This is a genomic window from Truepera sp. (genome assembly GCA_032027045.1).
GTDB lineage: Bacteria > Deinococcota > Deinococci > Deinococcales > Trueperaceae > JAAYYF01.
In genome coordinates this window covers 1,324,769-1,382,439 of record JAVSMU010000001.1, presented here as the reverse complement: position 1 = coordinate 1,382,439, position 57,671 = coordinate 1,324,769, and the positions used below count along the sequence as shown (strand labels likewise).

Below are 57,671 nucleotides of genomic sequence, written 5' to 3'. Positions count from 1 at the left end.
CTGGAGAATCCGAGGGCCTTGAACATCCGCTGCTGCACGTCGAGGCGGTGGATGCGCAGGCTGCCACCACCCACCTCTGAGCCGTTCAGCACGAGGTCGTAGGCGTGGGCCTTCACGCTGCCCGGGTCGGACTCGAGGCGCTCCAGGTCGGCTTCCTGCGGCCTGGTGAACGGGTGGTGCATGTAAGTCCACTCGCCCGTCTCCGCCTCGCGTTCGAGAAGCGGGAAGTCGACCACCCAGAGGAAGGCGAACCCCTCATCCACGTCCAAGTCGAGCGTTTTGGGTAGGCGCTGGCGCACGGCTCCGAGGGCGGTGCAGCTCAGCTTCCACTCGCCCGACACGAGAAGCAGCGTGTCGCCCTCGGTGGCGGCGATGGCGCCAAGGCCCTCTACCTCCGCTGCCGAGAGGAACTTGGCCACCGGCCCCGAGAAGCCGTCCGTGCCGCGCTTGAGCCAGGCCAGGCCCTTGGCCCCGAAGCGTTTGGCGTGCTCCTCGAGTTCGGCGAGCACCTTGCGCGTGAGGGGCGCCGCGTGCCTGGCAGGAACGAGTAGCGCCTTTATCGCGCCTCCAGGCTGGGCGCCCGCCGCGAAGCCGCGGAAGGAACTGCCGGCGAGGACCTGCGTGACGTCGGCCAGCTCGAGGCCGAAGCGCACGTCGGGCTTGTCGGAGCCGTAGCGGTCCATGGCGTCTTGGTAAGTGAGGCGCGGGAAGGGTGTGACGATCTCGGCGCCCGTCGCGGCCCGCACCACGTGGGCCATGAGCTCCTCGTTGAGCTCCAGCACGTCGTCCTCATCCACGAACGACATCTCCAGGTCGAGCTGGGTGAAGTCTGGTTGCCTGTCAGCGCGCAGGTCCTCGTCGCGGAAGCAGCGCGCCACCTGGAAGTAGCGGTCCACCCCTGCCATCATGAGCATCTGCTTGAACAGTTGCGGTGACTGGGGTAGCGCGTAGAAGGAACCGGGCCTCTGCCGGGCGGGCACCACGAAGTCGCGGGCGCCCTCGGGGGTGGAGAGGGTGAGTAGCGGAGTCTCGACCTGCACGAAACCGCGCCGGTCGAGGAACTCCCAGATGGCCTTGGTGACGCGGTGGCGCAGGAGCAGGGGCGCCAGGGCCGCAGGGCGGCGCAAGTCGAGGTAGCGGTATTTGAGCCGCAACTCCTCGTTGACCTCGCCACCGGCGCCGTCGATGACGAAGGGCGGCGTGAGGGCGGGGGAGAGCACGACCAGGCTCTTCGCCACCACTTCCACGTCGCCGGTGCTAACCCGAGCGTTGCGCTGCGAGTCGGGGCGCGGGCGGACGACGCCCGTCACCTCGACCACGAACTCGCTCCGCACGTCCTGCACGGCGGCGAACGCGGCGGCGTCCTCCGGTTCGAAGGCTATCTGGGTGATGCCGTAACGATCGCGAAGATCGATGAACACGAGGCCACCGAGGTCGCGGCGGCGGTTCACCCATCCCTGGAGGGTCACGTCGCTGCCGGCATCGGTGGCGCGGAGGTCACCGCAGGTGTGGCTTCTCTTCATGCTCGGGTGCCTTTCAGAGGTTCTCGAGGCGTTCGGTCAGGGCGGCGCGCAGCGCCTCGTCGGCGACTTCCGACTGCTCGCCGCTGGCCAGGTCCTTGAGTTGCCAAGTGCCGCGGGTGCGTTCTTCGGCGCCGCGCAGGGCGGCGAACCGGGCCCCGCTGCGGTCGGCGTCACGCAGGCCCTTGCCCGGGTTGCGCCGTTGGTAGGCGAACTCGACCCGGAGCGCCTCGCGCCGCAGGCGGGTCGCCAGGTCGGCTCCCTCGCCGACGGCCTCGTCGTCGAGGGGGATCACGAACAGCGCGGGCCGCTCAGGAGTTTCCGCCTGCGCCGCTTCTTCCTGCGCGAGCGCGTCGAGCACGCGTTCCACCCCGAACGCCCAGCCCGTGGCGGGTATCGGCGGGCCGCCCAGCAGTTCTATCAGGCCGTCGTAGCGGCCGCCGCCTCCCAGCGCGGATTGCGCCCCGATGCCCTCGTAATGCACTTCGAAGGCGGTGCGGCGGTAGTAGTCGAGGCCGCGGACGATGGCCGGGTCGAGGTCGAACGGTACGTCCCAGCTGCGCAAGTAGTGCTCCACCTCCGCCAGGTGCCCACGCGCGGCGGGGCCAAGGCGCTCGAGCGGTCGCTGGAGGTCAGCGATCAGCGCCTGGTCGCCCTGGTCCTTGCTGTCGAGGACACGTAGCGGGTTGAGGCGCAGCCGTTCTTGGCTGACGGGCGAGAGTCGCTCGGCGTGGGGCGCCAGCTCCTCGCGAAGGTAGGCGTTGTAGGCGGCGCGGTCGTCCGGGTCACCCACGGAGCCGAGGCGGATCCGGTGGCGCGTGAGGCCGCACGCCTGCAGGGTCCGGTAGAGGAGTTCGATGGCCTCGGCGTCGGCGAGCGCTGAGTCGCTGCCCACCAACTCGTAGTCCACCTGATGGAACTGCCTGTAGCGGCCGCGCTGCACGTTCTCGGCGCGGAACAGGGGACCCTCGGCCCAGAGCTTCACGGGCTGGGGGAGCGTGTGCATGCCGTGTTCGATGAAAGAACGCATGAGTCCGGCGGTGAACTCGGGCCTCAGCGTCAGGCTGCGCCCGCCACGGTCCTCGAAGGTGTACATCTCCTTCTGGACCATGAGGTCCGCCGACTCACCGACGGACTTCTCGAACACCTCGGTGAACTCGAATATCGGTGGGGTGATCTTGCCGGCGCCGGCGCCGCCCAGGACCTGCTCGGCGGCGGCGGTGATGGCGTGCCAGGCGGCCTGGTCGCGCGGGAGGATGTCTTGCGTGCCTTTCACGGCTTGGAGCTTCATCGCCCAGGAGTCTACACCTGGGCCCGCTAACGGCAGAAACGTGCCGGGCCGCCTAGGTGGGCGGCCCGGCTGCGTCATCGCGGGTGACAAAAGATCTGCTGCGAGAGCGTGCCTGGTTCAGGGCAGGTTCGTATCGTGGTTCAGGGCACGTGCGTGCAGCGCTTCAGGGCAGGTTGGTCGGAAGGCCGTTGCTCTTCACCCCACCGGCGAACACGAACACCCAACCGTTGCCGCCCGTTTCCGGCGCAACGAACTCGATGCGGGTGGGGGTCCAGCTGAGGACCTTGGCCTTCTGGCCTCCACTGCCCTCGGCGTTGGCGCCGACGATCACGTAGTTGACGGCCTCGCCACCTGTGCGACCGTCCCCGAAGTAGCGGCCCTGCAGGACGACGGTGTCGCCCTTGGTGGCCGGCACCGACACGGAGATGAGGGTCACGGGCACGTTGGTGGCCACGGATGGCGCGGGCGCACAGGCGGCCAGTAAGACCGCGATAAGACCAATGGCAATGAAAGCGAGACGCTTCACTTATGTCCTCCTACTGATTGAGCCTAATGATGCCCGGCCCCGTCGTCAATGGATTGTTTCATACGGATACGATGGCGAGCGTGACTAGTCATTTCTTCGCCTACCTCGCCAGACTCAAGTTCATCCACCGTTGGGGCCTCATGCGCAACACGCGCGCGGAGAACACGCAGGAGCACTCGTTGCAGGTCGCCATGATCGCGCACGCGCTGGCGCTCATCCATAACCGGTTCTTCGGTGGTGCCTTCGATCCAGATCGCACGGCGTTGCTGGCGGTGTTCCACGACGCGGAGGAGGTCATCACGGGAGACGTGCCGACGCCCATCAAGTACTTCAGTCCCAGCATCAAGGAGGCACTCGGCGGCATCGAGACCGTGGCGCGCCAGCGCCTGGTGGGTATGCTGCCGCCCGAGCTTCGGGCCGACTACACGCCGCTGTTCTTCCCGGCCACCGAAGACGCGGCAAGCTGGCGGCTCGTTAAGCACGCCGACAAGATCTCCGCGTACCTCAAGTGCCTCGAGGAAGCCAAGGCCGGGAACGAGGAGTTCGAGCGGGCGGAGCAGGCCATCCACCGCGAGCTCCAGGGACTGGAGGATCCGGCCGTGCGGTACTTCCTGGATGAGTTCGTGCCGTCGTTCAGCCTCACCCTGGACGAACTGAACTGATGGCCCCGCTCTCTCCCAGTTAGCTTGTGGTTTGCCGCACTAGCAATTCGCTAGTGCGATTGTGAAGCCAGGTACGCGACCACCTCACCTTTAGGACGAGACCATGTCTGAGACCGATACCCGCCAAGAACTGCTAGCCGAGCTCACGGAACTGGTCCACGGACGGCACTTCGACGCGCTTCACAACCGGCTCAGGCCGTTCGAGCCGCCCGACCTTGCCGAGGTGTTGGAGAGCCTGCCTTACGAGGTGGAGGCCATCGTGTTCAGGCTGCTCGACAAGGAGCGGGCGCTGGACACCTTCGAGTACCTGGGCCTCGCCTCGCAAGAGCGCCTGATAAGGAACCTTGGCGACCGCGAAGTGGCGGGGATCCTCAACGAGATGTCGGCCGACGACCGCACGGCGCTGCTCGAGGAACTCCCGGGCGAGGTGACCCGCCGGCTCATGAACCTGCTCACGCCCGAAGAGCGCGACGTGGCCACGAGACTCCTCAACTACCCGGAGGACTCCATCGGGCGCCTCATGACGCCCGATTACGTGGCGGTCAAGCGGCACTGGACGGTGGCCGAGGCCCTCGAGCACGTGCGCGTGTACGGGAGCGACTCGGAGACGTTGAACGTGGTCTACGTGACTGGTCCTGGAGGGGTGCTGATCGACGACCTGCGCATGCGTGAGATGCTGCTGGTGGACCCCGGCACGCGCATCGCCGACATGATCGACGAGACGTTCGTCGCCCTGCACGCCTCCGACGACCAGGAGACCGCCGTGGCCGTGTTCCGCAAGCACGACCGCTCGGCGTTGCCCGTAGTCGACTCCAAGGGGGTGATCGTCGGCATCGTGACCGTCGACGACGTCTTCGACGTGGCCGAGGAGGAGGCAACGGAGGACATCCAGATGCTCGGTGGGGTGGAGGCCCTCGACGAGCCGTACCTGAGCATCTCGCTGGGCAAGGTCATCCGCAAGCGGGCCTTCTGGCTCGTGCTGCTGTTCCTCGGCCAGACCCTTACCGCGACGGCCATGGGTTTCTTCGAGGCCGAGATCGCCAGCGCCGTGGTGCTGGCGCTGTTCCTGCCGCTCATCATCTCCAGTGGCGGCAACTCCGGGTCGCAGGCGGCCGCACTCGTGACGCGCGCCATGGCCCTCGGCGAGGTGGGCGTGCGCGACTGGTGGCAGATCATGCGCCGCGAACTCGGCGCCGGCCTCGTGCTGGGGCTGATGCTCGGCGCCCTCGGGTTCATCCGCGTCGCAATCTGGGGCCTGGTCTTCGACGCCTACGGCGGCAACTGGTTGCTCATCGGCCTGACCATCTTCATGTCGCTCGTCGGTGTCGTGCTGTGGGGCTCTCTCACTGGTTCGCTGCTGCCCATCGCGCTCAAGCGACTCGGCGCCGACCCGGCGGCCTCGTCCACGCCGTTCGTGGCCACCATCGTCGACGTGACCGGCATCGTCATCTTCTTCGCGCTGGCCAAGCTGGTGCTAACGGGAACGTTACTGTAGACCGCCTTCGAATCGAAAGCCGTGGCGGACATACTGCCCGCATCCCCTCGTATCCTCAACCCACAACTTACGATGTCCGCGGCTGCTGATCGCAATGCTTTAGAATCGTCACTGGAGCCCATCGGCATCGTATATCCGTGTGGTTGACAGGCTCCCGCGGGGCGAACTAGACTGCCCCTCGTTCGTCAGTGCCGCCGCCGGCTTCGGAAGTCGTCACACCTTCGAAACGAAAGCGCGGAACGCCTGGGTTGCTTGTCCGGGCTCCGGCCACTGAGTGAACAAGCCAACGCCAGCAGCAGCGCTAGCTGGATCACGGCCGATGGAGGAGACCATGCAACTCATCGACACGCCCCAGGGACGCCTGACCGTAGACCCTTCCAGCCTCATGCTCGGCGAGATCCTCGTGACCGACGAGGGCGCGGAGTTGGAGGTCGTCGGACTCGATCCCTTGAGGCTCGAGCCGGCGCCCGAGGAAGCCGAGGACTGGGGCGAGTGACCGACAACGTGGCGGTCGTCTACGACCGCCTGCGGGAGGAGGAACGCCTGCTGTTCGAGGCGTTCGAGCGCTTGGGCGTGCCGCACACCCCCGTGTATGCCTCGTCGCTCGCCGTCGAACTCGGAGCTCCTTCGCCCGCCCTCGTGCTCGAACGGTGCGTCTCGCAGTGGCGGGGCCTCAGCCTGGCACGGGCCTTCCAGGCCGCCGGCAGCACCGTCTTCAACCGCCCCGAGGTCATCGAGACGTGCGGCGACAAGCTCGCGACCAGTGCCGCCCTCGTGCGAGCGGGCGTGCCCACGCCGCGCACGAGCGTCGCGGTGGACCGCCAGGCGGCCCTCGACGAGGCCGACCGGCTTGGTTACCCCGTCGTGATTAAGCCGCTGGTGGGAAGCTGGGGCAGGTTGGTTGCCCGCCTCGAGTCGCGAGCGGCGGCCGAAGCGCTCCTCGAGTACAAGGAAGTGCTTGGCGGCCCGGAGCACAAGGTCCACTACCTGCAGGAGTACGTCGACAAGCCGGGCCGCGACATCCGCGCGTTCGTCGTAGGAGACGAGGTCATCGCGGCCATCTACCGCACCTCCGACAGCTGGATCACGAACACGGCCAGGGGCGCCGTGGCAAGCAACTGCCCGTTGACGAGCGAGCTGGTCGCCACCACGCTGGCGGCCGCGCAGGCCGTGGGCGGCGGCATCCTCGCCGTCGACCTGGTCGAGTCGAGCCGCGGCCTGCTGGTCGTCGAGGTCAACCACACCATGGAGTTCCGCAACTCCATCACGACTACGGGAGTAGATATCCCGGGCCTGATCGTGAAGCACGTGGCGTCACGGTTGGAGCTGGTGGCGTGACCTCCGCCCCGGTGGGGCTGAGCATCCTGGGGGCATCGGGGTACGCCGGCGGCGAGTTCTTGCGCCTGGCGCTCGGGCATCCGGGGTTGAGGGTAGACCAGGTGACGAGCCGGGAGCACGCTGGGCATCCCGTCCACCTCGTCCACCCGAACCTACGGGGCGTCACCGACCTGCGCTTCACCAAACCTTCCGACCTGGAAGCTACCGACGTGCTCGTCGCCGCGTTACCTCACGGCAAGCTGGCGCTCCAGATAGACGAGCTTGCGCCGGTGGCGCCGTACCTCGTGGACCTTTCCGAGGACTTCCGGCTCAAGCAGCCGGAGGCGTACGAGGCCTTTCACGACGCCCCGCATCCGCGGCCCGACCTGCTCGGCACCTTCGTCTATGCCAACCCCGAACTCAACCGCGAGCAACTGCGCGGCGCCACGCGGCTCGCCGGGGCCGGTTGCATCGCCACGGCCTCCGTTCTGGCCTTGCACCCGGTGCTGAGCTTGCTCGACCCGGGGCGTGACGTCATCGTCGACGCCAAGATCGGCAGCAGCGCCGCGGGAAGCGCGGCCTCCACTGCAACGCACCACCCGGAGCGCTCCGGCGCGCTTCGCACCTACGCGGCCACGCGGCACCGCCACCAGGCCGAGATCGCCGAGGCGCTCCCCGGGGCGCCGACAATCCACCTCACGGCCACGGCGGTGGAGCGCGTGCGGGGGGTCCTCGTCACGGCCCATACCTTCGTGAGAGAGGGCGTGGTCGAGGCGGACGTGTTGGCCGCGTTCCGCGCCGCTTACGACGCCGAGCCGTTCGTGAGGCTGGTGCGCGCCCGCCGCGGCATCCACCGCGTGCCGGACCCGAAGATCCTCGACGGCAGCAACTACTGCGACGTGGGCTTCGAGCTCGACGAGGGGGCGCGGCGCCTGGTGGTGCTGGCGGCCCTCGACAACCTGGTCAAGGGCACGGCCGGTCACGCGCTGCAGTCCCTCAACCTCGCACTGGGCTTTCCGGAGGCCGCCGGCCTTTCGTTCACCGGTCTGCACCCGTGAGCAAGACGGTGGTGGTCAAGGTGGGCGGTTCCGACGGGATCGACTTGGAGGCGGTCTGCGACGACGTTGCCGCCTTGTGGCGCGAGAACGTGCGCGTGTTACTGGTGCACGGCGGCAGCGCCGAAACGAACCGGGTATCGGCGCGGTTGGGCTTGCCGCCGAAGTTCGTGACGAGTCCGACCGGGCACCAGAGCCGCTTCACGGACCGGGCCACGCTCGAGGTCTTCGAGATGGTCTACTGCGGCAAGATCAACAAGGGCATAGTGGAGATGTTGCAGGTGCGGGGCGTCAACGCCGTCGGGCTCTCCGGCATCGACGGGCGGCTGTTCGAGGGCACGCTCAAGAGCACCGTCAGGTCGGTCGAGGATGGGCGCGTGCTCGTCTTGCGTGGCGACCACACCGGCACGGTCGAGCGCGTCAACGTCGCCTTGCTGCGGCTGCTGCTGGACGCCGGCTACCTGCCCGTGCTCACGCCTCCGGCCATCAGCTTCAAGGGGGTCGCCATGAACGTGGACGGCGACCGCGCCGCCGCCGCCGTGGCCGTCGCCCTGCAAGCGGAGGCGCTGCTGCTCCTCTCCAACGTGCCCGGCCTGCTGAGGGATTACCCGGACGAGTCCACGCTGGTGGAGTTCGTGCCCGCGGACGAGGGCGACGATGCCATGGCCTGCGCCGAAGGCCGCATGAAGAAGAAAGTGATGGGCGCCGTGGCCGCCGTTCAGGGCGGGGTGGGGCGCGTCGTGTTGGGGGACGCCCGGGTGCCGCGGGCCGTGCGCCGCGCGTTGGCCGGGCAGGGGACGGTGGTGGCGTGAAGGCCGCTACCGCCGCGCTGATGGAGCGCGAGGCTCGCCACGCCTCGACCCTCTACTCGCCCATGGCGGCCTTCGTGAGGGGGGAGGGCGCGTACCTCTACGACGCCGACGGCCGCGATTACCTCGACTTCATGGCCGGGATAGGGATCGCCAGCGTCGGGCATGGCAACCGGCGGCTCGCGGCCGCCATCGCCAGGCAGGCCGAGCGGCTGATCGTCTGCCCGCAGAGCCAGGCGAACGACGTGCGGGCCGAGTTCCTCGAGCGCCTCTTCCGGGTCGTCGGCGCGCCGCTCGAGCGTGCCTTCTTGTCCAACTCCGGCAGCGAGGCGAACGAGGCGGCCATCAAGTGGGCGCGCGCTGCCACCCAACGCACCCGGGTCGTCGCAGCCAAGCGCGGCTTCGCTGGGCGGACCCTCGGCTCCCTGGCCCTTACCTGGGAGGCGGGCTACCGCCGCCCCTTCGAGCCGCTCCCTGGGGAGGCAGAGTTCGTGACCTTCGGCGACTTGGAGGCGCTGGAGTCGGCCATCGACGGCTCCACGGCGGCGTTCTTCGTGGAACCGATCCAGGGGGAGGGCGGCGTCCACGTGGCACCCCCGGGCTACCTCGAGCGGGCCCGCGACCTCACGCGGACACACGGCGCGCTGCTCGTGTTCGACGAGGTGCAGTGCGGCGTGGGCCGAACCGGCACGTTCTTGGCCGCCCAAGGCATGGGGGTGGTCCCCGACCTGGTCACTCTGGCCAAGGGGCTGGCCGGCGGGGTGCCGATCGGGGCCACGCTGATGACGGACACCGTGGCTCGCGCCATGCCTCGGGGTGGGCACGGCTCCACCTTCGGCGGCAACCCGCTCGCATGCGCTGCCGCGTTGACGGTGCTGGACGAGATCGAGGAGCGCGACCTCCTGCGCAACGCGACCGCGATGGGCGAGCGGCTGATGGCGGGCCTGCTGGCGTTGAACAGCCCGAGGGTGCGAGACGTGCGCGGCCGCGGCCTCATGGTCGGCATGGAGCTGCGCGAGCGGGTAGGGCCGGTGGTGGCGGGGCTGCGGGAACGCGGACTGTTGACTGTGGCCGCCGGCGCCACCGTGGTGAGGTTCCTGCCGCCCCTCGTCGTGAGCGCCGCCGAGGTCGACCGCGCCGTCGAGTTGGTGGCAGAGGAGCTGGCCGCGTGAGCACTACCCGGTCGCGGCCAGGGGTGGCGAAAGGCGGTCACGTGTCCGCGGGCCTTGAGCCGGGCCGCGGCCTCACGGACCACGAGGCGGTGAGGCTGCTCACCGGGGTGGTGGCCAACCCCAGCCCCTCGGGCCACGAGCGGGGCGTGGCGGAGCTCCTGGTGGCGGCCGCCCGCGGCTGGGCCCGCGACGCGTTCGTCGACCCCGTCGGCAACGCGGTGGCCGTGTGGGGTAAGGGGCCTCTCAACGTGACCTTCTTGGGGCACATGGACACGGTGCCCGGCGAGATCCCGGTGCGAGTGGAGGACGGCGTGCTTCACGGCCGCGGGTCCGTGGACGCCAAGGGCAGCCTGTGCGCCGCGCTCGTGGCGGCCACGCGCCTGCCCGTGGGCGTGTGGGAGCGCTTGAGTTTCACGTTCATCGGGGCGGTCGAGGAGGAAGCACCCAGCAGCCGCGGCGCGCACTACGCCACAGCCGCCTACCAGGTGCCCGACCTCGTGATCGTGGGCGAGCCGAGCGGCTGGGAGCGATACACGCTCGGTTACAAGGGGCGGCTCGGGGTTACGTACACGGCAGTGCGCAGGGGCGCGCATTCCTCGCGGGAGGAAACCACGGCCGCCGAGGCCGCCGTGGACGCGTTCACTGGTCTGCGCGACTGGGTGAACCGCGACAACCTTGGCGTGGAGAGGCTGTTCGAGCGTCTGCAGGTGTCGCTCATAGCCATGGAGTCGGGCGGCGACGGTCTCGAGGAGTGGTGCCGCGCCCGCGTCAGCCTGAGGCTGCCGCCTCGCTGGAGCGGAGCAGCGTTGGCAGGCGCCATCGCCGGGCTGCCCCTGCCCAGCGGTGTCACCGTGGACCTCACGGCACCGCTCGACGCCTACCGGTCGGATAGCGGCAGCGAACTCGCCCGGGCCTTCCGAGTCGCCATCCGCAGCGTCGGCGGCAGCCCTCGGCCGAGCCTCAAGACCGGCACTTCAGACATGAACGTGGTGGCGCCCCACTGGAACGCTCCCATGGTGGCCTACGGACCGGGTGATTCGAACCTCGACCACACGCCTGAGGAGCGCCTGGTGTTGCGGGAGTACCTGCTCGCGGTAGACGTGCTGGAGCGAGTGATGCTGGAGTTGGCGGGGCAGGCAGGTCCGCCGAAAGTCGCGGCGCAGTAGGGCGAGGGGCCGGGACGTGGATTACTTGCGCCCCCGCACCCATGGTCCGAAATGATGCAGGTCATTGCGGCGCTCCCGAGGTGGGCCTACCGTGCTGCATGACAAACGAGCTTGCCGCCACCTTCCACCAACACTATTCAGAATCCGCCCACTTCCGTGCCGAGGGCTTCACCGCCACACCTTTCGGCCGGGGCGCTCACCTGCAAGGCATGGTCGTGGCCTTCGAGGCCGGCCAGTTCATCCCCGTGCACGCCCCGGGGGTCGACATCGCGCTGGTGGTGCTGGAGGGGGAGGGAGTGCTGGCCACCGAGAGCGGCGACAAGGCACTGAAACCGGGCGCCATCGCCTTCATGGCCGCCGGGCACACGCGGGGCGTCAAGGCGACTACGCGCCTGATCACCTTTCAGGTGGTGAGCCCGCCACCCACCGATGCCGACCACAAGGGGGTGCGAGAAGGGCTGGAGAGAGGCGGCTGGCGGTAACGGGCGTGAGGAACCGGTTCGTGCATCCACCGCGAGAACGGACGTAAAATCGACCCACCATGGCCGACCGAACAGCTTTAGTGACGGGCGGGGCGAGCGGCATAGGCGCTGCGTGTGCCGAGAGGCTGGTGGCGGACGGCCTGAGCGTCGTGATCGCCGACCGGAACGAGGCCGCTGCCGCGGAAGTGGCCGGCAGGCTCGGCTGCCGTCACGTCGTTGCCGACCTGGCGACGCGCGCCGGTTGCGCCGCCGCGGTTGCCGGCACGGTCGAGGCAGCCGGCGCGTTGGACGTGGCGGTGATCAACGCCGGGTATCAGCACATCGACTCCCTTGCCGACTTTCCGGAGGACCGCTGGGACGACATGCTCGCCCTCATGCTCACGGGCCCTTTCCTGCTTACCAAGTACGCCTGGGAGGCGCTCAAACGCAGCGGCAACGGCCGCCTGGTGTACATGGGCAGCGCGCACAGCCTGACGGCCAGCCCCTTCAAGGGAGCGTACGTTTCCGCCAAGCACGGCGTGGTCGGCCTTGCCCGCGTGGCGGCATTGGAGGGCGGCCAGCACGGCATAACCGCCAACGTCGTTGCGCCGGCATACGTGCGCACGCCCCTGGTGGAGGCACAGATTCTCGATCAGGCACGCACCCGCAACATCGCGCCCCAAGAGGTCGAGGCCAAGGTCTTCCTGGAGAACGTGGCGGTCAAGCGGCTGTTGGAACCCGAGGACGTTGCGGGCCTCGTGAGCTACCTGGTATCGGAAGCCGCGTGGGGTGTGACGGGGAGCGTTCATAGTATCGATCTGGGGTGGACGGCGCGGTAGATTCCTGAGAGCAGAGTGGGGCGCGACGAGAAGCTCGCGCCCCGAGGTTTGGACTGGAGTGCCGGTTGTCAACCGATAACGCCATCAGGACCAGCGCCATACCCGCCACGGTCTTCACCGTGATAGCGGCGATCAGCTTCTCGCACTTCCTGAACGACCTCATGCAGTCGTTGCTGCCTGCCATCTACCCGATGTTGAAAGACGACTTCGGGCTCAGCTTCGGGCAGATCGGCCTCCTGACGCTCACCTTCCAGTCCACCGCGTCGTTGCTCCAGCCAGTAGTCGGTATCGTCGCCGACCGCCGCGCATTGCCCTACTCCATGGCCATCGGCATGGGCTCGACCCTGACGGGCCTGCTGTTGCTCGCCGTGGCCACCAACTTCGCGCTGCTCGTCACGGCGGCGGCACTGGTGGGCCTGGGCTCCGCCGTCTTTCACCCGGAAGCCTCACGGGTCGCGAGGATGGCCGCCGGCATGCGGCCGGGCTTGGCCCAATCAGTGTTCCAGGTCGGCGGTAACTTCGGTTCCGCACTGGGCCCGCTGTTGGCGGCGTTCATCGTCCTGCCGTTCGGGCAACGCAGCATCGGCCTGTTCTCGCTGGTGGCCGTGCTGGCCATGTTCGTACTGTTCAGGGTGGGTAACTGGTACCGCGGGCACCTCGCGAACCTCCTGAACCGCAGCCGGGCGGTCCTCGCCGGCGCCAGCCGCGGCCGCATCCGGGCATCCGTCCTGATCCTAGTGATTCTGACCTTCTCCAAAGCCGTATACGGGGCCGCCCTCGGCAGCTATTACACCTTCTTCCTCATCGAGCGCTTCGACGTCACGATCCGCGACTCTCAGTTACTGCTCTTCGTCTACATGGCGGCGGTGGTCGTGGGCACCGTTATCGGCGGGCCGCTCGGTGACCGCTACGGGCGCAAGCTGGTCTTGTGGGGCAGCGTGCTCGGCGCTTTGCCGTTCACCCTGCTGCTGCCATGGGTGAACCTCCCTTGGACGATCGTTCTCAGCGTCATCATCGGCGTCATCATGGCGTCGGCTTTCCCCGCTATCGTGGTCTATGCCCAAGACTTGTTGCCGGGCGGCGTCGGCATGGTCTCGGGCCTGCTTTACGGCTTGGCCTTCGGCGCAGCCGGGATCGCAGCAGCGTTACTAGGGGGGCTTGCCGATACCCACGGCATAGAACTCGTGTACCGGGTCTGCGCCTGGTTGCCGATCCTCGGCCTGTTCGTCGTGTTCCTGCCGGATGCCAGGGTACGGGCGGGTTAGCGGAACCGGGGCGAAGTACCGGTCCGCCTCGGACGCGGTCGTCCACCGCCGGTCAAGTGCGGCCAGCGCAGAACGGTGGTCATCGAACTTCAGCCGGCTCAGCCGACGTTGTACGCGACCGCGGCCCCGACGAGCGCCTTGAACGCCTCGGCGTTCAACTCCTCACCTTGCCGGATGTCGATGGCGCGGCGCGTGCCACCGCCGAGGCTGGAGTTGAAGAGCCGTTGTGGGTCGGCCAGCGCTGCCCCGTGCGCGAACGTCAGCTTGATCTTGTCCTTGTAGACCTCGCCGGTACATACGAGGCCGTCGTGCGACCAGACCGCCACCCCCAAGGGGTTGCTCGGTTTGACCCACTTGACGTCCTCCGTGATGGCAGCGTCGGCCTCGTGGATCAGGCGCCGGACCGTGGCCAACGCATCCCCTCGCCAATCGGCCAGGGCCTGGATCCGCTCGTCGATCAGTCGGGAAGCATCCATCAATGTCACGTACCTCCGGTAGAGATGGCCGATTGTAGTTCGCTTCGGCCTGCAATGGCTCTCGGGTACGCTTGACGGCATCGAGATCTCGGACGCGGCACAGCTGATCGGGGGTGGCGTGACCGGTAGGCATGGCACGTGGGCCGACCTGGGTGCCGGTTCCGGCACGTTCACACGTGCACTGGCCCGGCTACTTGGGGCAGGCGGAGTTGTCTTCGCCGTCGACAGGGTCGCCGCCGAGCTACCGGCGGCCGTGGGTGCGTCGCCGGCGGCAGGGGCTCGGATCGTTCCCATCGTTGCCGATTTCACGCGGCCGCTGCCGTTCTCGGACCTCGACGGGGTCATCATGGCCAACTCGCTGCACTTCGTGGACTCTGGCGACCAGGAGCGAGTGGTCGGGCAGGTAGCCCGCTGGCTGCGCCCCGGTGGCTCGTTCCTGCTCGTGGAGTACGACGAAACCAAGGGCACGCCGTGGGTGCCGTTCCCGGTACCGCCGGGCCGCTTCTCGCAGATAGCGCGAAAGGCCGGCCTGGGCGAGCCGCGGGCTCTGGGGAGGCGCCCGTCCCGCTACGGCCGTAAAGACATATACGCTGCAGTTGCTTTGAAGGGCGAGTGAAAAGTGCGCACCCGAGAGGGTTCCTCGGGTGCGCACGAGCGTAGGGCCGAAACTCGACCGATGGCGGAACCGAAACTCGTACTGGTCCCGCCGATCGGACCTCCCACTAACCCTTGTAGGTGATGACCCGCCCCCACAGCTTGTCGGTACCCCAGATGCCGCGCCGCAGCGTCTCGAGCTGCACGATCTGGCTGTGGTCGACGAACAGGTTGACCTCCGGGCCGTAGTTCTGCACGTACCAGGCGAAGACCTGCGGGTCGGCGGCCTCGAACATCACCTTCTCGAGGCCCAGGCGGTTGATGACCTTGGCCACCACGTCGGTGCGCCACCGGGTGACGTTCTCGGTGATGCCCTCCGACTCGATCATGATGAGGTAGGCGCCCGCGTCGATGAAGCGCTCGGCTTGGCTGATGGCCCATTCGGGGTCCTGGAGGTTCTCCTCCATCTGTTCTTCCGGCGTGTCACCGCCGGCGCCGAACAGGACGCCCACCTCCGGCTTGGCCTTGAGCCCGGCCTTCTGTACCTTCTCGACCAGGCGCAGCCAGTCGTCGGTCGGCAGCGTTATGAAGCCGGTGGAGAGTTCGATGATGTCGAAGCCCACCTTCTTGCACGCCTTGATGTACGCGTCCACCGCGTCGTTCCCCTGGGTTAGCACGTACTCCATGAAGCCGCCTGTCGAGACCATGACGTCATGGTCATGGGCGGTCTTGACGACGTCCGCGAGGGCCTGGTCGGGGTAGAGGGTGAACGACCCGCCCGCGAACTTGAGCGAGTCGACGTAGGGGTGCATGGTCTCCAGCACGTCGGCCAGGTAGCGCTTGCCCATGGGGCTGTAGTACGCCCCGCGGATCTCGGTGAGGCCGGTGGTGCGTGGCTTGCCGGAGCGCTCGTTCATGTTGAGGAATGCGAAGTTGCTGTTCATACTGGTCTCCTCGTTCTTCCGTTCGTCCTCAGCGGGCGGCGGCAGGCTCTGCCGGCCGCTCGTTACGGTTGGTGATGGCGCCGACTCTCGCGAGAAGCTTCATCAGGTCGGGAAGCGGCACGTTCTCGAGGTCGAAGACTGCCGCCGCGATGGCGTCACGCAGCTCCTGGCCGGCGTGGGGCGCGCTCAGGTAGTCGAACTTGTTGCGCACGGTGTCCCAACTCATCGGGTTGGTGGTGAAGCCCTCGTAGTCGTGCTTGTCGACCACGAAGTGGCGCCCATCCGTGAGGTGGATCGTTACCTTACAGGCGTGTTCGGCGGGGAAGCGCTTGCTCATTTCATCAGTCGCCCGCACCTTCACGCGGTGGAGGAGCTGCTGCACGTCGTCGGCGACGATGCGTTCGGGCGCGTACTGCGGTGGCAGCACCTGATCGTCGAGCAGCGCCGCTGCCACCATGTACTGCAGGCTGTGGTCAGCCTCTTCCTTGTTGCGAACGATGGTCTTGTCGCCCTCCTCGCCGCCGCCGATGATGTTGAAGGCGACGTCGAAGATGTCGATGTCAATGCGCTCGACCTGATCGGCCGTGAAGCCGTGCTTCTCCTTGAGCTCCAGGGCGCCCTCGATGGCCGCCTGGGAGTGGATCTCGGCGTTGTACTTCTTGATGATGGTGCGCGTCACCATCTCGAGGTCTTCCTTGGACCAATCGATCTCGAACGGCCCACTGATGGAGTCCATGAAGCCCTTGTTGCCCTCGAACACCTCGGCGGGGCCGGTGATGCCGTGGGCCGCCAGGAAGGCCGCGTGAGTGGCGCCGAACGCGGTGTGCGGGTACGCCAGGCCCTTCCAGTTCGACAGCGCCCCGGTGCGCGTTACGCGCAGGGCGTTGAGGGCGGTGCCGGCTATGGCGATGGCGTTGGCCGTCCTGGCGTCGTCCAACCCGAGCGCCTTGGCCACGCCCGCTGCCGCGGCGTAGGAACCCTGGACAGTATGGTCGAAGCCCTTGTCGCGCACCGGCGCCACTTCGGACAAGCGGGTCTGCACCTGATACGCGACGGCCAGGGCCGTCAGGAACTGCTTGCTGCTCGCGCCCGCGTACTCGGCGGCCGCCAGCACCGGCGCGACGTTGTCGCTCGGGTGGCACGTTTCACCCGGCGCCAGGAAGCTGTCGTTGAAGTCGAGGTAGCGCACCAGGGCGCCGTTATAGAGCGCGGCCCGGTCGGGGGCGGTCTTGCCGCCGCCGATGAGTGTGCTGAGCGGTTTGCCACCGAACTCGTCGATCATCTCGGCGATGGCGCGCACCGGCGGTCCATCCAGTGCACCGATCGCACATGCGAGGCTATCTAGGACACGGATTTTTAGTTGTGCAACGGCTTGAGGCGAAAGCATGTGGTAATTCGCCTTACCGACGAAGGTTGCTAGCTGCTGAACTTGAGTCATATAAACCTCCTCAAGACCATCGTAGGAGCGGTCTACAGGAATTGCATGCTCAGCTTTCACGTTGGTATAGGACCCCTCGGCCTGCTCGGCCGGCAACGCGATCTCGCGCTAGTCCGCACGACCTAAGCGCGATAATGCTATCCAGCGAATGCAACCGACCCGGTCGTGGCGGGCCATCCTGTCGTCCGCTTGCCGGACTCGCTCATCACGCTGACCTACCTGGTTGGGCAGGGACTGATCGTGTTAGGGGTAAGCCGATGGCTGAAGGCCGCCGCTTGACTCGTCGCCCAAGCGCTCGACACCCGCACCGTCACGGGTCGATCTGACGGGCGGTGCCACAATGTTCCTCATGAACCCGGCATCCATGTGGGAGAGCGCCGAGGTCGTCGAGCGCTTCGCTGCACGGCCGCCCGACCGTAGACTGCTGGCCCTGTTCGCGGGCGAGGGGCCTTACGCCGACGTCCTTAGGGAGTGGGCCCCGCCGGCCTCGCCACGCGTTCTGGACATCGGTTGCGCCGGCGGCCGCAACACAGTGTGGCTAGCGCGCTGGGGCGCCGACGTCTGGGCCGTCGACGCGTCAGCGGCCATGGTGGCGAAGACGCGCGAACTCTTGAGCGAGGTGCTAGGCACGCAGGAGGCCACACGGCGCGTCCGCGTCGGCGAGATGCGTGACCTGCGCCCTGAAGCGGACGCCAGTTTCGACCTGGTCCTGGCACTAGGCGTGTTCCAGGACGCACAGGATTCCGCGGAGTGGCATGCCACGCTGGCCGAAGCGGCTCGCGTGCTCCGGGTCGGCGGCCTCTGCCTGGTAGCCAACTTCGGGCCCGGTTCCCAGCCCGCCGGCCGTCCGCTGACGCCCGTGCCGGGAGAGCGTGACGTGTGGCAGGGTTACGGCTCCGAGGACCGCCGCATGACGCTGCCCAAACCCGAAGATCTGGACGCGGACTTCGCGCGCCACGGCCTGAAGACGCTTCTCCCGACCGAACGTGTGCACGTGAAGACGGCGCGCGGCTACCACTTCACGTTGAACGCCCTTTACTTGCGCGAGTGAGCGTGAATCCTAATCGGGTCGTTAGTATCTGGCTCTTGCGAGAACAGGCGCGAGTTTCCCGTCGACGAGTAAGAAAGCGAGTTGGGCTAAGAACGGTAAAGGACAACCTCGTGGTGAGCTCACGTGGAACGAGGTGGAGACGCTGCTCAAGGGACTTGGGTACAGCGAAATCAAGCGCGGCAAGACAGGGGGCTCGAGGTGGCGATTCATGCACGAGGCCGCCGGGATGATCAGCCGTCACAAGCCACATCCTGGCAATGAGCTGAAGGCCTACCAAGTCGAACTTGTACTCGACACGCTTACGAGGGAGGGATTGATATGAGGAACATGATGGAGCACAAAGGCTATCTCGGGTCGGTGCAATACAGCGCCGAAGATCACCTGTTCTACGGGAAGATCGAACATGTGCGCAGCCTGATCACGTTTGAAGGTACGGATGTTGCGACGCTCGAGGGAGCCTTCGAGGAAGCTGTAGACGATTACCTCGCCACTTGCCGAGAACTTGGGACGATGCCCGACGAGCCCTTCAAGGGTACGTTCAACGTTCGCGTTGGCCAAGAGCATCATCGACGCGCGTCGGTCTACCCCATGACCCACGACAAGTCGCTGAACCAGGTCGTCAACGAGGCGCTCGACGAGTACCTCGAACTTTCGTGGTCAGATGCTGCCGCCAGCGTCAACTCGACGTGGGCGCGTTGTTCCTGCCCGGCTTGACCCTATCCTCGGTCTTGCGTTTCTTAAGGCAGTTCGGAACGTCCGAAGCCGCGTTTGACGATTACGCTCTAGGGAATGCCGTTGACGACGTGGCCAACGAGGCTCGAGAAGATATCGCCGCACATCTGGCAGGTGCGGTTGTCGCGGTTCACCGCCGTGCACGTGTGGCTCGTGGCTGACGCGGGCGGACTCACCCTGGTCGACAGCGGGTTCTGGTTCATGGCCCACGACCTGCTAACGGCCGTCGAGGCGGTTGAGGCGGGCCCTTTGCAGCGCGTCCTGCTGACGCACGGGCACCCGGATCATGCCGGCGGCGCACCGCTGATCGCGCGTGAGTGGCACGTGCCCGTATACGCGCACCGCCTCGAGCTGCCTTTCCTGGAAGGGGAGCGCGCCTACCCGCGCATAAGCCGCCTATTTCAGCCTTCCCACAAGGGACTCGCGCGGGCGTTGCTCGAGCGCGCGGATGGGACACTCGAACCTCTCGGCGGCCTGACGCCGTGGCTGGCGCCCGGGCACACACCCGGTCACGTCGTGTACCAGCACGAGCAGGACGGCGTGTTGCTCGCAGGAGACCTGTTCAAAGCGCGGAAGGGCGAACTTCATCACCTGGGGCACTTGTACTCCGTCGACCGTGGCCAGGCGGCGCGTAGCGAACGGATCCTGGAGCGCCTCGAACCGTCGCGCGTGGAGACGAGCCATGGCGGCAGCGCGTTGCTGGACGGGCGCTCCGAGTTTACGGTGCAAGAGTGACGTATAATGATGCGTCACATTGACGGAAGGGAGGCGGGCGACGATCATGACGAGCATCACAAGCGGGCAACGAAGCGCGGCGGCGAAGCGGGCGACCACCGTCTTCGCCGAGCGGCCGTTCGAGTTCTCGGAGAGCGTCCGCGAGCGCCTGGGCGCCACCAACGAGCAGATGGCCGAGTACATCGGCGTCAGCTTCCGCACCTACCAGCGCCGGGCCCAAAGGGGCAGGCTCGAGGACGCTGAGTCGGCCAAGGTCGAGATGCTCGACTCCCTGCTCGACCTGGGCGAACGCGTGCTCGGCAGCGAAGCCAAGGCGCGCGAGTGGCTCACCTCGCCCGTTCTCTCGCTGGGCGGCGAGCGTCCCATCGACCTGCTCGAGACCGTCAAGGGCTACGAGCGAGTCAAGAACAAGCTGCTGCAGATCGAGTACGGAACCTACTAGCTTGCGGGCGTGGCGGATTTACCCGCATAGTGCCCCTTACGCCCGGGCGCCGGGCTTCGATCCGCTCGACGGGGCGGGCGGCCGGGTTGCCGCCAACCGCTGGAACGAACCGGGCCACCCCGTGCTATACGCGGCGGCCAACGCCAGCCTGGCCGCGCTCGAGACGATTGCCCACTTGGTTCAGCCCAGCGACTTCGGCGAGCGCACGCTTATCGAGATCGATCTGCCGGACGACGTCGAGACGGTGTCGGCGGAACAGCTCCTGCGGCTTCGCGAAGACGCCCCCGGTGACGACCCCGAGCTTCTCACGCGTGAGTACGGCACGGCGTGGTTACGCGAGAAACGGAGCCTGGCGTTACTCGCGCCCAGCTTCGTGATGCCTTATGACTTGAACGTGCTGATAAACCCGCTACATCCGAAGGCCGAACGCCTCGAGGTCATCAGGCAGGAGCGGGTGCGGCTGGATGCCAGGTTGACGGGTGGGCGTCAGCCATAGGTGTTACAGCCGTCAGGGCCGGCTTGGGCCGGCGGTGTTCGAGAAGGCACGTACCTTGAGGCGCGTGAACCCGTCAGGCTCCTGGGAGCACCGACTGCGGCCATGGGGCGACTGTCGCATCATCAGACAACTTGTCGGCGGGAACCGAAACGGCTCCTTACTGGTCGAGCGCGACGGTGAGAAGCTAGTAGCCAAACGGGGCCCCCGTAGCAGCGAAGCGATCAACTGGCTTGGAGCGGTGCAGGGTGTCGCCCGGAGGATGGGCTTCGTGGTGCCAGGCTTCGTGCCTAGCAGGAGTGGTGAGTTGCTAGCGGGCGGGCTGACGTTGCCCTCTTGGATGAGGTGCCACTCTCGGGCCTGGACGGCCGCGTGAAGCGAATCCGGGTCGAGAGGGCACGTTTGGCGTGGGAAGTGGCGGTGTCGTGGTGGATCGAGCCGGGGTACGCGCAGCGGTTGGCCGACGAATTGCGCTTCGGGTAAGCGTCCGAGCACGTGTTCGGACGCGGCCAACCGCATGCCATTAGCGAGTTGGGTGCGGCTCCGGTAGAAGCTGCAACCAGCGATGGTGCTAAACCTGATTTAACTCAGGTTTAAGGGCTCTCGCCTTATCTGTAGGGCAGGAGGCGACCATGCGCACGACCCCTGGTAGGACGCTCATATTGCTAGCCATCCTGGCGTTGCCGCTTGCTGCGGCGGCACAACATCCGCTCGTCGGTGCATGGCAGGAGACGGAGATCGGTTTCCGGGTGATCTTCGAACAACAAGCTGACGGCCGGCTTACGGGAGTGTTGCAGGGTCAGGCCGCGCCCTTGCCGCTCAATATCGTCAGCGACCAGCGGAACGCCCAGGGCACATTCTTCCTGGACGGAGAGGTGCACGGCTTCGCGGCTCAGCTTCAGCCGGACGACACCACACTCCTCATCTGGCTGTTCCAGGTCGATGCAACGGGTCAGCCGCAACAAGGCTCGTATGAGCAGTACCAGGCTCACCGCATACAAACTCCTCCGGCGGGAGGCGGGGTACCTTACCCGCCCGCGCCTCCGGACGCCAACCAACCTGGGATGCCCGGAGGAGGTGGGGGTTTGCCGCAACCAGCTGCCCCGCCCCAGCAGGCGATGCCCGGGCCGCTTGGGCAACAGCAGGGTGACATAACGGGCACTTGGCGAACCGAAGACCAGTTCGATGACGGTACGCCGTTCACGATCGAACTCAAGCTAGACGCCAGCGGCACTTGGCGGGTGGACTTCGTGGCGGAGGGACAACCACTCGCGTACTTCGGCGGGCCCTACACCTTCTCGCAAGACGGGGTCTTGCAGTACCAGGAGACGAGTCGCTCTCCCCAAGTCTGTTTCAGAGGTCAGTGCCAGGACAACCTGATGGCCGATAGCAGCGGGGCTGATCAGGTGTACTTTCAGGACGCCGACACGATCGTGGCCACGGATACTCAATCGGGCGAGCAGACGGTGTACCGCCGAAGCGCGGCTGCCGGCGGCAGCTCGCAGGTCCCGGGATTCGGCGTTCCGAGTGCGGTGCCGCCGATGGCGCCGCCAGCTGGGGACGGCTTCCCGCCGCCGCCAGCTGGTGGTGGGTTCCCGCCGATGCCGCCTACCGGTGGTGGTTTCCCGCCGCCGCCAGCTGGTGGTGGTTTCCCGCCGGTGCCGCCTGCCGGTGGTGGTTTCCCGCCGGTGCCGGGGGCAAATCCGCTAGGAGGAGGTGCGCCGACCGCACCGGTGTCGGCCTCGAACCTAACGGGGGTGTGGCAGGCCGAACAGAAGATCGATGCCAGCCTGACGTTCACGGTGTTCTCTACCTTCGGAGCGAACGGCTCGTGGCGCCACGACTTCTCCCAAGATGGCAAGCCGGTGGCGTTATACGAGGGGACTTTCACCGTCTCGCCGGAGGGCATGGTTCTGTTGCAGGTGACGAACCACTCGCCCCAGATGTGCGTGCGGGGTAGCTGCCAGCCCGCGAAGCCGGAGGACATCATCCGCACGTTCCGAGTCACGTTTCAGACTCCCGATACGTTCACGACGAGCGGTAAGAACTCACGCGGTGAAGAGGTACGACTCGCGTACCGGCGGGCCGGGCCGGCGGGTATGTAAAGAACAGGGCGTCCATCGTGACGCCGGGCTCTTTGCACCCGCTCATCTTCTGAACGAGTCCCGCCGATCGCCGCAACTCCGGTAGCCTGGTGGAAAAGGCCAGTCTTGGTCAAGGAGGAGTTGTCGAGTGAACGAGTTCGTTCTGGTACGGATCGGATTCCTGAAGGGCGAGAGCCATGCTCAGGTCGATCATGGGTACGTGAATGAGGTCGACATAAAGCGTGGGCGGAGCTTCTTCCGCGTGTTGGAGGTGCTTGGGGCCGCGGGGTTCAACATGGTCAACTTCGACGCTGAGGCGATCTTCGGTAGGGAGCAGTTCTACATCATGCTGCAGCGGCCAGTGAGGTCGGAAGATCGGTCTTTGGCTGAGGTCGTTAGCGAGGCCGCTAATGGATGACGCTGTGGCTCTCACCGGCGATAGTTCAGGTTCCACCGCTGTCCTTCGCGGTGCCATGCTTAAGAGTTGAGTCGAGGCCGACCATACTTCTTCTCGCGAAGGTACGGGCACGAATCGGAGCCGGTTCCAGGGTTGTCGAATGTGAAGAGCGTCGCTTCTGGTTGGTACCACGCCTTGGCGGTACTGACGGACGGCACCGTACAGGCCTGTGGAAGGAACAACTGGGGGCAGTTGGCCGATGAAGACCTTGCCGATCGGTACCGGCCGGCGCCGATTATCGGAATATCGAACGTCGTGAGCATGACACCAGCTATGGCCATTCGTTGGCTTTGCTGGAGGACGGCAGTCTGTGGGGCTGGGGAGAAAACGACTTTGGGCAAGTTGGGAACGGCACTGTGTCGCCACGGGAAACCAAGCCTGTACGAGTGAGCGGACTTTAGGCCACCGGCCTCAAGACCGGTTTGACACAGGTCCTAGTCCTAGATCTCACTGAGCGGGACCATGCGCCCCTTCGCTACGTCTTCCAAGCCGGCTTGAGCTTTGGCGAACGCGCCGTCGATGTCATCCAGCAACGCGGAGACGTTTCGCGGCGACGGATCTGCCTCGTCCAGGGCCGACGAGAGCAGAGCCCGCGCCAACGTGCCCGGGCTGACGTGAGTTCTGGCCGCCAGAATGCGCAGTTTCTCAGCGTATTCAGCGTCCAAGACGATATTGACGCGGCCGGACGAACTCGCCATGTGAACACGGTATCAAGTGACGACACAATCCGTGCTAGGCAGTGTCTCAGCGCAAGCCGCGGCGAGGAGGAGTTGCTATTGGTCGGCGACGTCGAAGAGTTGCTCTAGCGGGCGCCGGCGAGTCCGAAGACTGCTGTCGTCGAGTTCGCCCTTCAAGCGGTTCACGTCCAGGCACTTGCGGGCCTTCAGATCTCCGGTCAAACGGTCGAAGCTGCCCGCTCGGTGTCCCGATAACCGTAGCGGTTCTCCCCCGGGGTTCCAGGAGCGAACAACAGGACCAACGCCATCACGGCGTTCGCGAGCGGCACGAACGTCAGCAGGTACCACCAGCCACTCTTATCGAAGTCGTGCAACCGCCGGACGCCGTAGCTGACTACGGCAATGGAATAGGTGAGCAGTAGTCCAACGATAGCGAGTGAACCGCCGGCGCCGACATTCCCATAATCGTCAGCCCCGATACCAATGAACAATGAGATGACGAAGAAGATCACGCCCCAGATCACACCGAAACCGAAGTACTGAAGCCGCCCGATCCTGCCATCGAACCTGAAAGGATTGAAAGTGTCCATCGTGCCCTCCGTAACGCTATCTTGCGACCATGGTAGCGAAGCATGATGACGGTCTTCTTACATAGCTTGCTCATGTGTGTTAGTTCATCTTGCCGTTGATCGGCGGTGCAATTTCGCGTTCGGAGCACACAACGGTGGTAAGCGAAGATATCAGACATAGAGGTCCGGTCAACTCCGGAGAACATGCGGCGCCTCACGTTTCACGTGGCTGCACCGGTTACCTCCCCTCCAGCCCACCTGGCCGACGTTCAACGGAGCAAACCGTGCGCTGCTGAGCGGGTAGACAATGTTACCCGCACCCGCCCCTTCGTCCTCCGGGAACGCTTCGGCCGCTCGGTGCATCTAACGGAATAGAGCGAGCGGCAACGAGGCATCAGGGCCTCGTGCAGGAGTTTCGTTCACTGGTCATTCCTAGACCCTGGAGGTTGTCGTGTTGCGTACTTTCACCCTAGAGCGGTTCCCCGCTCGGTTCCTAGCCATCTCGGCCGTAGCGGTCGCCGTCCTCTTTCTTGCGTTCGGCGCCCCTCATGCCCTTGCTCACAACGATCATCCTGCTGATGCCAGCCCGGTCATAGGCAGCGCCAGCGCGCTCTCGCTCAACAACGCCATGCGAGAACTGTGGGCGCAGCATATGGAGTGGACGTTTGCCGCGGTTACTGCGTTCGCGACGGAGTCGCCGTCGTTCGAGGCCACGGCGGAGCGGCTGATGAACAACCAGGTGGATATCGGTAACGCCATAAAGCCGTTCTACGGCGAAGATGCCGGCGCTTCCCTGACCGACCTGCTGCAGGCGCACATAGGCGCCGCCGTCGAAGTAGTGAAGGCGGCCAAGGCGGGAGACGCGGCGGCAACCGACGCGGCCATCGCCGTGGCTTACGCCAACGCTCAGGAGATCGCGGACTTCCTGGCGGGAGCGAACTCGTACTGGCCGCAGGCGACCGTGCGTGAGATGCTCAAGGGTCATATCGACACCACACTCGTCTACGCCACGGCACTGCTCGAGGGCCGTTACGCGGAGGGGATCGCCGAGTACGGCAAGGCCGAAGCGCACATGATGATGCTGGCCGACGCGTTGACGAACGGTCTCATCGCGGCGTTTCCGGAGAGGTTCCTGGGCTGATAATGGGGGCGAGTACCGTTCTACCGCGGAGCCTGGGCTGGAGTGGCAACAAGGCTCGGATGGAGGCCATGCCCATCGTTTCTCAGACGCAAGCCTTGCGAACCCCTGTCGTCACGGAAGAGCCTGAAGCGGAGCTCGTCGCGCGCGCCGCTTCAGGTGATGAGGCAGCGTTCGAGACGATCATGCGCCGCCATAACCAACTATTGTTCCGCACGGCCCGCAGCATCCTCAAGAGCGACGAGGGGGCCGAGGAGGCTGTCCAGGATGCGTTCTTGCGCGCCTGGTTGGCGCTAGACTCGTTCCGAGCGGAAAGCAAACTCTCGACCTGGCTGGTGCGGATCGTCACCAACGAGGCTTTGGGCCGGCTGCGCCGCGCCAAAGTGCGCACCATCCCCCTGGAAGATGTCATGACTTCAAAGGATCCGAAGATGCAGTTGGCGCTGGCCGATGAACCCGGTGATGGCCCGGAGCAGTCGGCCCAGCGAGCCCAGGTTCGCGGCCTCATCGAGCAGCAGATCGACTTACTACCCGATGAGTTCCGCACCGTCTTCATGCTGAGGGAGGTGGAGGGGCTCAGCGCCAGGGACGTCGCCGAGGCCCTCGGGATACCGGTGGGCACGGTGCGCACCCGCGCCTTCCGCGCTCGCAAGCTTCTCCGAACGAGCCTCGCGGGCACGTTGGACGTCGGCCTGAACGGCGCATTCGCGTTCGACGGCGAGAGGTGCGACCGCATCGTCAAGACCGTCATCGAGCTACGCCGCCGGCTCGCGCAAGCTGGAGCCTAGAGCCGATCGGGCTCTGCCGCGGACCTACGACGATAGTGTAGCAAAGACTTGACCTCGCTCAGGTTCACGACCGGCAAGAAGCGCAGGAACACGAGGTACAGCGTGAAGAACAGGCCGAACGAGCCCGCGAAGAGCGCGTAGTCCCAGAACGTGGGCACGTAGATGTGCCACGAAGACGGCAGATAGTCGCGGCTGAGGCTGCCCACGATGATCATGAAGCTGTCGAACCACATACCCACGAGCACGATTATCGAGATGACGAGGAGGACACCTGGCTGCGTCCGGAAGCGGCGGAACCAGAGTGGCTGGATGGCGACGAAGGCCAGCAGGGCCAGCCAGAAGGCGAAGCCGTACGGCCCACTCACGCGACTGGCGGCAACGAACTGCTCTGCGGCACTCCCGCTGTAAGCCGCGTCGAAGAACTCCAGGGCGTGGCCGTATACGACGACCAGGCCAAGAGCGAGCATCAGCTTGGCGCAGTTGTTCAGGTGGGTGCTGGTTATGACCTGTTGGAGACCGAAAGCGCGGCGGATCGGGATGGCGAGGATGAGGACCATGGCGAAGCCCGTGAACATCGCGCCCGCAACGAAGTAGAGCGGCCCGGCCGTGTTGTGCCACCCGGGCACGCCGGCGAACGAGAAGTCGAAGTTGACGGTACTTTCCACCGACACCACCAGGGCCGTGCCGATGGCGGCCAAGAGGAGGTAAGAGCGCCGGTAGCGCTGCCAGTGTTTCGCCGAGCCGCACCAACCGAGCGACAGGAGACCGTAGGCAAGCCTGGCGGTGTTCGACCTGGCCCTATCGCGCAGCGTTGCCACGTCCGGCAATAGGCCGACGTACCAGAAGAGCGCCGAAACGATGGCGTAGGTCGGAATGGCGAAGAAGTCCCAAGCCAACGGACTGCGGAACTGAGGGAAGAGCCCGAAGGTATCCGGGTACGGCGCAAGCCAGTAGAACGCCCAGGGCCGACCCATGTGGAGGATCGGATAGATGCCCGCACACGTTACGGCGAACAGCGTCATCGCCTCCGCGAAGCGGTTGATCGAGCTGCGCCACTCCTGGCGCGTGAGTAGCAAGATGGCCGAGATGAGGGTGCCGGCGTGCGCGATGCCGATCCACCACACCAGGTTGATGATCGGGAAGCCCCAGGCAGAGGGGATGGTGTCGCCGAAGGAGCCGACGCCGACCGTGATGGTCTGGACGACGGCGACCAGGAAGAGTACCAGCAGGCTGCCCGAGATGGCGATGCCGATGAACCACCACCGTGGGGTGCGAGGATCGAGGACCGGCCCGTCGATCAGGTCGTCTATGTCGCGGTAGCCGAGTTCCGCTCCTAACACCGGCCCCGCCTCGAGGACGGGCGTGAGTTGCTGGCGCTGCCGCGCTTGGGATCCCTGCGCTGCTTCAGGCCACTGCCGCGAGGCAGATGCCTGCGCACCTTCAGGCCACCGCCGCGCGTCGGATGCCTGCCGCGCTTCGGATTCCTGCCGCGTTTCCTGCCCCAGCCTTGTCGCCTTACCCGTTAAGAGAGCTTCCCCCCGGCTCAACCGCGCCATGGTCTTCAATGATATTGACGCCGGCGGGTTCAGAAGGTGCAGGTGGGGATTCGGGCCACTCGCCCCGCAAAAGGTCCTTAGCAGGGCGACGAACCAAGCCGCGTACTTCGATGTTCAGTAGGCCTTACACGCCGACGTGCGCGCTGCAAGGAGAACCAACTGGGCGTCGACTACTGCGCTCACACCTACACGCCGACGTGCGCGCTGCCAGGAGTTCGGCGCCCGCCGGCCGTGTACCCTGCGCCCATGGCCCATGACCCGCGGAAACACGAGGCCGATCTGCCCAGGGGTGAGGCCGACGCGGGCGGCCGGTCTGGCGGCACAACGGGCTGGGCCGCACCTTGGTTGGCCAAGGCACGGCGGCTAAAACCCGTGCGCGTGCTGCAGAACTACAGCCAGAACAGAGGACCACTCTTGGCTGCAGGGCTCTCGTTTCATGCCATCTTCGGGGCCTTCGCTTCCCTATGGATCGGCTTCTCGGTCGGCGGCCTACTTCTCGAGGCCCAACCGGCGCTGCGGGACGCCGTGTTCCAGTTCATCGACCGCGCCGTGCCTGGCCTGATCGACACCGGCTCCGGCGTTGGTGTCATCAGGCGCAGCGTCCTGCTCGAGGGGCGAGTGCTGAGTTGGACGGGGGCCGTTGCCTTGGTCGGGCTGTTACTCACCGCACTCGGGTGGCTGGCCTCAAGCCGTGCCGCCATACGCACGATCTTCAACCTACCCAGGCAGCAGGCGAATCCGCTCGTCCTGAGGCTGAAAGACGTCGGACTCGCCGTGGGGTTCGGCCTGGCGATCCTGGTGTCGGCCGGCCTGACGTTGGTCGCTACGCAGGCGCTAGGCCTGTTCCGCAATTACCTCGATTCGTCCATCGCCGAATTCGCGGCGCGCGTGGTCGGCCTCTTGGTGATGTTCCTCTTCGACGCGGCCGCACTCGCCACGCTGTTCCGGGTCCTAGCCGGCATCCGCATCTCCTCCAGGCGTCTGATCGGTGGTGTCCTCATCGGCGCCGCGGGCCTGGCCGTGCTCAAGATCCTCGGCGGACGCCTGTTCATAGGCGCCGGCCGCAACCCGCTAATCGCCTCTTTCGCAGCCATCGTCGGCCTGATGATCTGGTTCAACCTCGTCTCGCAGATCATCCTGATTGCCGCTTCCTGGATCGCCGTTGGTGCCCGCGACGAGGGAGTCGGCGTCGGTGAGGACGGCCCACCCGCGCCCAAGGGCCATGGTCGGGGCGGCTGAAGGGGCTAGCTTCACCGTCGCACCGTCGCCGTCGTGCCTTGGCGCCTTCGTGCCGTCGCGTCGTCGTGTCGACGTGCCGTCGCGGCGTCATGGCGACGTGCCGTCGCGCTGACGCGCTGTAGGAGCACTACTGCACTTGCTGGCCAGTGGCTTAGTCAGCGAGAGGGGATCTTCAACTCCCCAAGTTCGTCGAACACCGCACCCTGCTCGTACCCCGCCTGGTACGGCGGGAAACGCATGCCGTGGTCGCGCAGCTGTTTCCAGGTCTGCGTGACTCCGAGGGTGCCTACCTCTCGCGTCCGTTTGACGTCGTCCAGGTCGATGTGCTGAACGAAGAACGCCTCGCCCTCACCTGCGTGGTGGAGCACGTGGCCGTCCGGGTGGACGAGTGACGACCTGCCGCCACCCCATGAACCCACGGCGTTCACATCGAGGAAGAAGACCTGGTTGGTGATCGCGTGGGCCCGGCTCAGCACCGTCTCTAGCTCGCGGTCCTGGGTGGTGGTCAGCGTGGGGTGGAGGATGACCTCGGCCCCCATCCAGGCCAGTGTCCTGACCGTCTCGGGGAACCACATGTCGTAGCAGATCGAGAGGCCGAAGCGGCCCACGTTCGGCACGTCGAAGACCGTGTACTCGTTGCCCGGCGTGGACTCCGTCTCGTACGGGTACCACGGGAAGATCTTGCGGTAACGAGCCACGATCTCGCCGTCCGGCGAGATGGCCACGGCCGTGTTGTAGACGGCGTCACCGTCGGTCTCGTACAGGGAGCCCGGCACCAGCCAGCGGCCGAGCCGCTTGGCCAGTTGGCACAGGTCGTCCGTGAGGGCCCCCGGGATGTCGGCCCGGCACGCTGACATCTCTCTAGGGGTAGGGGGACGCCCGAACTGCGCGGCCGCGGAGAGCGTCAGTTCGGGGTAGACGATCATGTCGACCCACGGGAACGCGTAGGCGATCTGGTGAGCCACTACGGACATCTTCTTGGCCGTCGCCTTGGGGTCCCAGGGCTCGACGGCCATCTGCACGGCAGCCAAGCCGAACGGACGACTCATCTACTTGCCTCGTTCAGAACGCTTTTCATCTGTACTCCTTAGGGTCGAACAGGTCTCGGAGAGCGTCACCAACGAGGTTGAAGCTCAACACGGACAAGAAGATCGCGATGCCGGGGAACGTGCTCGTCCACCAAGCGTTGCGCAGGAGGGCCCTACCGTCCTCGATCATCAGACCCCAGTCGGCGGCCGGCGGCTGGCTGCCGAGGCCGATGAAGGCGAGGCCAGTGGTCGCGAGGATGACCGTCCCCATGTCGAGAGACGCCTGCACCAGGATCGGCGTTACCGAATTGGGGAGGATGTGCCGGAACATTATCTTGGGCTCGCGTGCGCCCAGAGCGCGGGCGGCCTCCACGAACGCCTGGCGGCTCAGGGAGTGGGCCACACCACGAACCAGGCGCGTGTACCAGGGCCACCAGGAGACCGCCAAGGCGATGACTGCGTTCACGAGGCTTGGGCCCTGAAGGGCGACGATCGCCATGGCAAGCAGCAGTGACGGGAAGGCGAGGAAGAGGTCGCAGATCCGCATGATCACTTCGTCCACCCAACCCCCCGCCAGACCGGCGATGGCACCGAGGGGTGCTCCGATGAGGACTGCCAGCAACACCACGATGAGCGGCGCTATGAGTGCCGGCCTTGCGCCGTAGATCAGGCGGCTCAAGACGTCGCGGCCAAGGCGGTCCGTGCCCATCACGAACTCCGCCGATGGAGGCTGCATGCGCGTGCTGACGGACGAGCGGCCTTCACCCATGGTGGGGTACGGGGCCAGCTGCGGCGCGAAAACGGCGACCAGCAGGAGAAGGAGCACGAAGAAAATCCCGAAAACGGCTAGCCAGTCGCGCTTGAGGATCGCTAAGGCACGTTGCCAGGTGCTGCGTTGCGGCGCGAGCTCGTTGCCGGGCTCGGGCCTACCGGCGTACTCGTTGCCGGAGTCGGGCCCGCCGGCGTACTCGTTTCCGCCCGCCCGCGCTTCGGGCATGGCTTCAGTGGCGGCGCTTGCGAGGCTGCCCGCGAACATGCGCCACGAGGCGCCAGTGACGCCTACCGGTCGGCGCCTCACGCCAACCGCATCCGCGGGTCGATCAGGGCTTGACAGGCGTCGACCACCAAGTTGGCCAGCACGTATCCAGCGGCCCCGAACAACGTCATTCCGAGGATCGACGGGTAATCGACGTTCAGGAACGATCGCACCGTGAACGAGCCCAGCCCGGGCCAGGCGAAGATGACCTCGACGTAGAACGTGCCCGTAAGCATGAAGGCCAGGGTCAGGCCGATCACCGTCAGCGTCGGGCCCACGGCGTTGCGCAAAGCGAAGTGGTTGAGGACGCGCCTCTCGGCCACCCCGTAAGCTCGCGCGGTTCGGATGTAGTCCTGCGAAACGACCTCGATCATGGCCGCGCGCGTCATGCGGGTGATGAGCCCGATCGGGTAGGCCGCCAACGTCAGAGCCGGCAGCACGATGTGGCGGAAGGCGTCGTAGAAGGCGACGAAATTGCCGGTCACGAGAGTGTCGAAGAAGTTGAGGCCGGTGATGGAGGTGATGGGCGCCGTGAACCGCAGGCTCCCGTCGACCCTTCCTGCCGCTGGAAGCCAGCCGAGAGCGTGGACGAACACGAGTTGAAGAAGCAGGCCCAGCCAGAAGGGGGGCAGCGAGACGCCCACCACGGTTGCCACCCGCACGATTGCCTCACCCAGCCTGCCCCGCATGCGGGTAGAGAGCACCCCAAGCGGGATGCCGACGATCACGGCCAGGAGCATCGCGACGCTCATCAGTTCGAGGGTGGCGGCCAGGCGCGACCCGAGCTCTTTCGTCACGGGCCTCTTGGTCGCGAGCGAGTTACCCAGGTCGCCTCGTGCCAGACCCTTGAGGAACTGGCCGTACTGCTCGATCAGGGGCTTGTCGAACCCGAACTTTGCGTTGATCTCTGCGATCTCGGCGGGACGCGCCCGCGGACCCAGGTACAAGGATGCCGGGTTCGACGGGATGATCCGAGTGAGCATGAAGACGATGGTCGCCACCCCGAACAGGACGAGGAGTGACAACATCAGGCGCCGCGTGATGAACTGGAGGAGACCCATCGGTTAATCAGTGGAAGGCGTGCGTCTCCCTGTTGCTCCTTGCAGGAGGAGACGCACGCCTTTGCCTCTCAGTTGGCGAGGTGCAGCGGGTAGAAGAACGTCGCAAACGGATAGTTGACGTTGTACTCGTAACCCGCCAGGTAGGTGGGGATGGCGAACCAGCCGCCGTAGTCGAAGAAGAAGAGGCCGGGAGCCTCGTCGTAGAGGATGTCCATGGCGTCTAAGTACAGCGCCTGGGCTGCGTCACGGTCCGTGCCGGTGAGCTTGATGGCCTCGTCTACGAGGTCGTCGAACTTGTCGTTCTTCCAGTAACTGAGGTTGAAGTAGGGGGCGTCGGAGCTGTGGAACATGGTCCAGAGGTTATCCGAACCGGCGTCCGAGATGGTCGGCCAGTAGAGGACGAGGAAGATGTCCTGGGCGTTCTCGGGATCGTCCTTGGCTACGGCCCACTGCTGGTTCCAAAGCAGCGGCTCGATCTCTACCTTGATGCCGATCTCGGCCAACCCGTCCGCGAGCACCGGGGCGAAGGCGCGCTCGATGGCGTTCTCGGCGGAGTAAGTGAGGTGCAGCGTGAAGCCGCCGCCCTCGTGACCGGCCTCGGCGAGCAGCGCCCTGGCCTTCTCGAGGTCTTGGTGGTACTGCGGGATCTCCTCCGACCAGGGGAAGATGCCTTGCGGTACCGGACCGCGGGCTTGACTGGCGAAGCCCTCCGCACCGACGGCGATGAGGTCGAGGTAGGGCACGGCGTAGGCGATCGCTTGGCGGACCCGCACATCGTCCAGGGGAGCGCGAAGCGTATTCAGGAAGCCGAGATAGCTGTAAGGCGTCACGACCGTCTGCACGTTGTAGGCGGGGTTATCCAAGATGGACTGGTAGGAAGTGACGGGCAGGCTCAGGGCGAGGTCTACCTCACCCGCCAGCAGCATCTGTTCCTGGAGCACGGCGTCTGAGACGATCCGGATGACGACGTTCTCGAAATGCTCGACGTCGCCCCACCCGCCCCAGTAGTCGGGGAAGGCGCGCAGCACGACCTCGGCGTCCGGCTGGTACTCGGCGAGCATGTAAGGCCCGGTTCCCGCCGCGATCCCGGCCTCGAAGTACGAGTCGTCCTCCTCGGCCGCGTCGAGGGCGGCGGGACTGACGATCCAGGCTCCGTTGGAAGAGGCGACCACCAGGTCGAGGGGCGTCGGATACTTGAGGTCGAACCTGACCGTGAGGTCATCGACGGCCACTATCTTGTCGACCGGTTCCCAGATGAACGCGGCGCCCCCGATGGCCTTGTGGCGCTCGATCGAACGGACTACCGCGTCGGCATCCATGGTCTCACCGTCGTGGAACTTCACGCCGTCACGCAGGTGGAACGTCCACGAGAGACCGTCGTCGGATAGCTCCCACGACGTAGCGAGCGCCGGCGTGAACTGTTCGTCAGAACCGGCAGCGTTGGCCCAGATCAGCGGTTCGTAGAGGTTGGCCATGTAGAAGGCCTCGGTGGAGAACGATAGGCTCGGGTCCCAAGTCGTTACGGCAGCAGTAGACGCGACTCTGAGCACGGTGCTCGACTGTGCCGATACGACACCCACGACCACCGCAGTGAAGACCAGTAATGCTAGGCGGACGAGCGTTGACGGCTTCCTCATATACAACCTCCTGCGACATCGTTGTCGGCGGGCAGCTGGCGTACGAACTTCGGTTGTCTGCTAAGCGCACCTTAGAGAATCCCGTTGGCAGACCGTTGGCAAACCGGGCCGCGAAGGCAGCCTGAGCTTGGCGTGGAGGGCCGCGTTAGACTTGCTGCGTGGCCATGCCCACCAAGTATGGGGTGCCTCGTTATACGGCATTCCGCGTCCCGCGGCCGCGGTTGTCGCGAGCAGCCTCGAAGGAAGCACGCCGCTCGGCCGTTCTGCTCGTCGCGCCGCCGGGGTACGGCAAGACAGTGCTGCTCGCAGAAGTCGTCGAGGAACTCGCGGATCCGCTCGTTTGGCTCCAGTTGGACGAGAACGATAACGATCCGATCGCCTTCGTCAGCGCCCTCTCCGAGGGAACGCGCCGCAGCTTCCCCGAGGTTGCCGAGCGTTTAGCGAGGCTCGACTTCACCGACACCAATGGGCATGGAGAGCGTCTGCTGGCGATGGTGATGAACGTCTTCGAAGACGTGGGTGTGGGCGCCTGGACGATGGTGATAGACGACCTGCACCTCATCGCCAACCCGCGGACCCTCGCTCTGGTCGCCAAGCTCGTCGAGTTCCCTCCGCCCGGTCTGGCACTGCTCATCGCCTCGCGTATCCAACCGTCACTCCCACTCCACCGCTGGGTTGCGCAAGGCGCCATACGCCTCTTCGACATCGACGACTTGCGTTTCACACCCGAAGAGGCCCGTGCCTGGTTGCGCCGCGACCTTCCTGGACTGAGCGACGACGCTGTAGGGCAGCTACTCGAGCGCACGGAAGGCTGGGGTGCCGGGCTTTATCTGGCTAGTGGGTTGCTCTCGGGTGGCACGGATGGCAAGAGCCTGGCTGAGCGCCTCACGGGCTCCAACCCCGTGGTGGGTGGTTACCTGATGGACGAAGTCTTCGTGCGGCAAAGCGAGGAGCTGCAAGAGTTCCTGCTTTCGAGCGCGGTGCTACCCCAGTTCGATGCCGCCTCCTGCAGCGAGCTGCTTGGCATCACGCTCGCCCGTTGCGAACGACTCATCGACCAGCTCAAGCGGCAACAGGCCTTCTTGCAGCCGCTCGATGCCGAGGGGCGCTGGTACCGCTACCACTCGCTGTTCCAGGAGTTCTTGCTCGGACGGCTCACGCGCCAAGCCGGAAAACGCGCCGCCGAACTGCGGGTCGCTGCGGGCCACCTGGCGGAAACCAGGGGCCAGCTCGTGGCGGCGGTCGGCTTCTACCTCGAGGCAGACGACCGCGTGGCCGCCGCGAACCTACTCGAGAACGAGGGAATGGCCATACTCAACCAAGGTCGGGCGGAGGCCCTGCACCGCTGGCTCCAACAGTTAGGTGATGAGGTCGCAGTTTCCCCGCGGTTACAGCTGCTTCTCGGCCGTGTCCTAAGGCGTTTAGGCCGGCCCCAGGCCGCCAGTTCGGTACTCAAGGGCGTAGGGGACGAGGCCGATCCTCGAACGCTGAGCGCCGCGCGTACGGAGCTCGCCGCCATAGCCAGGTCGCAAGGCAACTACCGCGGCGCCGCGGACTGGGCCCGGCAGGCCGCCACGGCTGCCGGTGGCGACACCCTTCCGGGTTCGAGGGCGGCAGCGATGATCGAGCTTGCCAAATGCGAGGGCCACCTAAAGGGTATGGGCGTGGGCCGTCAGGTTGCCGAGCGTGCGCTCGAAGAGTTCGAGGAGGCCGGGTCCAACGGCCGCTCACAGCCGGGAGACAGCCGGCTGCGCGCGACCATGCTCGGCGAACTGGGCCAGATCTGCTGGTGGCATGGCGACATGGAGGCCGCCGTCGCGTACCTGAACGAGGCGCTCGGCGGGCTCGACGAACTCTCGGGCCTCCGCGCCGCGGATGTGCAGCTCGCGCTTGCGGTCCCGACGCTGTATCGCCACGGCCCCGACGCTGCTAGAAGGCATGCGGAATTCGCGCTCAGCACCTATCAGAGCCACGAAGCCAAAGAGAGGATCCCAGCCGCCTACGCCGTGCTCGGGAACGTCTACACGAGGGCGGGGGACCTGGACCGCGCCGAGGCTTTGCTGCGCTCCGCGATAGCCCTTGCCGATGAGATCGACGGCGCCAGTTACGACCGACTGATGGCCGCCGGGTACCTCGCGCACGTGCTCGAGTTGCAGGGCCGGATCATGGAGGCGGCTCAGATCGCCACCGAGGCGCTGTGGGCGTTCGAAGGTGAACCCGGCTGTTACGAGGCCTACGTCTGCCGCAGCGTGCTCGCCGACACCCACCTGGGCGCGGGACGCTGGCAGGAGGCCAAGCAGATCTTCATGGACCTGGCCGTGCTCGGAGAGCAGCGGCATTACCGGATTCCGCTGGCGATGGTCTACTTTGGGCTCGCCTACATCGAACTCGAGCGGGGAACGGAGCAGGCCGGGATCGAACTGGCGGAGCGCGCGTTCGACATGCTTGCTCCCAGCCACGCTTGGCAGTTGATAGTCGACCAAGGGCAGCGCGCGCAGCGGGTGCTCGAGGCCCTGCGGCCCATCAGACCGTCCGACCCTTTCATCGAGCGCGTCGCCATCGGTCTTGTCCAGTCTCCAGCGGCGGTTCACTCGCGGGTCCGCGCCAGCAAAGCGGACTCGCTGCATGCTGACGTCGAGGTGGAGTTGCTCGGTGAACTCCGCGTGGTGGTCAACGGTAGAGAAGTTCCCGCCCGCGCGTTCGAATCCTCGAAGGCGCGTGACTTGCTTGCCTACCTGGTGGTGCGGCGGGGTGAGACGGTCACGTTGGATTCCGCCCTGGCGGACCTGTGGCCCGAGGAGCCGAACAGGGCGAAGACCGCGCTCCACACGGCGCTCTACCGTCTGAGGAAGGCACTCAAGTGTGGTTCGGACGACCGCACGCGCTTCGTGTTCGTCGAATCAGGCCGTTACCGACTGGACGCCGCTCGTTTCGATATCGACATCGACCGCTTCGAGAGCCTCAGCGCACAAGCCCGTGAATCGCCGCCCGAGAGGCAGAAAGCGCTGCTGACCCAGGCCCTCGGGTTGGTGAGCGGGGAAGTGCTGGCAGGGTTGGACTACTCGTGGGCCGCACCGTTTCGCTCCAACCTCACCCGCGCAATCAGCCGCAACCTCCGGCGCCTCTGCGAACTCCATCTCGCCGCCGGTGAACTCGAGGTAGCTCGGGCCGTATCTGAACGGTACGTCCGGCTCGACCCTTTCGACGAACGCGCTCACTTGTTGAACGTTCGAGTTCAACACGCGCTTGGTGACCTGGTGGAAGCGGAGTTGACGTATCGGCGGCTTCGCGACCTGTTGGAACGAGAGATGGGTGTTGCCCCGACTGCGGAGACAGAGCGCCAGTACCGAACCCTGATGACGCAGGGGCCCCAGGAGTGACGCCCTCGCGGCGAGGTCCGCGCGAGAGCAAACTGCGGCTCAGGAGCACGCCGGCCACGAATGGGTGATCACCTGCTCACCCCCGCCTGGCTGCTGGTGGGGCTGAGCGGCAGCGTGGCCGGGGAACTGGTCAGCCGTGGGGGGCGCCTGGTTTTCCGGTCGGCAGACGAGGTTCTCTTCGACGCGACACTCGAGGCCGTGCGGCAGGTGCGCTTCCCCTGGTACTACTTCGGCGGCGGCGTCCACTTCACCGTCGAGGGCAGGCGTTACCGAGTGGGCTTCGTGCGGCCTACCTCGGAAGGCGGCGGCATCCTGGACATCTCCGCGGGACGCCGGGCCGGGAGGGCTTGGAGGAAGGTGCTGCTGTAGAGGCCGAGGGTGGCCAGCCGTTCTGGCGTTGGCCCGGCGACTATCAGGCCGTTTGAGCCTCGTTCGCAGCCGCCTCGTTGGCAGCCGCTTCCTCGGCCGCCGCCGCTTGCGCGGCGACCTCCGCGTGCACTTCCTGCATGTCCAGCTCGCGAACCGCGGTGATGACCTCGTCCAGCTGTCGCGCATTCAAGGCACCGGGTTGGGCGAAAACCAGCACGTTCTCCCTGAACGCCATGAGCGTCGGGATAGAGCGAATCTGGAAGGCCCCTGCCAGCTCTTGCTGCGCCTCGGTGTCGACTTTGCCGAACACGACGTCGGGGTAACTCTCCGACGCCTTCTCGAAGATGGGTTCGAACATGCGGCAAGGACCGCACCACGAGGCCCAGAAGTCGAGGAACACGATGTCGCTCTCGGAAATGGTGGTATTGAAGTTCTCTGCTGTGATCTCTCGCGTAGCCATGGGCGGAGTATATCCCCCGGGGGTGTATTCGGCGAGTAGCGGGGATTGCGTTGGGTGTTACGCCACCCCAGAAGTAAGCAAGACCGGCCACTACCCGCGAGTTGGCGGCCGGAAGGGCCGCCAACTCGAATCGATCTGTCCGCTGGCTCTAGCTACTAGCGCTCGTGGAACGTCAGCGAGCCGCCGTGGGTGTCCGCATTCTGCGCCCACGCGAAGCGCGCGGTTGGGGTGATGGAGAGTACGGGCCCAGCAGCGTCGGGGTTAGGGAGTCGCACGATCACGGAGGGTACGTTCGCCAACACGGAGGCGGACGCCACCCAAAGGCTTCCCGAGCTGTCGAAGCCGATCATCGACGTGTTGGGTATGGCTTCGCCGGCAACGTGGATTGCGGCGGAGGGGGTGACGACGGTGTCGCCGGTGGTTATGGCGTACGGGTCGTCGAATCGCGCAACGCTGACCTGCCCGCGGTTACCAACGTAGAGCCGCCCCACGGCGTCCATGGCCAGACTCGCGGGGTTACGCACGGCGCTGAGGTCGCCGTCGCCGAAGTTGACGGAAGCGAACTGTTGGTCGGGAACGAAGTCCGCATGTGTACCCGTGAGGTCGGCGGGGTCGTCGATGCGGCTGACCGTCCAATCGAAGAGGTCCGTTACCCAGAGGTTGCCTTGCTTGTCCAGCAGGAGGCCGTCCAAGTAGTTATAGCGAAAGATGGTGCTCGTCGACGAGCGGAAGTCCAGGATGGCCGCCGCATCGAGCACCGTATCTCCTACTGCGCTGGAGACGCCGGCCAGCTTCACCATGCGGTTGGCAACGGGGCTCGACGGGATGGTACCGCGGCGGTCGACGACCCAAAGGTCACCGTTGGCCGCGAATGCCATGGTCAGCGGCTCCAGCAACGCGGGGCTGGTGATGACGGCTGCCGGCGAGGGGTTGCCCGAACCAAGTGCGGTGCCCGCGTCGTAGACGAGGATCTTCCCGCCGCTCCAGTCGGAGACGTAGATCCGGCCGTCAGGGCCGAAAATCGCCGCTCCGATGGAGCCACCAGCCCCGATGGCGAAGCTGGCAGTCGTGTTACGAGCCAGATCGGCTGGGTCGGCTGCCGCGCTCAGTACCTCCACGCGGTTGGTCGACGAGTTGGCCACCAGCACGAAGAGGTGCTGAGCCTCCGGTTGTGGGGCAGCCCCACCGCACGAAGTTAACGCGATGCTTCCGGCGACGACGAAGGCCATACACCAAGCCCAGATATGTTTGATAGAGCGTGAATCCTCTTCTCGTGACATCAGTTCACCTTTCCTCGAGCATTGCGTTGTTGCGGGTCACACCGTAGCTGCGGGGCGTTTAAATGCAACTTAAATGGCGGTGGGTTGGAGACGTCTGATGAGTGCGCTGGCGGGGGTAACCTGCAACTGCGATCTCTCCTCCCAGGACACTATTCCGTGGCAAGTGGTTCGGTTGCCGGGTAGGCTGCCGGGGTAGCCATCGGGGCGTCAGGCTCCCTAAGGTGCGACGCGGCAGAGCGCCGTTACGAGAAAGGGCTGCATGTCGAATCCAGTGGTGGCATTCCTCGCCGGCACCGGCGTCTTGTTCGGCTACTACCTGCTGATGGTCGGGCTGGTGCCCGTCTTGTTGTTGTCGTTGACGTCTATTCCCCGTGAGCTTGCCCGCAAGCTGCACCACGTCTTCTACGGGTTCTCGATCTTCATCCTGCTCGAGGGTTTCGGGACCTGGTACCTGGCGGTCCTCGCGGCCGGCACCTTGATCGTCGTGGCGTACCCGGTGCTGCGGGTTCTCGAGCGGCAACCGTTCTTCGAGGGCAGCTTCGCGCATCGCAAGGGTGACCCGGGCGATTTCCGGCGGCAGATGGTGCACGTGCAGCTCACCTTCGCGCTGCTGCTGGCCTTGACTTGGGGTGTTCTCGGGCCCGAGTTCCGCTACCTGGCGGCGGCGGCGGTAATGGCTTGGACCTTCGGCGACGCGGCCGCGGCGCTGTTCGGGAAGGCCTTCGGTAAGAACAGGATCGAACACCAACTGGTCGATGAGGGCAAGACCCACGAGGGCAGCGCGTCGATGACTGCTTTCGCCTTCGTTGCAATCTTCCTGACACTCTGGCTTTACGGCGGCGTGCCCTGGTGGGCCTCCGGCGTGGCGGCGCTCGTGGTGGCGCCGTTGGCTACCGGTATCGAGGCGATCTCTCCGGCAGGCACCGACACCGTGACGGTGCCCCTCGTGAGCGCCGCGGCGCTGTATCCACTCCTGAATCTGCTCGAGTGGTTTGCGGGTCGCGCTTGAGACCGCTGGACGGCGAGACGCGCGCGCGCGAGAAGACGCTGCGGGCTGCCGTTCTTCTAAGCGTTTGGGCGCCGTTCGCGACCTTCGTGGCGCTGTTGCTCGGGCGCTCCACGACCCAGGCTGCCGACTTCGTGCGACGCACTGTCGAGTTCGGCGCCGTACTCGGCTCATGGTTGGCCTTCCGGCGCGTACAGCGCGTTTCTGACGCCGAACGCAGGCAGATCGAGAGGTCTGTGAGAGTGGTCGTGGGCGTTGCCTTGCTGTTATCGGCACTGGCTATCTTGGTGCTGGCCGTCGTCAAGTGGCTCAAGCCCACTCCGACCGGCAACGTCGTCCTCGGCTTCGTGATCGCTGCGCTGGGGGCCGGGGTCAACGCCTGGTTCTGGGCACGCTACGAGCGCTTCGAGCGCCAGGAGCGCTCGCCCATCGTTACCGCGCAGGCGCGGCTGTACCGCGCCAAGACCTTCGTCGACGTGGCCGTGCTGGTGGCGTTGGGCTCATTGTGGATCTTCGGCGACAACACCGTCGGGCACGTGATCGACCTGGCCGGCTCCGTGGTCGTGGCCCTGTACCTGGCCTGGAGCTCCTACGGGCAGCTGACCCATGCCGACGCCACCCCCGTGTTGCGCGATCATGGGGCTTCGGAGTGACCCCGACTCGTTTCCAGTTCCTCGTTCGGGGCAAGCCTCACCAGAGCCAGCAGGCGCCGCCCGGCCGCAGGCCGACTGCCACGGTGGCGCCCGGCTGCCAGGTGGGGGCCGTACTCCCGCTCGCCACGTACTCGGCCAGGTCGAGCGGCAGGTCCACCAACCACGGTTCGGGCACGCCCTCGAGCGCCAACCAGTACCGCTGGAATGCGCCGTAGAAGCCGCTCGAGACTACTTCCGCCTCCACTTGCCAGGCTCCCGGCGCGGCGAAGGTGTCCGCGGGGCCCACGAGTACGTGTTCGGGGCGGACCATGGCGAGGCCGGCGCTGCCGGCAGCGGGTTGGCGCTCGTCGGGCAGACACACTACCAGCGGCTGCCCCACCGCCGTCGCGGTAACGGAACCGTTCGTGGTGGTGCTCACGGCCTGGACCGGCAAGAGGTTTGCCTGCCCCACGAACTCCGCCACGAAGCGGTTGGTGGGCCGCTGATACACGACCTCCGGCGCGCCGACCTGTTGGCCGCGGCCATGGTCCATGACGACCACCTGGTCCGACAACGACAGCGCCTCCTCCTGATCGTGGGTGACGTAGATGGTCGTTATGCCGAGTTGCCGTTGCAACTCCTTGAGTTCGGCGCGCAGCCGCAGCCGGAGCTTCGCGTCGAGGTTGGAGAGGGGCTCGTCCATGAGCAGCACCTCGGGCTCCAGCACTATGACCCGCCCCAGCGCCACGCGCTGCTGTTGGCCGCCCGACAACTCGTGCGGGAAGCGCCGGCCGAGGGCGTCGAGGCCCAGTAGTTCCAGCGCTCGCTGCACGCGCTCGACCCTCTCGGCCTTCCCCATGCGCCGCATGCGCAGCCCGTAGCCCACGTTGGCCCGCACGTTCATGTGAGGGAAGAGGGCGTAGTCCTGGAACACCAGGCCAACGCCGCGCAGGTTGGGCGGCCGTCCCACCTGGTCGACGCCGGCTATGACGACGCTGCCCGCGTCCGGCTCCACGAACCCGGCCACGATGCGCAGCACCGTCGTCTTGCCGCACCCGCTAGGGCCAAGCAAAGTGGTGAAGCTGCCGCGCGGCACGCTCAGCGAGAAGTCGGCCACCGCGGTGGTGGCGCCGAATGCCTTGTACAGCCCGGTCAGCTCGACGTGGGCGGCTCCCTCAACCGCCGGCACGCGAGAACTCCAGTTGCTTGAGCGACCTGCCGGTGATGAGGTAGAGAAGCGCGAGCGACAGCATGGTGACGATGATGAGCGCGGATGCCAGGGCCGCGGCCCGGCCCCAGCGCCCCTGATCAGCAAGGTTGAGGATGGTGACGGACGCCAGCGGCGTGTCGAACGACACCAGGAAGATGACCGTGCTCAACGTGCCTACCGACTGCACGAAGCAGAACACGAACGTGGCTACCAGGGCCTGCCGCACGAGTGGCGCCACGATGCTCGTGAGGGCCCGCAACCTCGAGGCTCCAAGGTTCGCCGCGCTCTCGTCGAGGGACGGCCGCAACTGATCGATGGCGGCGGCGCAGATCCGGTAACCCACCGGTAGGTACGAGACGGCCATGCCGATGACGATGATGGCGGCGGTTCCCGTGAGCTGGAAGGGCGGGGTGTTGAACGCCAGCACGAACGCTACCCCCATGAGGGTGCCCGGTATGGCGGCGGGTAGCAGGGTGGCCAGGTCGAGGCCGCGTCTTAGGGGCACCTTGGCGCGCTGCACGAGGTATGCCGCCAGCAGCGACAAGACGGTGCAGACGAGTGCGGCGGTGGCCGCGAAGCGCAGGCTGTTCCCGAGCCCGCCCACGTGCCCAAGCACGTACTTCGCGTGCTCGAACGTGGGGGTGAAGTCGACGCCCCACAGCTTGGTGAGGGCGCCCATGAGGACCACGCCTTGGCTCGCGGCAACGAAGAGCGTGACGAGCAGGCACACGGTGAACAGTGCCCAGCGGAGCCACGGCGCCACGGTGGGCGCGGGCAGGGACGAGGAGCGCCCGCCTACCGTGGCGAAGCGTTGTCGTGTGGCTGCCTGGACCCACTGCTGCGCGCCGAACAGCACGACGGCCGGCACCAACAAGACGAGACCGAGTGCGGCACTGGTGCCGAAGCTCGCCCAGCCGGTGAGCTGGGTGTAGACGGCGGTGGCCAGGACCTGGAAGCGACCACCCACCAGCATCGGGTTACCGAAGTCGCCGAGAACCCCGATCGAGATGAACAGCGCCGCGGCAAGCAGGCCGGGCGTGACGAGGGGCAAGGTGACGGTCCGAAGCACCTGGCCCCGGCCGGCGCCCAGGCCCCTGGCCGCCTGCTCCAGGCCCGGGTCGACGGCCAGGAAGGCGCTGCGCAGCACCAGGTACGCCACGGGGAAGAACGACAACGTCTGTGCCAGCCAGAGGCCGTGCAGGCCGTAGATGCTCGTCTCGAGGCCCAGCAACTGGTAGGTGAGCAGCCCGCGGCGCCCCAACAGGAGGATGAAGGCCAGCCCCGCCACGAACGGCGGGGTGAGGAGCAGGAAGAGGGGCACGACGCCGAAGAAGCGCGCGCCGGGCACGCGCGCCCGCGTGACGGCGTAGGCGTAGACGGTTCCGAGCAGCAGCGACGATACGGTCGACAGGCCGAGGGTTATGAGGGTGTTGAGGGCCGCCCGTTGCCAACGGGGCGTGGTCATCACCAAGCGCCAGTCGGCGAGGGTCGGTTCGAGCGCCACCCTCACGAGTGGCCCCACCACGAACGTCAGCAAGAAGAGCGCCACCAGCCCGTAAGCCAGCAGCAGACCCCGGTCGAAGCGCCACAGACGGCCGAATGACCTCAACCCCATGGTGAAGCCACCCGGCGGCGGCCGCGTACGCCTTGCCGAGGTCCCGGCCGGCGCTCGCCCCCCTTCACTCGCTAGGCCCATGGCGGGGCGGTCTTCGGCCGTCAATCGACCACTTGCTGCCAGCGGAGCAGCACCTCGTCGCGCTGCTCGCCCGCCAGCTCCGCGTCGTAGTCGATGTAGTCGTAGTCGGCGAAGCTCGTGGCCCCCTCGGGCAGGGGCGCGTCGGGGTTGAGGGGCGTGGTGAACGACTGCGCCGCGAACGCCTCCTCGGCCTTGGCAGAGAGGACGAAGTCGACGAAGCGCCGCGCGTTGTCGGGGTTCGGGCCGCCCTTGATTATCGATACGGCCCCAACTTCGCCGGCGGTGCCGGGCGGCACGATGGTGGTAATCGGGAAGCCGTCGTGACGGTAACGGATCAGGGCGTGCACGTAGGCAACGCCCAGTGCGTACTCACCCGTCCCGACCAACTGCGGCGGCGCTCCGCCACTGGCGGGGAACTGGCCCACCAACGGCGCGAGCTTCTCGAGGTAAGCCCACCCGGCGTCCCAGCCCAGCCTCTGCAACTGGTCCTGTAAGAAGAGGTAGGCAGTCGAGGAAGAGACCGGATCGGTCATGACGATCTCGCCCTTGAACACGGGGTTGAGGAGGTCGTCCCAGGTGGCGGGGAGCGGCGTGTCGGGGAAGAGCTGGTGGAAGCGCTCCAGGTTGACGCCTATCCCGAGGGCCGTGAGGTAGAAGCCCGTCCAGTAACCCTCGGGGCTGACTGCATAGGCGGGCAGGGCAGCGGCGGCCGCGGGGTGGTAGACGGCCAGGGCACCGGTCTCCTCGATGGCGATGTGCTGCGCGCTCGGGCCGCCCAACAGCACGTCGGCCTGCGGCGCGCCGGCCTCCGCGATCACGCGGCTGACCAGCTCACCGGTGGAGGCCCGCAGGTAACTGACCTTGATACCCGTTTCCGCCGTGAACATGTCGGCCAACATGCGCACGTCGTCCTCGTTGATGACGGCATAAACGCGCACTTCGTCCTGGGCGGTCGCCCGTCCGGTTGCGAGCAGGCCCAAGCTCATCGCCAGGGCCAGCAGGGCTATCCGGTTACGCCACCACGCTCCCGAAGGTCGTCTGATCGTCTGGTGCATGACTCAACTCCCGGCCTCGCAACTTTCCGCGGCGAGGGAACGGTTCTCCCGTCAGGGCAGTGTATATCTCCGCTTGGGGGCGGCCCCCCGCACCACCATTCAGACGAGTTTGCCGCGTAACCACGAAGACACGAAGTCGATGATGTTGACGACGATGACGATCGCGATGATGGCGAGGATCATCTGGTCGTACTTGCCGGACGCCATCTTGTCTTGGATGAAGAAGCCGATGCCGCCCGCGCCCACCAGCCCGAGCACGATGGAGACGCGGAAGTTGATCTCGAAGCGGTAGAGGGTCCAGCCGAGGAACAGGGGCGACACCTGCGGCAAAATGGCCCACCGCACCACGTTGCTGCCCGACCCGCCGACCGCCTCGAGGGCCTCGATGGGGCCCTTGTCGACGTTCTCGATGGACTCGGAGTAGAGCTTGCCCAGGTCCGCGATGGAGTGGATGGCCATGGCGAGGACCCCCGCGAGCGGCCCGAGCCCGACGGTGGCGACGAAGATGAGGGCGAGGATGAGCGTGTCGATGCCGCGGTCGAGGTTGAAGAAGCCCCGCGTAAGCACGAAAGCGGCGCGCATGAGCGGGTTGCGGGCGGTGAGGTTGCGGGCGGCGGGGAAGCTCAACGGCACCGCGAACAACGCGCCGAGGAACGTGCCCACGAGGGCGATCTCGAGCGTGATGAGCATCTGGCTGGCGACTTCCTGCAGCGGGAAGATGCCGAACTGCCCGAAAGTCGGGTCGGCGAGGAGGGGCGGCCAGGCGCGGTCTAGGAAGTTGAGGAGGAACGGCCAGCCCTCCACGAGTTTGCGGAAACCGAACTCGGTGGAGGCGAAGGCCGGGGCCAGGACGACGAGCGCCCCGGCGTAGAGCGCCGCGGTGGCGAGATCGTTCGAGTTCTTCAAGGCGGGCTTGGCGAGCAACATCAGGCCGCTGCCGAGGAGCACACCGCACAACAGGAGGACGACGCCCACGCCGTAGCCCGACTCGGCCGGCCGCAACATGCGGTAGCCGGCGTTCGCTGCCGCTTCGGGCAGGCGCTCAGTGGCGAGCCCCGCGGCGCTCTCTATGGCCGGGAGGGGCTTGAGGCCGATCTTCTGGCGCTGCGAGTTCGTGGTTTCCAGGTTGGCGTTGTACTCCTCGACGATCTCGTGCTGCTTCTCGGCACTGGCCGGCGTGGTCAGGCGGTAGTAGCCGACGGCGTTGGGGAAGACGCGTTGGCCACCTGGCGACAGCAGCAGCGCGGCGGTGAGGACGCCGGCCACGGCGGCGAGCCCGAGTACGGGCCAACGCAGGCGGCCCGAGCCCCAACCGGCGAAGGCGATGGCCACGAACAGCACGGCACCGGTGAGCACCTCCATGAGCCCGTTCAGGGGGAGGAGCTTCACCAGCGCCGGGGCCTGGGAGTGCCACGTCAGCACGGTCACCAGACTGCCCGCGGCGCCGAGCACGGCCACCAAACCGCCGATGCGGGCGTTCAACAGAGGCACGATGATGGCGGCAAGGGCGGCGATGAGCACCACCGCGAGCAGCGGTTGGAAGGGCGTCATGCCGAGCAGCGTCGGCCTGACCGAGTTGCGGCTTACGAAGCCCACGGCCGTCGAGAACGGGAAGGCGAGGTACGCGACCAGCAGCGCCAGCCCGGCCGTGATGACCAGGCGCCGCATGGAGGCTCGTGCGAGGCCGATCAGCACCGAAACGCCGGCGCCGATGACGACACTGGCCCACATCAGAGCGCCTCGAGGGAACCGGCGTAGATCCGGGTCTCCAGCTCGTCGTCGAGGCTGCTGACGGGGCCGTCGAAGATGAGCCTGCCCTTGTTGAAGGCAAGCACCCTTCTCGCGTAGCGCTTGGCAAGGTCGATGACGTGGATATTGACGAGCACGGTTACGCCCTTGGCCTCGTTGTAATCACGCAAGATGCCCAGGATCACGTCGGACAGGCGCGGATCGAGGCTGGCCATGGGCTCGTCCGCGAGGATCAGCTGCGGCTCCTGTGCCATGGCGCGCGCGATGGCGACACGCTGCTGCTGCCCGCCGGACAGTTGGTCGACGCGGGCGTCCTCCCTGCCTGCCAGGCCAACGTCGTGGATGGCGGACAGCGCCAGGGCGCGGTCAGTCTCGGTGAAGAGGCCGAGCAGCCCGCGCCACGTGGGATGGTAGCCGAGCCGGCCGGTCAGGACGTTGTCGAGCACGCTCAGGCGCTGAACCAGGTTGAACTGCTGGAAGATGAAGCCGACGGTGCGGCGGTAGTGCTGCAGTCCGCGCCCGTGCAGCTTGGCGACGTCGCGGTCGCCCACTAAGATGGAGCCCTCGGTCGGGTCGACCAGGCGGTTGAGGCAGCGCAGGAAGGTCGACTTCCCTGCGCCCGAGAGGCCGAGAACGGCGATGAAGTCGCCGTCCGGAACGCTCACGTTGACGTCCGACAGGGCTCGGGTGCCGTCGGGGAAGACCTTGCCGAGGTTCGAGACTTCGATCATCGAGCTGTCGTGTGCACCGAGGTGTGCGCCGCGCGCTCATTTGCTTGCGCACGGCGCACACCAGTTGCCTCACTGACCCTTGTCGAGTCCGAGGATCCGGCGGGTGTCTCGAACCACGGCGTAGTCGGAGCTGTCGGCCGGGATCATGTAATCGATGCGGTAGAGGTCCACGAGCAAGTTGTTCTCGGGCGCCTTGATGGTGGCGATGGCGGCCGCGATCTGGTACGTGAGGGCCGGGTGCTCGTCGGCGAACGTCCTCGAGACGCTGAAGGTGTCGCCCGGGATTGGCCGCGAGTAGAAGATGGCCGTGAGCTGCTTGGCCTGGTCGGGATCGAGGAACTGCGTCCAGGCGCCCGAGATGTTCTGGTCGTCGTTGGCGAACGTGGCAGCGGCATCGACGGAGCCGTTCAACACGGCCAGCACGGCGGCGTCGTGGCCGCCGGCGAACACCTGCTTGCTGAAGAAGTCGTCAGGGTTGATGCCGGCCGAGATCAGCTCGGCGCGCGGGAAGGTGTAACCGGCGGCGGAGTTGGGGTCGACCCAGGCGATCGACTTGCCCTCGAGGTCGCCTATGTCGGTGATGCCGCTGTCCTTGCGCACCACGATGGCCGACCAGTAGAACGGGTTGCCGTTACGCACCGACTTGAGGAGCACCATGGCGCCGACCTCTTGGTTGGCCACCACGAAGCCGTCGGGCGGGAAGAACGCGAAGTCGAGGTTGCCCGAACCCATGGCCTCGATGAGCCCACGGTAGTCGGTGGGTATGTACACCTTCACCTCGACGGCGCCGCCCAACTGCGCCTCGATGTAGCTGGCGATGCCGTTGGCGGCGGAGGTAAGGAGGTCTGAGTTCTGCGTGGGGTTGAAACCGATGCTCACGGTGATCGGGGCCTGCGCCGCGGCGACCGGAAGCAGGGCGGCTGCCGCCAGGATGGACAACGAGAAGCTGCGGATGGACTTGATCACGGTACGCCTCCAGGCAACCACGAAGTGGGGTCGAAAGGACCTTGGGAGGGAATCTAGCACGCTGAACCGCGCGCCCTCAACGCGTTCGGGCGACGTGCGCGCAGCGGTCACGGCAGCTCTCCCACCACCAGGTCTCGCATACTTGGCTCGAGCGGCTCGCCCTCGGCCAATTGCGCCACCAGACGCCCGGCCGCCGCGGTTGGCGCGAAAAGCAGGTCGGCCTTGGCCCGCCTCAGCCGCGCGAAGTGCTCTGGCGCCGCCAGCGCCAACACCCGTACATCGGGGGCCAGGAGCTTGACTGCCGCAACGGCGCGCTCGTTGTCGGCAACATCGTCACCCGCGAGTATGACCAGCCGCGCCCGCGCGACGCCGGCGCGTTGTAGGTCACTCACCTCCGAAGGGCGGCCCGAGGCTGCATCCGGCGCGGGCCCCCCAGGGCCGACGGCCGAGAGCCTCACGAACTCCTGCTTGCGGCGCTCGAACTCGGCGGCGGTGCTGTTCGCGAGTGGGCCTTGGCCCACCAGGATCACGCGGCCATGCCGCGCCGCGCCGCTCGACTTGGGCGCCAGGACTCGCTGCAATCTGGGCTCGACGGTGCTGGAGAACAGAGTAGTGAGGGCGGTGGCGAAGATGCCCAGTCCGAACACGAGGAACGTCACGGTGAACATGCGGGTAGTCGGGGTGACTGGCACGATGTCGCCGTAGCCCACGGTTGCCAACGTCATGACCGAGAAGTAGAGGGCCGTCGGCAGGTCGGCGACGACCGGAGTGAAACCCTGGCCCAACAGGTACGTGCCCAGGGTAGCGAAGCCCAGGACCGCCGCAAGGCTGATTGCGGCGATGATGATGTTGGCGCCGATCTCCTGGCGGTCGAAGGCGTTCCGGAACAGCACCAGGACCGCCAAGATGAGCAGCACGGGGGCGCCGAGGACCAGGGCCTCGTGGCGGTCGCCTCGCAGTAGGTTCGCGGCCAGCAGCGCGATGAGGCACAAGGTGCTGAAAGCCCAGGCGCTTCGTAAGCGTAACGCCAGCCCACCCGCCAGCAGCACGAGCGCCACCCCGAAGCCCAACTGGCCACTGCGCCCGAAGGCCGCGAAGCCCTCGGTGAGACCCTCGTCGAACTGTGCGAGGGGCCCATCCACCAGGCCGCCGCCCAACACGTTCAGGCCGAACAGGATGTTCACGCCTCCGACGGCCAGAATCAGCGCGGCGAGCAGCAGATGGGCGTGGCGGCGAAGCGCTCGTATGTGTCGCACTGCTACCTCCGGACTGTGAGGGCCGGCTTCATGTTCAGCTCGATGCGACCAGCGTCCGTACTCTGGCCGGCCTGAAAATGGTACGTGAACGTCAATAGCGCGTGACCCGCGAGCAGCTCGTGAGCGAAGCGGACCCCGTACACGCCGAGCCCCTGCAACGTGGCGGCTTGACGTTGCGGTGTTTCCCCGTCGAGTTGATATTCGAGTTCGAACATCCTTGGCGCCTCTACGACCAGCTCCTTGCCTTTTGGGATAGTGCCGAAGGGGGTGTCCGGGCGCCAGTGCCAGGTCCTGGGTTTCGGCGCCTTGAAGCCGTACCGTTTCTCCACCGCATCGAGCAGTTCCAGTGGGCGACGGTCGCTGGTGGCCTGGAGGAGCTTGAGGAACTCCGCATGCGCCCACACTAGCGGCATGGCGCTTCCCGATGGTTTGCCGGGGAAGAGGAGCTTCTCGGGCAGCGGGTCGGTGTCCCACACTTGCTCCGGGATCAGGCCGCCGGGGCCGGTCATCTTGGTCATCGCCATCAGGTAGGGCGTGGGGTCCTCACCCTGCTGCAGGGCCATGTGACCGCGTTCGCCGGTGAGAAGGGGCCAGGCGCGCCCCACGCCGGTGCCGTCGAAGGGGCTACCGTCGGGGTGCTCGCCGTAACCGTCCCCGTTGTAACGGTGGAAACTGACGCCGCTTGGGGTGTCGACCCGCAGGACGTGCTCCGCCACCTTCAGGCTGGCGCGCATCTTGGGCTCGTCCGCTGCCCGCAGCCCGAGCCGGCTCAGGTACAAGAAATCGATGCTCACCAGCTCTTTGGCCTCGACGCTGTCGTTCACGCGGTTGCGCACCTCGATGCGCCCCCGTAGGCCGCCGGCTGCGGGCGGCGGGACGATGCGGACGTAGTAGCCGTCGACTCCGGCCTGGGCGGCCAGGTCGGTGCCACGGGCGTACGTCCAGGCCTCTATGCGCGCGTTCCAATGATCGGCCAGCGACAGGGCGTAGGCGGCGTCGCCGGGTTCGAGGAAGCCGGCGGCCGCCACGAGGGCAGCGACCTCGACCGCTAGCGTGAACGGGCTGGCGCCGGCGTTCTCCTCCCAGCGGTCCTCGGGACTGATGGGCCCATGCTGGGCGAGGTACGCCGCTGCGCGCCTCACCATCGCCTTCACGCTCGGCAGGTCCGTCAGTACGCCTCGTTCCCGCAGCTTCTCGGCCAGCAGGATGGGGAAGCCGACCTCGTCGAGCTGGATCCCGGTCCAGTAAGGCGCTCCGTCCGGATAGTTGTTCTGGTACCAGTGGCCGTCGGGCTGCTGCACGGCGCAGAGGTAGGCGAGCATCCGGCGAGCGTCTTCGACCTGCCCCGTGGCGAGGAGGCCGAGGCCGGCCTCGACGGCGTCGCGCGCCCACACGAGGTGGTAGCCGCCCAGGTCGTCGTGGCTGCTGCCCCACGGGATGCTCATGCTCGCTACCACCGCGCCAGGGTAGCTCTTGTCCTCGTGCACCTTGAGGGTCATGGCGGAGAGGTAGGCCTCGCGTTTGAGCTCGGGCTTCCGGGTGGGCAACTTGAGCGCCTGGCCCCAAGCCTTCCAGCCTGCTATGAACGTCTTGCTGATAGGCCCGAACCCTTCGACGAGGCTGGAGACCGCTCGGGTCCTCGCGCCCTGCGGGCTCTCCGCGAAACCCAGGGCGATAACGCCCTCGGCCGCGTTCAGCTCACCCATGAGGGCGACGTTGCCGTGCTCCGCGCGGCCGTACGTCCAGGTCATGGCACCGTTGCGCGAGAAGTCCTGCCAGCCATCCGATACGCCCACGTAGCCCACGCTGCTACGCGCGAAGCCCGCGCTGGCCAGCAGGCAGAGGAAGTCGGAACCGCCCGCGGCAAGCAGGGCGCCCTCCTCGCTCCAGGCGGTGTCGTCCCCGCTCTTCGGTCCGAGGTGTGGCGCCAGGAGCGGATAGAGCGTGAAGTCGGCGCCTTCCAGGGCGTACCTGACGAGAAGGGTCTCCCTCAACGGGTCGCACAGGACCTCTAGCGTGAGCCGGTAGTCGTCGCCCTCGTGAACGACCGTGGGCAAAGGCACGTACGGCTCGGGCAACGTGAGCGTGTAGCGGTTCACGCGCTTGACCTCGAACCAGGCACCTGGTTTCGCCACGATGAAGCCGAGGTCGCGGATCTGGGGCCGACCGGTCGTGGGGTAGTAGACCTCGTTCACGATCCCGTGGCCGAGCGTCGCCCACAGGCGGGCCGGACCCAGTGAGGTGGTGACGAGGTCCTTAGCGCTCGAGGACCAAGTAGGCGCGATTCCCGGCTGGCCAGGTGCGTTCATGTCAACCTCCTTGCTTCGGGTTTGGGAGAGCGGCCATGGCGACGTCGCTCACCACCGTGGTGCCCGCTATGGGGTCGCCCTGCTTGGTCGGGTCGAGGTGCACGCTCTCTCCTTCCGATCTACCCTCTGGCGGCGACGGCTCTGGCACCGCCCGACTGATGGCCATGCCGACGATGAGGAGTGCCAAGGCCGCCAGTGGGAGCGAGACGTAGCCGAAGTAACGCACCAGCACGCCGCCCAACAGCGCGCCGCTGACGCCGGCCAAGGCGCCGTTGGCGCTGAAGAGGCCCATGGCCTCGCCTTCCGACAGCGCCGAGTCGGCTGCGAGCGTGGTACCCGCCACGCTGATGAGCGACCACGCCAGCACGATGCCCCCGAAGAGCGCCAGTGCCAAGAGCCCCCGGTCCGCCAGGGGAAGCAGCGCTACTCCTGCGAGACCGGCGAGCATGATCACTCTGAAGGCGATGCCTGCGCGCAGCACTAAAGCGCAGCCGCTTTTCTCGACCCAGGCGCCGGCGGGGCCGTAAAGCAGGAGCCCCACTCCGGCCGCGGCGGCGTAGGCCCAAGCGATACGTTCGGTCGGGACACCGTACAGACGGGCGAGGAGTAGCGGGTAGAACGAGAAGATGAACGACGAACCCGTGTTGATCACGAACCAGAGCAGCTGGAAACGCAGCAGTGCCGCCGGTGCGCGCCTAAGGGCACGTATCGCCTTGCCAACGTGTACGAGGTGATAGGCGTGCGCCAGTGAGCCGAAGAGCGGCTCGACGTTCAGGTGTAGCGCCAAGTGGAACCGGGGTCGGCTCCCCGAGCCCGGCACCCGGGGCAGGCTTCGGCCGAAAGCCATGGCGATGAACGGCAGCAACGCCGTGATGCCGATGGCGAGGCCGAGCCCCAGGCCGCTGAACAGGCCCGCCACCACGAAGCCACCGACCTGTCCGAGGGCGTACGCGGTCTGCAGCGAGCCGAGCCGGACGCTCCAACTCTCGCGCGGGTAGCGCTCGACGATGAAGAGGTTCGCCACCGTAGTGGTTGCCGCGATGCCCAGCCCGAGCACGAGGCTCTCGGCCACCAACAGGTAGGGGTCGTGAGTTAGGGACACGCTCGCCAGCGCCAGGCCCGTTAGGGCGAGGCCGCCGACGAAGAGCTGCGCGTGTGCACGCCACTTGTCGGCGAGTTGCCCCCACAGGGGGGCGCTCAACTGCCCGAAACTGAGGGCGGCCATGACCAACCCGACGTGGGCCGCCGTGCTGCCGCGGCTCACCCACAGGGGCAGCAGCAGCGGCGCCAGCCCGGCCGCTACCGCGCCAACCAGCGCATAGGCGACGAACCAGGGCTCGACGGTCGACTTGGTCGTGCGCAAACCTCCGCCGCCATGATAGGAGCGCGCACGTCACGAAGCCCGGTCGGCTCTCACGCCGGGTCGCCGAGCCGTGCCACCGGCACGCACATCATGAGATGTATACTTACATCATGTTACGCACGCAGATTCTACTGGAAAAGGAGGATGTCGAGCTCCTCGAGCGAGCAACACGCGAGACCGGAGCCTCGCGTTCTGAGTTGATCCGTCGGGCCGTGCGCAATACGTATGGCGAACCGAGTCTCGACGAGAGGCTGGCGGCATTGCGGCTCAGTGCCGGGTCGTGGCAGGACCGACGCTTCACTGGCGCTGAGTATGTAGATGAGGTAAGGGGCGGGTTGACGGAACGCCTGAGGCGTCAAGGGCTGGTTGACTAATAGCCGTCTGGGGGAGATGCCAAACCCGTGAAGATCATCGACAGCTCCGTTGCGATCGACCATCTGAGAGGCAGGCACGAAGCGACGGATCTGCTGTCGGGCTTGGTGGCCGCCGGTGAGGTGATCGCGGCCAGCGAACTCGTGCGCTTCGAGTTGCTGGCTGGCGCCCGCGCTACCGAGGCAGGCGCGCTCGAGGCGTTCTTCACTGTGCTCAAGTGGATTCCCGTTGACGAGGTTGTCGTGCGGGCCGCCGGTGCCCTCGCGCGGAAGCATCGACCGGCGCACGCGGGTATCGACACGGTTGACTATGTCATCGCGGCCACCGCAGCGCTCTTGGACGCCGACCTGTTGACCACGAACGTCGGGCACTTCCCGATGCTAAAGGGACTCAAGGCACCTTACTGACCCGCACGGTCGGTCATTCAGCCTAGCTACGTGCCAGGTCAAACCGGAGCGTGCGGCGACTCCCGCACGGGCCCACATCTGCATGTATTCAGAGAATTCCTCTATCCTGAACCCTATGAAATCCCAAGGCAGGGTTGGGAAACCGTCCGGCGCGGCGCCGACGGACCGGGCCCTCGTGGGCTTCGTGGTCGAGATGGGCCCCGCCCTGGCGACGGCGGGGTTACCCGCCCGACAGAGACACCGCGATGGTCCGGGAACTTGACAATATGATCCGCCTGCGGGAGGTGGGAGAGAAGGGTGACCCTATCGGGCGCCAACGCTGCGGCCCGCCGGGAGCGGCTGAGTGAGATGACGGACTTCTGCGCGTTGCTGGAATGCGAACTACCGGCCCTGATGCGGCCGTTCCACGACGAGAGGAACGCAAACCATGAGTAAGACCGATGCGATCCGGACCGTAGGGTTGACCAAGAAGTTCGGCAGCCTCGTGGCCGTCGACGATCTGGACCTGCAGGTACACGCCGGGGAGATCTTCGGGTTCCTCGGCCCCAACGGCGCAGGCAAATCGACCACCATCCGGATGTTGCTGAACCAGTTACGCGCCACGTCCGGCAGCGCAACGGTGCTCGGTCATGACATACGCGAGGAGTCACTCGAGATCCGGCGACGCATCGGTTACGTGCCCGGCGACCTCGCCCTGTACCCGAAACTGACGGGCCGCCAGACCATCGACTACTTCGCGGGCATCCGCGGCGGGGTCGACATGGCCTTCGTAGGCGATCTTGCCGAGCGGCTGGACGCCGACCTGTCCCGGAAGGTCGGTGAGTACTCCACCGGCAACCGGCAGAAGATCGGCCTCATCCAGGCTTTCATGCACCAGCCCGAACTGCTCATCCTGGACGAGCCGAACGCAGGGCTAGACCCGCTGGTGCAGCGAACGTTCCAGACGATGCTACGTGAGGTGCGCGAGGAGGGGCGCACGGTGTTCCTGTCGTCTCACACCCTCTCGGAGGTGGAGCGGGTCGCCGATCGGGTGGGCATCATCCGTCACGGCAAGCTCGTGGTGGTCGAGCGGATCGACGAGCTGAAGCGCAAGGCCATCCGCCGCCTGGAGTTCGAGTTCGCCACGCCGGTGCCGCCGGACGTCTTCAGCCACGTCGACCTGGTGCACGACGTCGAGGTCGACGGCGCCCACGCCCGCATCACTTACGAGGGTTCGGTCAACCCGGTCCTGAAGGCCGCCATGGCGTACGACGTGGTCAACCTGCGTTCGCGCGATGCGGACCTAGAGGAGATCTTCCTGGCCTACTACCGCGATAGCCCCGACGACACCACGTTCATCGACGAGAGTGCGCCGTCTGGCAACTCGGTCCAGCGGGACCAAGGGGCAGGTCATGATCGCTGAACTACTACGCCACGAGGTGCGCCGGCGCGCGGTCGGGGCAGGCGTCCTCGCCGTCATACTTGGCGCCTTCGGTGCCCTGGCGCTGGCGATCGCCGAAGCGCTCGGTGGCTTCATCGAGGAGATGACCGCCAACTTCCCGGACGTGCTCACGGCCCTCGTGGGTAGCAACGTACCGGGCGGTTACGTCGTAGGTGAGATGTTCAACCTGGTCTTCCCGATCGCCGTGGTGGTCTTCGCCATCATCGGCGGGGCGGGCGCCCTGGCGGGGGAGGAGCGAGACGGCACCATGGCGATCCTCTCGGCCCAACCCGTTACTCGCGCCAGGCTGCTCTGGACCAAGGCCGCCGGAGTCGCCCTGGCATTGGTCGTGGTGGTGAGCGTGAACTGGGTGGTGATGGCGACCTTCATCGCGGCCGACGCCACCGAGTTGACGCTGGTCGGCCTCACCGGCGGCACGATCCACCTGCTGTTCCTCGGCCTGGCGTTCGGTGCCGTAGCCTTCGCGGGCGCCGCGGCAACCGGCCTACCCGCGCTTGGCTCGGCTGTCGCCGGCGGGATCGCGGTGGCCGCCTACCTGGCGGCCACCATGCTGCCACTCGCCGGCCTCGAGGCTTGGGCGAAGGTGAGCCCCTGGTACTACTACCTTGCCGACTCCGACCCGCTGAGGTACGGCATCAACCTGGCTGACCTAGGCATCTTCACCGCCATCGCGGCGGTCGTGATGGCTGTCGCGGCCGGCGCCTTTCCCCGGCGCGACCTGAGGGGCTGAACCATGACTACCCCCAGTTCCGTTTCACTGACTCCGGCGCGCGCCGCGCCAGCCACCACCGCGTCGAAGTGGCGCACCATCTACACCCGGGCCGTGGCAGACAAGACCGTCCTGGTCAGCGTCTTGGCGTTCTACGGCCTTGCGATGGCCGTGGGCGTCGGTGCGCTATGGCCGCCGCTACAAGAGACTTTCGCGGCCATAGCCGGGAAGTTCCCGGCCGCCTTCGACGCCCTTCTGGGCGGCCTGTCCATCGCCACGCCAGCGGGCTGGATGCACGCCGAGCTGATGTCGCTGATGGGTCCTGGTTTCCTCATCGCCATGGCCATGATGTCTGCGGTGTCGGCCACCGCCGGCGAGGAACAGGACCGCACCCTGGGGCTGGTGCTGTCTACCGGCGTCACGCGAACCACCTTCCTCTTCGCAAAGGCCGCGGCCATGGTCACGCACGTGCTCATCGTTGCCGCCGCGTTGTTCGTCGGCATGTTGATCGCCGGGCGGGTCGGTGGCCTCGGCATCCCGGTTCTCGACTCGCTCGCAGCCACGGTCAACATGATCCTCATCGCCTTGGTCTACGGCGCCATCGCCCTTACGCTGGGCGCGACAACCGCCGACAGGCGCCTCACCCTGTCGATCACCGGAGCGTTGCTGGGCGTGTCGTTCATCGCCGCGAGCTTCCTGGGCCTCGTCGATTCGTTGGTGTGGTTGTCCAAGATCAACTTCTGGTATCCGTACATGGCCAGTCCGGCCCTGGCCGAAGGTCTCGACTGGGGCAACGCCGCCATCATGGCCGGCCTCGCGGTGGGCATTGGAGCGATTGCCTTCACCATTTTCCCGCGTCGCAAGGACCTTCGTGGCTGACCGGCGCGTTGCCGCGGCCACGCCACCTGCCCGGCTTGGCCTCGTGAGCGCTTATCGTGACCATTGGGACCGAAAAGCTTGAAGCACGGACAAACTTGAGAAGGACACGATTGGGCCATTGGCGACAGACAGGGCGGCGCTCGAGCCGACATGGTCGTGGTTGCGAGATTGCGCAAGGACTTTCTGATGGCCTGCAGGTCCTTGGGCAGAAGGAGGCCGATCTGGTGCAGCGAATTCTGATGCTACTGGCGCTTTGCTTCAGCGCCGCCTTGCCTACGAGTGCCACTGCCGCTGGTGGCCCTGCTCCTAGTGCTACTGCTACCGGTAACTCCTCAGGACCGATAGAGGACTTCATCGATGACGCCATGCCTGCTTCCGGCGTTCCCGGCGTGGCCTACGCCGTGGTGGCCGACGGTCAGATCACGACGGCCGGTGCGCGCGGGGTTGCCAAGCTCGGAGGCGACACGGCCGTCACGCCGGACACGCCGTTCGTGATCGGCTCGATCTCCAAGAGCTTCACGGCGCTCGCCATCATGCAACTGGTCGAGGCGGGCAAGGTCGGCCTGGACAGCGAGCTCTCGCTCTACCTTGACGAGTTCTCGGGCCGACCTGCAGGCGCGATCACGGTCCGGCAGTTGCTCAGTCACA

The 57,671-nt window shown here is 66.4% G+C and carries 55 protein-coding genes (2 of these 55 running past the window's edge); 31 read left to right on the top strand and 24 right to left on the bottom strand.

Annotation, left to right across the window (positions count from 1 at the left end; all coding sequences use genetic code 11):
- From aspS to ROY82_06330, 3 genes are all read right to left on the bottom strand, one after another.
- On the bottom strand, positions 1-1,523 hold the 5' portion of the coding sequence (aspS, locus tag ROY82_06340) for an aspartate--tRNA ligase (protein MDT3682081.1). 250 nt of this gene lie to the left of the window's left edge; the window shows 1,523 of its 1,773 coding nt (coding positions 1-1,523); it begins with the start codon at positions 1,521-1,523; its stop codon lies beyond the left edge, outside the window.
- 13 nt (positions 1,524-1,536) lie between these two features.
- On the bottom strand, positions 1,537-2,811 hold the full coding sequence (hisS, locus tag ROY82_06335) for a histidine--tRNA ligase (GenBank protein MDT3682080.1): 1,275 nt from the start codon (positions 2,809-2,811) through the stop codon (positions 1,537-1,539).
- Between the two features lie 163 nt (positions 2,812-2,974).
- On the bottom strand, positions 2,975-3,337 hold the full coding sequence (locus ROY82_06330; protein ID MDT3682079.1) for an IPT/TIG domain-containing protein: 363 nt from the start codon (positions 3,335-3,337) through the stop codon (positions 2,975-2,977).
- A gap of 80 nt (positions 3,338-3,417) precedes the next feature.
- Here ROY82_06330 and yfbR point away from each other — a divergent pair, with 80 nt between their 5' ends.
- From yfbR to ROY82_06275, 11 genes are all read left to right on the top strand, one after another.
- Positions 3,418-3,999 (top strand): 5'-deoxynucleotidase, encoded by a 582-nt coding sequence (yfbR, locus tag ROY82_06325; protein MDT3682078.1) that lies wholly within the window; start codon positions 3,418-3,420, stop codon positions 3,997-3,999.
- A gap of 103 nt (positions 4,000-4,102) precedes the next feature.
- Positions 4,103-5,494, top strand: a complete 1,392-nt coding sequence (mgtE, locus tag ROY82_06320; protein MDT3682077.1) for a magnesium transporter — start codon at positions 4,103-4,105, stop codon at positions 5,492-5,494.
- Positions 5,495-5,825: 331 nt separating this feature from the next.
- Positions 5,826-5,990, top strand: coding sequence for a lysine biosynthesis protein LysW (gene lysW / locus ROY82_06315; GenBank protein MDT3682076.1), 165 nt, complete (start codon positions 5,826-5,828; stop codon positions 5,988-5,990).
- The gene (gene lysX / locus ROY82_06310) at positions 5,987-6,832 is read left to right on the top strand and encodes a lysine biosynthesis protein LysX (protein MDT3682075.1); all 846 of its coding nucleotides are present in this window, start codon (positions 5,987-5,989) and stop codon (positions 6,830-6,832) included. The genes lysW and lysX overlap by 4 nt, the downstream gene beginning before the upstream one ends.
- The gene (gene argC / locus ROY82_06305; protein ID MDT3682074.1) at positions 6,829-7,869 is read left to right on the top strand and encodes an N-acetyl-gamma-glutamyl-phosphate reductase; all 1,041 of its coding nucleotides are present in this window, start codon (positions 6,829-6,831) and stop codon (positions 7,867-7,869) included. The genes lysX and argC overlap by 4 nt, the downstream gene beginning before the upstream one ends.
- Complete coding sequence (locus ROY82_06300; GenBank protein ID MDT3682073.1) at positions 7,866-8,678, top strand: [LysW]-aminoadipate kinase; 813 nt, start codon at positions 7,866-7,868, stop codon at positions 8,676-8,678. Before argC ends, ROY82_06300 begins: the two co-directional genes overlap by 4 nt.
- On the top strand, positions 8,675-9,847 hold the full coding sequence (locus ROY82_06295) for an acetylornithine/succinylornithine family transaminase (GenBank protein MDT3682072.1): 1,173 nt from the start codon (positions 8,675-8,677) through the stop codon (positions 9,845-9,847). The genes ROY82_06300 and ROY82_06295 overlap by 4 nt, the downstream gene beginning before the upstream one ends.
- A 41-nt stretch (positions 9,848-9,888) precedes the next feature.
- Positions 9,889-11,013 carry a [LysW]-lysine hydrolase gene (locus tag ROY82_06290; protein ID MDT3682071.1) on the top strand — a complete coding sequence of 375 codons (1,125 nt, stop codon included), beginning with the start codon at positions 9,889-9,891 and terminating at the stop codon, positions 11,011-11,013.
- 98 nt (positions 11,014-11,111) lie between these two features.
- On the top strand, positions 11,112-11,495 hold the full coding sequence (locus ROY82_06285; protein MDT3682070.1) for a hypothetical protein: 384 nt from the start codon (positions 11,112-11,114) through the stop codon (positions 11,493-11,495).
- 59 nt (positions 11,496-11,554) lie between these two features.
- Entirely contained in the window at positions 11,555-12,313 is a 759-nt protein-coding gene (locus tag ROY82_06280; GenBank protein ID MDT3682069.1) for a 3-hydroxybutyrate dehydrogenase, read from the top strand.
- Positions 12,314-12,378: 65 nt separating this feature from the next.
- Positions 12,379-13,578, top strand: coding sequence for an MFS transporter (locus ROY82_06275; GenBank protein MDT3682068.1), 1,200 nt, complete (start codon positions 12,379-12,381; stop codon positions 13,576-13,578).
- Positions 13,579-13,676: 98 nt separating this feature from the next.
- Here ROY82_06275 and ROY82_06270 read toward each other — a convergent pair whose 3' ends face one another.
- Entirely contained in the window at positions 13,677-14,054 is a 378-nt protein-coding gene (locus ROY82_06270; GenBank protein ID MDT3682067.1) for a DUF1801 domain-containing protein, read from the bottom strand.
- Between the two features lie 118 nt (positions 14,055-14,172).
- Here ROY82_06270 and ROY82_06265 point away from each other — a divergent pair, with 118 nt between their 5' ends.
- The gene (locus ROY82_06265) at positions 14,173-14,670 is read left to right on the top strand and encodes a class I SAM-dependent methyltransferase (protein MDT3682066.1); all 498 of its coding nucleotides are present in this window, start codon (positions 14,173-14,175) and stop codon (positions 14,668-14,670) included.
- Positions 14,671-14,776: 106 nt separating this feature from the next.
- Here the strand turns inward: ROY82_06265 and ROY82_06260 are convergent, their stop codons facing one another.
- Positions 14,777-15,592, bottom strand: a complete 816-nt coding sequence (locus ROY82_06260; protein MDT3682065.1) for a phosphosulfolactate synthase — start codon at positions 15,590-15,592, stop codon at positions 14,777-14,779.
- A gap of 28 nt (positions 15,593-15,620) precedes the next feature.
- Complete coding sequence (locus ROY82_06255; protein MDT3682064.1) at positions 15,621-17,030, bottom strand: MmgE/PrpD family protein; 1,410 nt, start codon at positions 17,028-17,030, stop codon at positions 15,621-15,623.
- 349 nt (positions 17,031-17,379) lie between these two features.
- Between ROY82_06255 and ROY82_06250 the strand changes: the two genes are divergently transcribed.
- From ROY82_06250 to ROY82_06220, 7 genes are all read left to right on the top strand, one after another.
- A complete protein-coding gene (locus ROY82_06250; GenBank protein ID MDT3682063.1) occupies positions 17,380-18,081 on the top strand; it encodes a class I SAM-dependent methyltransferase in 702 nt (233 codons plus the stop codon).
- 318 nt (positions 18,082-18,399) lie between these two features.
- Entirely contained in the window at positions 18,400-18,795 is a 396-nt protein-coding gene (locus tag ROY82_06245; GenBank protein MDT3682062.1) for a type II toxin-antitoxin system HicB family antitoxin, read from the top strand.
- A 75-nt stretch (positions 18,796-18,870) separates the two neighbouring features.
- A complete protein-coding gene (locus ROY82_06240) occupies positions 18,871-19,548 on the top strand; it encodes an MBL fold metallo-hydrolase (protein MDT3682061.1) in 678 nt (225 codons plus the stop codon).
- A 46-nt stretch (positions 19,549-19,594) separates the two neighbouring features.
- Positions 19,595-19,990 carry an antitoxin Xre/MbcA/ParS toxin-binding domain-containing protein gene (locus ROY82_06235; GenBank protein ID MDT3682060.1) on the top strand — a complete coding sequence of 132 codons (396 nt, stop codon included), beginning with the start codon at positions 19,595-19,597 and terminating at the stop codon, positions 19,988-19,990.
- Position 19,991: 1 nt separating this feature from the next.
- Positions 19,992-20,486, top strand: coding sequence for an RES family NAD+ phosphorylase (locus ROY82_06230; protein MDT3682059.1), 495 nt, complete (start codon positions 19,992-19,994; stop codon positions 20,484-20,486).
- Positions 20,487-21,145: 659 nt separating this feature from the next.
- The gene (locus ROY82_06225; protein MDT3682058.1) at positions 21,146-22,588 is read left to right on the top strand and encodes a hypothetical protein; all 1,443 of its coding nucleotides are present in this window, start codon (positions 21,146-21,148) and stop codon (positions 22,586-22,588) included.
- Between the two features lie 127 nt (positions 22,589-22,715).
- Positions 22,716-22,985 (top strand): hypothetical protein, encoded by a 270-nt coding sequence (locus ROY82_06220; protein MDT3682057.1) that lies wholly within the window; start codon positions 22,716-22,718, stop codon positions 22,983-22,985.
- A 479-nt stretch (positions 22,986-23,464) separates the two neighbouring features.
- Here ROY82_06220 and ROY82_06215 read toward each other — a convergent pair whose 3' ends face one another.
- Positions 23,465-23,722: a hypothetical protein gene (locus ROY82_06215; protein ID MDT3682056.1), complete on the bottom strand. Its 258-nt coding sequence runs from the start codon at positions 23,720-23,722 to the stop codon at positions 23,465-23,467.
- A 197-nt stretch (positions 23,723-23,919) separates the two neighbouring features.
- On the bottom strand, positions 23,920-24,291 hold the full coding sequence (locus ROY82_06210) for a DUF805 domain-containing protein (GenBank protein ID MDT3682055.1): 372 nt from the start codon (positions 24,289-24,291) through the stop codon (positions 23,920-23,922).
- 430 nt (positions 24,292-24,721) lie between these two features.
- Between ROY82_06210 and ROY82_06205 the strand changes: the two genes are divergently transcribed.
- Complete coding sequence (locus ROY82_06205) at positions 24,722-25,411, top strand: hypothetical protein (protein ID MDT3682054.1); 690 nt, start codon at positions 24,722-24,724, stop codon at positions 25,409-25,411.
- A 68-nt stretch (positions 25,412-25,479) separates the two neighbouring features.
- Positions 25,480-26,196: an RNA polymerase sigma factor gene (locus tag ROY82_06200; protein ID MDT3682053.1), complete on the top strand. Its 717-nt coding sequence runs from the start codon at positions 25,480-25,482 to the stop codon at positions 26,194-26,196.
- On the opposite strand, the gene nrfD is transcribed toward ROY82_06200, so the two are convergent.
- Complete coding sequence (gene nrfD, locus ROY82_06195; protein ID MDT3682052.1) at positions 26,193-27,536, bottom strand: NrfD/PsrC family molybdoenzyme membrane anchor subunit; 1,344 nt, start codon at positions 27,534-27,536, stop codon at positions 26,193-26,195. The genes ROY82_06200 and nrfD overlap by 4 nt on opposite strands.
- A gap of 462 nt (positions 27,537-27,998) precedes the next feature.
- Here nrfD and ROY82_06190 point away from each other — a divergent pair, with 462 nt between their 5' ends.
- On the top strand, positions 27,999-28,991 hold the full coding sequence (locus tag ROY82_06190; GenBank protein MDT3682051.1) for a YihY/virulence factor BrkB family protein: 993 nt from the start codon (positions 27,999-28,001) through the stop codon (positions 28,989-28,991).
- A gap of 155 nt (positions 28,992-29,146) precedes the next feature.
- Here the strand turns inward: ROY82_06190 and ROY82_06185 are convergent, their stop codons facing one another.
- The 4 genes from ROY82_06185 to ROY82_06170 form a co-directional block, all read right to left on the bottom strand.
- Positions 29,147-30,040 (bottom strand): carbon-nitrogen hydrolase family protein, encoded by an 894-nt coding sequence (locus tag ROY82_06185; protein ID MDT3682050.1) that lies wholly within the window; start codon positions 30,038-30,040, stop codon positions 29,147-29,149.
- A 25-nt stretch (positions 30,041-30,065) separates the two neighbouring features.
- Positions 30,066-31,097 carry an ABC transporter permease gene (locus ROY82_06180; GenBank protein MDT3682049.1) on the bottom strand — a complete coding sequence of 344 codons (1,032 nt, stop codon included), beginning with the start codon at positions 31,095-31,097 and terminating at the stop codon, positions 30,066-30,068.
- Positions 31,094-32,116 carry an ABC transporter permease gene (locus ROY82_06175; GenBank protein MDT3682048.1) on the bottom strand — a complete coding sequence of 341 codons (1,023 nt, stop codon included), beginning with the start codon at positions 32,114-32,116 and terminating at the stop codon, positions 31,094-31,096. Before ROY82_06175 ends, ROY82_06180 begins: the two co-directional genes overlap by 4 nt.
- Positions 32,117-32,184: 68 nt before the next feature.
- Positions 32,185-33,753, bottom strand: coding sequence for an ABC transporter substrate-binding protein (locus tag ROY82_06170; protein ID MDT3682047.1), 1,569 nt, complete (start codon positions 33,751-33,753; stop codon positions 32,185-32,187).
- Positions 33,754-33,917: 164 nt separating this feature from the next.
- Between ROY82_06170 and ROY82_06165 the strand changes: the two genes are divergently transcribed.
- Entirely contained in the window at positions 33,918-37,133 is a 3,216-nt protein-coding gene (locus tag ROY82_06165; protein ID MDT3682046.1) for a BTAD domain-containing putative transcriptional regulator, read from the top strand.
- A gap of 60 nt (positions 37,134-37,193) precedes the next feature.
- Positions 37,194-37,502 carry a hypothetical protein gene (locus ROY82_06160; GenBank protein ID MDT3682045.1) on the top strand — a complete coding sequence of 103 codons (309 nt, stop codon included), beginning with the start codon at positions 37,194-37,196 and terminating at the stop codon, positions 37,500-37,502.
- A 43-nt stretch (positions 37,503-37,545) separates the two neighbouring features.
- Here ROY82_06160 and trxA read toward each other — a convergent pair whose 3' ends face one another.
- Positions 37,546-37,962, bottom strand: a complete 417-nt coding sequence (trxA, locus tag ROY82_06155) for a thioredoxin (protein ID MDT3682044.1) — start codon at positions 37,960-37,962, stop codon at positions 37,546-37,548.
- Between the two features lie 155 nt (positions 37,963-38,117).
- The gene (locus ROY82_06150; protein ID MDT3682043.1) at positions 38,118-39,191 is read right to left on the bottom strand and encodes a hypothetical protein; all 1,074 of its coding nucleotides are present in this window, start codon (positions 39,189-39,191) and stop codon (positions 38,118-38,120) included.
- A 310-nt stretch (positions 39,192-39,501) separates the two neighbouring features.
- Between ROY82_06150 and ROY82_06145 the strand changes: the two genes are divergently transcribed.
- Positions 39,502-40,251 carry a hypothetical protein gene (locus tag ROY82_06145; GenBank protein MDT3682042.1) on the top strand — a complete coding sequence of 250 codons (750 nt, stop codon included), beginning with the start codon at positions 39,502-39,504 and terminating at the stop codon, positions 40,249-40,251.
- Positions 40,248-40,901 (top strand): cation transporter, encoded by a 654-nt coding sequence (locus tag ROY82_06140; GenBank protein MDT3682041.1) that lies wholly within the window; start codon positions 40,248-40,250, stop codon positions 40,899-40,901. Before ROY82_06145 ends, ROY82_06140 begins: the two co-directional genes overlap by 4 nt.
- A 37-nt stretch (positions 40,902-40,938) precedes the next feature.
- On the opposite strand, the gene ROY82_06135 is transcribed toward ROY82_06140, so the two are convergent.
- From ROY82_06135 to ROY82_06095, 9 genes are all read right to left on the bottom strand, one after another.
- The gene (locus tag ROY82_06135; protein ID MDT3682040.1) at positions 40,939-42,069 is read right to left on the bottom strand and encodes an ABC transporter ATP-binding protein; all 1,131 of its coding nucleotides are present in this window, start codon (positions 42,067-42,069) and stop codon (positions 40,939-40,941) included.
- Entirely contained in the window at positions 42,056-43,705 is a 1,650-nt protein-coding gene (locus ROY82_06130) for an iron ABC transporter permease (GenBank protein ID MDT3682039.1), read from the bottom strand. The genes ROY82_06135 and ROY82_06130 overlap by 14 nt, the downstream gene beginning before the upstream one ends.
- Before the next feature lie 101 nt (positions 43,706-43,806).
- The gene (locus tag ROY82_06125; GenBank protein ID MDT3682038.1) at positions 43,807-44,841 is read right to left on the bottom strand and encodes an ABC transporter substrate-binding protein; all 1,035 of its coding nucleotides are present in this window, start codon (positions 44,839-44,841) and stop codon (positions 43,807-43,809) included.
- Between the two features lie 99 nt (positions 44,842-44,940).
- Complete coding sequence (gene phnE, locus ROY82_06120) at positions 44,941-46,572, bottom strand: phosphonate ABC transporter, permease protein PhnE (GenBank protein ID MDT3682037.1); 1,632 nt, start codon at positions 46,570-46,572, stop codon at positions 44,941-44,943.
- A complete protein-coding gene (gene phnC, locus ROY82_06115) occupies positions 46,572-47,321 on the bottom strand; it encodes a phosphonate ABC transporter ATP-binding protein (GenBank protein MDT3682036.1) in 750 nt (249 codons plus the stop codon). Before phnC ends, phnE begins: the two co-directional genes overlap by 1 nt.
- 69 nt (positions 47,322-47,390) lie before the next feature.
- Positions 47,391-48,287: a phosphate/phosphite/phosphonate ABC transporter substrate-binding protein gene (locus tag ROY82_06110; protein MDT3682035.1), complete on the bottom strand. Its 897-nt coding sequence runs from the start codon at positions 48,285-48,287 to the stop codon at positions 47,391-47,393.
- A 107-nt stretch (positions 48,288-48,394) separates the two neighbouring features.
- Positions 48,395-49,543, bottom strand: coding sequence for an ion channel (locus tag ROY82_06105; protein MDT3682034.1), 1,149 nt, complete (start codon positions 49,541-49,543; stop codon positions 48,395-48,397).
- A gap of 2 nt (positions 49,544-49,545) precedes the next feature.
- Complete coding sequence (locus tag ROY82_06100) at positions 49,546-51,852, bottom strand: glycoside hydrolase family 15 protein (GenBank protein MDT3682033.1); 2,307 nt, start codon at positions 51,850-51,852, stop codon at positions 49,546-49,548.
- A 1-nt stretch (position 51,853) separates the two neighbouring features.
- On the bottom strand, positions 51,854-53,215 hold the full coding sequence (locus tag ROY82_06095; protein ID MDT3682032.1) for an MFS transporter: 1,362 nt from the start codon (positions 53,213-53,215) through the stop codon (positions 51,854-51,856).
- Positions 53,216-53,616: 401 nt separating this feature from the next.
- On the opposite strand from ROY82_06095, the gene ROY82_06090 reads away from it, so the two are divergent.
- The 5 genes from ROY82_06090 to ROY82_06070 all read left to right on the top strand — a co-directional run.
- Positions 53,617-53,994 (top strand): PIN domain-containing protein, encoded by a 378-nt coding sequence (locus tag ROY82_06090; protein MDT3682031.1) that lies wholly within the window; start codon positions 53,617-53,619, stop codon positions 53,992-53,994.
- Between the two features lie 427 nt (positions 53,995-54,421).
- Positions 54,422-55,396, top strand: a complete 975-nt coding sequence (locus ROY82_06085) for an ABC transporter ATP-binding protein (protein MDT3682030.1) — start codon at positions 54,422-54,424, stop codon at positions 55,394-55,396.
- Positions 55,386-56,165, top strand: a complete 780-nt coding sequence (locus tag ROY82_06080; protein MDT3682029.1) for an ABC transporter permease subunit — start codon at positions 55,386-55,388, stop codon at positions 56,163-56,165. Before ROY82_06085 ends, ROY82_06080 begins: the two co-directional genes overlap by 11 nt.
- A 3-nt stretch (positions 56,166-56,168) precedes the next feature.
- On the top strand, positions 56,169-57,023 hold the full coding sequence (locus tag ROY82_06075; GenBank protein MDT3682028.1) for an ABC transporter permease subunit: 855 nt from the start codon (positions 56,169-56,171) through the stop codon (positions 57,021-57,023).
- A gap of 239 nt (positions 57,024-57,262) precedes the next feature.
- A protein-coding gene (locus ROY82_06070; GenBank protein ID MDT3682027.1) for a serine hydrolase domain-containing protein crosses the window boundary here: on the top strand, positions 57,263-57,671 show its 5' portion. Its footprint extends 1,049 nt past the window's final position; only the first 409 of its 1,458 coding nucleotides appear in the window; it begins with the start codon at positions 57,263-57,265; the stop codon falls past the right edge of the window.

Bases quoted from the DNA above. Each gene is read 5' to 3' on its own strand.
- hisS (MDT3682080.1), bottom strand. From the start codon at position 2,811: ATGAAGCTCCAAGCCGTGAAAGGCACGCAAGACATCCTCCCGCGCGAC.
- mgtE (MDT3682077.1), top strand. From the start codon at position 4,103: ATGTCTGAGACCGATACCCGCCAAGAACTGCTAGCCGAGCTCACGGAA.
- lysW (MDT3682076.1), top strand. From the start codon at position 5,826: ATGCAACTCATCGACACGCCCCAGGGACGCCTGACCGTAGACCCTTCC.
- ROY82_06285 (MDT3682070.1), top strand. From the start codon at position 11,112: ATGACAAACGAGCTTGCCGCCACCTTCCACCAACACTATTCAGAATCC.
- ROY82_06280 (MDT3682069.1), top strand. From the start codon at position 11,555: ATGGCCGACCGAACAGCTTTAGTGACGGGCGGGGCGAGCGGCATAGGC.
- ROY82_06270 (MDT3682067.1), bottom strand. From the start codon at position 14,054: ATGGATGCTTCCCGACTGATCGACGAGCGGATCCAGGCCCTGGCCGAT.
- ROY82_06260 (MDT3682065.1), bottom strand. From the start codon at position 15,592: ATGAACAGCAACTTCGCATTCCTCAACATGAACGAGCGCTCCGGCAAG.
- ROY82_06255 (MDT3682064.1), bottom strand. From the start codon at position 17,030: ATGACTCAAGTTCAGCAGCTAGCAACCTTCGTCGGTAAGGCGAATTAC.
- ROY82_06250 (MDT3682063.1), top strand. From the start codon at position 17,380: ATGAACCCGGCATCCATGTGGGAGAGCGCCGAGGTCGTCGAGCGCTTC.
- ROY82_06245 (MDT3682062.1), top strand. From the start codon at position 18,400: ATGAGGAACATGATGGAGCACAAAGGCTATCTCGGGTCGGTGCAATAC.
- ROY82_06240 (MDT3682061.1), top strand. From the start codon at position 18,871: ATGCCGTTGACGACGTGGCCAACGAGGCTCGAGAAGATATCGCCGCAC.
- ROY82_06235 (MDT3682060.1), top strand. From the start codon at position 19,595: ATGACGAGCATCACAAGCGGGCAACGAAGCGCGGCGGCGAAGCGGGCG.
- ROY82_06215 (MDT3682056.1), bottom strand. From the start codon at position 23,722: ATGGCGAGTTCGTCCGGCCGCGTCAATATCGTCTTGGACGCTGAATAC.
- ROY82_06210 (MDT3682055.1), bottom strand. From the start codon at position 24,291: ATGGACACTTTCAATCCTTTCAGGTTCGATGGCAGGATCGGGCGGCTT.
- ROY82_06200 (MDT3682053.1), top strand. From the start codon at position 25,480: ATGCCCATCGTTTCTCAGACGCAAGCCTTGCGAACCCCTGTCGTCACG.
- ROY82_06190 (MDT3682051.1), top strand. From the start codon at position 27,999: ATGGCCCATGACCCGCGGAAACACGAGGCCGATCTGCCCAGGGGTGAG.
- ROY82_06185 (MDT3682050.1), bottom strand. From the start codon at position 30,040: ATGAGTCGTCCGTTCGGCTTGGCTGCCGTGCAGATGGCCGTCGAGCCC.
- ROY82_06175 (MDT3682048.1), bottom strand. From the start codon at position 32,116: ATGGGTCTCCTCCAGTTCATCACGCGGCGCCTGATGTTGTCACTCCTC.
- ROY82_06170 (MDT3682047.1), bottom strand. From the start codon at position 33,753: ATGAGGAAGCCGTCAACGCTCGTCCGCCTAGCATTACTGGTCTTCACT.
- ROY82_06165 (MDT3682046.1), top strand. From the start codon at position 33,918: ATGCCCACCAAGTATGGGGTGCCTCGTTATACGGCATTCCGCGTCCCG.
- ROY82_06160 (MDT3682045.1), top strand. From the start codon at position 37,194: ATGGGTGATCACCTGCTCACCCCCGCCTGGCTGCTGGTGGGGCTGAGC.
- trxA (MDT3682044.1), bottom strand. From the start codon at position 37,962: ATGGCTACGCGAGAGATCACAGCAGAGAACTTCAATACCACCATTTCC.
- ROY82_06150 (MDT3682043.1), bottom strand. From the start codon at position 39,191: ATGGCCTTCGTCGTCGCCGGAAGCATCGCGTTAACTTCGTGCGGTGGG.
- ROY82_06145 (MDT3682042.1), top strand. From the start codon at position 39,502: ATGTCGAATCCAGTGGTGGCATTCCTCGCCGGCACCGGCGTCTTGTTC.
- ROY82_06130 (MDT3682039.1), bottom strand. From the start codon at position 43,705: ATGGGGTTGAGGTCATTCGGCCGTCTGTGGCGCTTCGACCGGGGTCTG.
- ROY82_06125 (MDT3682038.1), bottom strand. From the start codon at position 44,841: ATGCACCAGACGATCAGACGACCTTCGGGAGCGTGGTGGCGTAACCGG.
- phnE (MDT3682037.1), bottom strand. From the start codon at position 46,572: ATGTGGGCCAGTGTCGTCATCGGCGCCGGCGTTTCGGTGCTGATCGGC.
- phnC (MDT3682036.1), bottom strand. From the start codon at position 47,321: ATGATCGAAGTCTCGAACCTCGGCAAGGTCTTCCCCGACGGCACCCGA.
- ROY82_06100 (MDT3682033.1), bottom strand. From the start codon at position 51,852: ATGAACGCACCTGGCCAGCCGGGAATCGCGCCTACTTGGTCCTCGAGC.
- ROY82_06085 (MDT3682030.1), top strand. From the start codon at position 54,422: ATGAGTAAGACCGATGCGATCCGGACCGTAGGGTTGACCAAGAAGTTC.
- ROY82_06080 (MDT3682029.1), top strand. From the start codon at position 55,386: ATGATCGCTGAACTACTACGCCACGAGGTGCGCCGGCGCGCGGTCGGG.
- ROY82_06075 (MDT3682028.1), top strand. From the start codon at position 56,169: ATGACTACCCCCAGTTCCGTTTCACTGACTCCGGCGCGCGCCGCGCCA.